We start from the raw sequence: 57,087 nt of genomic DNA, 5'->3' as shown, positions 1-57,087 counted from the left end.
GACTGCCAGCGGCGGCAAGGCACACAGGAAGGCCTTGACCAGGGCGCGGCGGGGCGCATATTGGACGAAGGACTGTCCCAATCCCTGCTGGCGGGCATAGGGAAATTGAAAGATCCCGATGAGCACGCCGAAACGGGCCGCCGTCGGCACGGCCAGCAGCGCGGCGCAGACCGACTGCTGCGGCAGATTCGCCAGAAAGCAGACCTTCAGGGCCATGCAGGAAACAAAAGCGACGACGCCGTTCGAGCCGACGCAGCTGTCCTTGAGTATTTCCAGCATGCGCTCGCGGCTCCGCCCGGAAAACAACCCGTCAGCCGTATCCATGAGGCCGTCGGCATGAAGGCCTCCCGTGACCAACAGCCAGCACAGTACCAGGAGAACAGCCATATAAGGCTGGGAAAACCACAGGGATATGCCGACATAGGCCAAGCAAAGGACTGCACCGATAACGGTCCCTACGAGGGGGAAAAATATGACCGAACGGCCAAAGTCCGCCTCCGTCCAGACAGTCTGGGTCACGACGTGGATGCGCGATAAAAACTGCAGGGCAATAAAAAAGGATTTCATCGGCAGCCTCCCGGCGGAACGGACGCTCTCAGCCGCGTGAGCTCTACGGGAATGCCGCAGACGGTCCAGTACACCTCGTCGGCCTGACCGGCGGCGTATTGGTTGACCTTGCCGACGACGTCCCGGTACAGGCGGCTTATGTGGCTCATCGGCACGATGCCGCATCCCAGCTCGTTGGTCACGAAAATCACCGTCTTATCCGCCGTCTGCCGGACGGCCCCGACGATATTCTCCATCTCCTGCAGCGCCCCCTGTAGTATCTCTTCGTCCCTGGCCGTTTCATGGGCAAACAGATAATTTGAAAGATACAGCGTCAGGCAGTCGACGAGAACGGCGTCGGCCTGCTCCAATACGGCAGGAAACGCTGCGCTCAGGCCGGAGGATATCTCCAGCGTCTGCCAGTCTTCCGGACGGCGGCGGCGGTGCTCGGCAACTCGCTCCTTCATTTCTTCATCTAATATCTGGGCCGTCGCGACATAGGCTTTGCGGCCGGAACAGGACGTCAGATATTCTTCGGCAAACAGACTCTTGCCGCTGCGCGCGCCGCCTGTCACGACAATCAGCTTCGATTTCATAGCTGCCTCCCCTCATAAAAATCGGGCGTGCCGCAGACACGCCCTTCCATACTAAGGCTCTTACTTTTTAATTTCCGTATATAAGTGGAACAGTTCCGGCAGGATGATCTTTTCCATGCCTACTTTAATCAAGCTGGGCAGGCCGGGCAGGCAAAATACCATGCACTGATGAACCAGGCCGGCCGTCGAGCGGTAGGCCATGGCCTGCACGCCGCAGACGCGGCGATAGGCGAAATACGTAAGCATTTCGGAAAATCCGGGAATTTTCTTTTCAAAGAGAGGCTCTATCGCCTCCAGCGTCACGTCCCGCTTGGCAATGCCCGTGCCGCCGCTCGTAATGACGACGTCGACGCTGCACACCCATTCGTGGATGTGACGGGTAATATCCTCTTTATTATCTTTTACGATAGCGTAATCGACGACCTGATGCCCCCGGTTTGTCAGAGCCGACTGAATCATCAGGCCGTTTGTATCATCCGAAAAAGTCCGGCTATTGCTGATAGTCAAAATAGCCGCACGCAAAGGACGTTCTTCAATTTTCTTTCCCAACGTAATCCCTCCTTACAGTTATACATGCCAATCAGACCTTATCACGAACGAAAACAAATCGACATGCTCTTACTATAGTATTAATTCGACCTTCAGAAGACAAATTCCTACCGGGGATTTTTAAAAAATTTACGTCTTCCTGCCTATTCTGCCCCTCCGCCTGTTGTAAATTTTTTCCTTTTTCGTATAATAAAAGGGTACCTTGTTATGGAAAGGAGCGTTTCGTTTGCTAAAGAAAATAACCGCGTTATTGGCCGTCTTTCTCATGGCCGGCACAGCCCTGGCGGCGGCCATGTTTTTCGACGACAATCCCCGCTATATCCAGGTAGGCCATGACGACACGACGGAATCCTACGTCGACATGAACTCCATCCAGTCTATCCGCTATGACCCGCCGTATTATATCATCAAGGCCACCGTCGTGACGTACGATTATACGACGAACGTCGCTTCGGGATATGAAAACAAGTTTTTCTACAACTTTAAAGCCCAGACCGTCAAAACACAGACCCTGTCGACACTGCTGTACGACGACAAGGGAATTCCTACCAGACAGATCATGCTCCCCAACCCGGCCGTAAACGCCTGCGACCGCTATTCCGTAAACGGCAAGGCTGCCGACAACGCCTTCTTTACCTGCTACAGCATGACATTTTATCACACCTTTACTAAACAGCCCCCATCTTCAACGAAAAGGAATGAATAGCCATGGATTCACTGCTTCACACCGGCGGCACCTTGCTCACGATTCTCTTCATCGCCGCCGTCCTCTACTCCCTGCTTTCGTCGTTTCGCAAAAAACGCAAAAAAGCGGCCCGGCAAAAGGACCTGGAAACGAAACAGCACGTACAGGTAGAAAACCTGCACCAATACGACGTCCAGCCGCAGAAGGGCTACTACGCCTATCCCATCGACGCCTCGGACGCCCTTCGCCGCTACCCCCAGCAGTTTACGGCCCTGTCCCTGGTCCTGGCCAACGAGCAGCCCTACTCGGTCTGCCTCATCGGCTTCGCCGAGTTTGAAAAGGGCCAGCTGAAAAACACCCACTATTTTTACGTCCGCCCGCCGGAAAACAACATTACCAATAAAAAATATCCCGAACTGACCTGGGATGTTCTCCGCAAAGCCGACGAATTCGGCGAATACTGGGAAGCCGGCATGAAAGACTACTTCGTCGGCCGCACCCTCGTCGCCCACAACGCGCCCTTCGTCATGGGCTGCATCGCTCACGCGCTGAAAATATACGGCATCGACGCGCCGTGCCTGCGCTTTATCGACACGATGGAAGCAGCCAAGACATTATACCATTTCCCTTCTAATAAGCTGACAGCGATCAGCGAGGAAATGAACATTGAAATGGACGAACAAAACGCCCTCAGCGCCGCCATGGTCGCCGGCCAGTTCCTCATCAAAGCCAAGCAGGATTATCCCCTGTATTTGCCGACCATCCATTTCGCCTACGGCATGCCGACGCAGGACGAACGGCTCGCCGCCGTCGTCGCCGCTGTCGAACGGGAAGAATGCACGGCCGAAGAAATCTTCGCCCCGAACCCGGCCGACATGGATGTCATTCAGACCTTGCTGGATAAAAAATACATCGAGCACGGAGACAAGGAAGGGACGTACTACGCGACAGACGCCGGCCTCGACTTCTCCGAATCGCTGCCCTGACCAACCAACGCACACGTATATACTAGACATACAAAAAAGATGAGACTGCCTGCAGCGCATTCTCATCTTTTTTGTATGTCTTTATTTTCGTCCTAATTTGTATATCGTCAGGGCCTTCCACACATCGCCTTTTTTCAAGATGGGCTGGGGAAATTCCGGATGCTCCAGCGCATTGGGATAATACTGCGCTTCCAGGCAGAAGCCGCTGCGGCGGTCAAAGACTGCGCCGCCCTTCCCCAAGGGCGTGCCGTCGAGGTAATTGCCCGTATAAAACTGCACGCCAGGCTGGCTCGTATAGGCCGTCAGCGTAATGCCCGTCCGATTTCCTACGGCATAGGCCATGGGATATACCGTGCCGTAAGCCGTAGGCACGGCCTGGGATTCATCGCGGCGGACGATCCAGTTATGGTCGTAGCCGCGGGCCTGGCGGAGCTGGACGTAGTCGTCGTCGATATGGCGCCCAATCGGCGTCAGCTCCCGCAAATCCATCGGCGTGCCCGCGACGGCGACGATATTGCCGTTCGGCAGGGATTCGGCATCGCTTTCCGTGAAGAAATCGCTGAACAGCTGGATTTCCTGGTCGAGGACGGAACCGCTGCCGCAGCCGTTCAGGTTAAAATAGGTGTGGTTCGTCAGGTTGCATATCGTATCGGCGTCGCTGACCGCTTCGTAGCGGATAATAACGGCGTCGTCGTCTGTCAAATCATACCAGACGGATACCTGAAGGGTGCCGGGATAATTTCCTTCTCCGTCGGGGCTCGTATAGGTCAGCTTCAGTCCTTCCGCCGTTTCTTCGGCCTGCCAGAGCTTTTTATTGAAGCCGGTCAGGGTGCCGCCGTGCAGATGATTGCGGCCGTTGTTGCATTCCAGTTGGTACTCTTTGCCGCCGATGTGCAGACGGCCCCGGGCAATGCGGTTGCCGCAGCGGCCGATAAGGGCTCCGATATATTTGTCTTCGTTCACATAGGTTTCGACATCGTCATAACCCAGGACGACGTCGACATCAGTACCGTCGGCCCCCTTCGTATGCAGGGCCTGGACATGGCCGCCGTACGTGCAGATGGACAAAGCCGTGCCGTTGGCGTTGGTCAGGGTATAAAGGAAGACGGGCCTGCCGTCTGACAGACAGCCGAAGTCTTTTTTAGAAATAGTACTCATGGCATTCACTCCTCTTTTGACTTTTTGCGCACTTGTTCACGCGCACACCTTGTGTTAAAATAGGGAAAACAAAATTAGTGTACATTATATATTTACATCATTCGTAATTCCCAGGAGGGAAATATATGGTAACGATAAAACAAATCGCCGATCTCTGCGGCGTATCCCGCGGCACCGTAGACCGCGTCTTAAACAACCGCGGCAACGTCAAGCCGGAAAAGCGCGAATTAATCCTAGAAATGGCCAAGAAGCTCCACTACAGGCCTAACCCGGCCGGCAAGGCCCTGGCGGCGCAGAAGAGCAATCCCGTCGTCGCCGTCGTCCTGCCCTCTAAGAGCATCCGCTTCTTCGACGACATCATCGACGCTCTGGAAAAGGCGGCCCGGAAATACGAGTCCTACGGCATGCGCACGGTCTGGCACACCGTACGGGGCTATGACGTAGAAGAGCAGTGCCATATCCTCGATCAGATCAAGGGACAGATCAACGCCCTCATCATCAATCCCATCAACGATCCGAAAATAGCAGCCAAGCTGAACGAGCTCATCGCCGCCGGCATCTTCGTCGTCACGATCAACAACGACATCGAGCAGGCCAGCACCCACTACTATGTGGGCAGCGACTACGTAAACGGCGGCCGCACTATCGGAGCGCTGCTGAAGATGTTTTCCCCCGGCCCCTGCCACATCGGCGTCGTCCTGGGCTCGCTGAAAATCTTAGGCCACCGCCACCGCCTGCAGGGCCTCAAGGAAATACTGGGCGGCGATCCCCAGTATGAAATTACGGCCCTCATCGAAGACAATGACGACGATATTTCGTCGTACGACGCGACGAAAAACCTGCTGAACAAGCATCCGGACATCAACGTCCTCCTCATCTTGTCCTCCGGCGGCTCCTACGGCACCTGCCGGGCAGCTCTGGCCAGTCCCCGCCGGGACGACCTGCTCATCCTCGTCTTCGACACCATTCCGACAACGCGGGAAATGATGAAGGCCGGCGACATCAAGGCCGCTATCTACCAGCATCCCCACCAGCAGGGCCAAAAGGCGATGCAGCTCGTCTTCGATTACCTGGTCAACGGCATCGTTCCCGACCGGGAACGGTACATCATGAACAACGAAATACGCATTGCAGAAAACATGTAATCTTATAAAAAAGAGAGGCTTTCGCGAGCCTCTCTTTTTTATTGATGTAACACTATAAGCTGACGATTAGCAGATTTCTACTAAGTCCAGGTCGAACATGACGGCCAGGTCGTGGATTTGTTCTTCCGTCAGGCGGAAGCTCAATACGGTATGGTGGCCGCCGCCGGCGTGAATCCAAGCCGTAGCGCCTTTCTTCAAGCCGACCTTCGGCGTCCAGAGCTGTTTTGCCACAGGAAGGTGGGGCGTTTCCGCTTCGGGCTTGCGGCACGTTACGGGGTAGCTGATAAGGCGGAAGCCGCCGCGGAAATCGGCTACCGTCAAGTTGACGGCATCGCCTTCCGAACCGGTGAAGACGAGGCGGGCCGGGTCTTCTTTATCGCCGATATCCAGGGGATGCACTTCGATGCGCGGCTTGTCGCTGGCAATGGTCGGGTCGACTTCCAGCATGTGCGCGCCCAAAATTGCTTCGTGGCCTTTGCGCAGGTCCAGCGTATAGTCTTCCATAAATACGGTACGGTCGTTGTGAGCCATGATCTTCATCAGGCGCGTCAGGGCGGCCGTCTTCCAGTCGCCTTCGGCGGCGAAGCCGTAGCCTTCCTTCATGAGCAGCTGCGCAGCCAGGCCCGGGAGCTGTTCCATGCCGCAGAGATCCTGGAAGTTCGTGCAGAACGCCGTATAGCCGCCCTTATCCAGGAAGCGCTTGATGCCCAGATATTCTTTGATTTGCACGCGGACGTTGTGTTCAAATTTTTCCGGCGTGTTGTCCCCTACGACCATCGTATATTCTTCCTTCAGCTGGTCGTATACAGCCTGTACGTCTTCGTCGCTGACGCTGTTAATAACCGGTACGAGGTCGCCAACAGGCCAGTAGTCGACAGTCCAGCCCAGGCGAATCTGCGCTTCTACCTTGTCGCCTTCCGTGACGGCTACGTCGCGCATCGTATCGCCGAAGCGGCATACCTTGATGTTGAAGCTTTCGTTGTACGCAACGGCGACGTCCTGCCATTTGGCGATTTCATCCTGTACGTCTTCGTCTTCCCAGTAGCCGTATACGACTTTGTTCTTCAGATTCAGGCGGGCGTTGATGTAGCCGTATTCGCGGTCGCCGTGAGCGCTCTGGTTGAGGTTCATGTAATCGAAGTCAATCGTATCGTAGGGGATGTTGTTCAAATACTGCGTTGCCAGATGAAGGAGCGGTTTCTGCAGGAGCATGGTGCCGCGAATCCAGTTTTTCGCCGGCGAGAAGGTATGCATCCAGGTGATGACGCCGGCTACGTTGTCGTTGTAGTTTACGTCCTTCATGAACTGCGTAATGCCGTCGGCCGTCGTCATGACGCCTTTGTATACGACCTTATAGGGCAGCTTGCCGCTGGCATTGAGCTTGTTGACCATATCTTCCGTATCGCGGTCTACGTTGCGGAGCTGTTCTTCGCCATACAGATACTGGCTGCCGGCGACAAACCAAAATTCATAATCTTTTACTTGTAACATGGATGGTTCCTCCTTATATATGTGAAATACTGATAATAGATATTCTTTATTTTTTCTGTCCGTAATAGGCGTTGGCCCCGTGCTTGCGGTAGTAATGCTTATCCAGCAGGTACTGGGGCACGCGGATGTCGGCGCGCGTGAGCTGGAGCGCGTGGTAGTTCATTTCAGCGACGACTTCCAGAATCTTGGCCGTCTCTACGGCCTTCGCCGCCGTCGGTCCCCACGTAAAGGGCCCGTGCTGTTTTACCAGTACGGCCGGAACGGCGTCGGGGTCGATGCCCCGTTCGGCAAAGGTGCGGACGATGACTTTGCCCGTATTTTCTTCATAAGCACTTTCGATTTCTTCCTTTGTCAGCGCGTCGGTCACGGGCACGTCGCCGTAAAACGTATCGGCATGAGTCGTGCCCATAGCTTCGAGGTCTACGCCGGCCTGGGCGAAGGATACGGCCCAGGGAGAATGGGCGTGAACGATGCCGCCGATATTCGGAAAGGCCTTGTACAATACGGCGTGAGTCATCGTATCGCTCGACGGGTTTAAGTCCCCTTCGACGACCTTGCCGTCCAAATCTACGACGACCATATCGGCAGGCGATAACTTTTCATATTCTACGCCCGACGGCTTGATGACGAACAGGCCCTGTTCCCGGTCAATACCCGATACATTGCCCCACGTAAAGGTGACGAGCTCCAATTTCGGCAGGCGCATATTCGCTTCATAGACCTGCTGCTTCAATTCTTCTAACATACTATATCCCTCCCGGCAGGGTTACTCTGCCAACGTGCGGCCCGCTTCTGCTTCGACAGACAAGGCCCGCTTATAGTTTTCAATAAAGGCGTTGCAGCCTTCTACGCCTTCGGCGTTCGGCGTCAAGGTGACGCTCTTCGGATGGCGGAATACCCGTTCATCGAGGAAGTCGGCCAGCGTTTCGCCTTCCTGGCGGACCTCCATGTATACGGCCAGTACGGCCATGCCCCACGGGCCGCCTTCGCCTGCCGTATCCATAATGGTAATCGGCATGTTGAGGGCGTCGGCCAATACCTGCTGCCCGATGACCGGCGTCTTAAACAGGCCGCCCTGGGCGATCATGACGTCCGTTTCAATGCCTTCTTCCTGAACCAGGATATCCATGCCTATTTTCAGCGGCGCAAAGGCTGCGTACAGCTGGGCCAGCATGAAGTTCGGCAAGGTAAAGCGGCTGTGCGGCGTACGGACGAACAGCGGCCGGCCGTTGTCGATGCGCGTTACGTTTTCGCCTGACAAATAGCTGTAGTTGACCAGTCCGCCTGCATCCTTGTCGGCCGTGCCGGCCAGGTTGAACAGCGTTTCATACAGCTTGTCCGGCCCGATCGCCAGGCCCGTCGCCGCGGCAAACTGGCCGAACAGGTCCACCCAGGCGTTGATGTCCGACGAGCAGTTATTCGTATGTACCATGGCGACAGGAGCCCCGTCAGGCGTCGTGACGACGTCAATATCTTCATGGACGCCCTGCAGCGGCCGGTCCAATACGTTCATGGAAAAAGCCGACGTGCCGACAGAAATGTTGCCGGTCCGTTTGCGGACGCTGTTCGTGCTGACCATGCCCGTACCGGCGTCTCCTTCAGGCGGAGCCATATGGCTGCCCTGTTCCAGACGGCCTGCCGGATCGAGGAGGCGCGCCCCTTCTTCCGTCAAGGTACCGGCCCCTTCCCCGGCCCGCAGTACCTTCGGCAGGAGGTCGGCTAGCTTCCACGAATAGGGCTTTACCGCTTCCAATTCGTCGAACAGGGACAGCATCTTCGCGTCGTACGTGCCTGTCCTTTCATCGACGGGGAACATGCCCGACGCGTCGCCGATGCCCAAGACTTTTTCGCCGCACAGCATCCAGTGGACGTATCCGGCCAAGGTCGTCAGGAAGGAAATCTGCGGCACATGGTCTTCTCCATTTAAAATAGCCTGATACAGATGGGCGATGCTCCAGCGCTGGGGAATATTGAAATGGAAGGCTTCCGTCAGCGCCTTGGCAGCCTGTCCGGTAATATTATTTCTCCACGTACGGAAGGGAACGAGCAGTTCGCCTTGCGAATCAAAGGCCAGGTAGCCGTGCATCATGGCGCTGACGCCGATAGAACCGATGCGCGTCAGCGGCACGTGGTAGCGGCTCTGCACGTCGGCGGCCAGCTGGGCATAGCAGGCCTGAATCCCCTTCCATACTTCATCCAGCGAATAGGTCCACACGCCGTCGCGCAGGGCGTTTTCCCAGCCGTAGCTGCCCGAAGCGATGGTCTGGCAGTCGTAATTGACGAGAACCGCCTTGATGCGGGTCGAGCCGAGTTCAATTCCTAAGGCCGTTTCGCCGGTTTTAATGTTCGCTGCAACCTTTAATAAATCCATGAGACAAATCCTTTCTCCCGTAAAGGAATACACTAATTATCTTCTCTTCGTTCCCTGGGCTTCGATTTCTTCCAGCGTATGGCCGCGCGTTTCGGGAACACATTTCGTCACGAAGCATACGCCGAGCATGCAGATGACGCCGAAGATAGCGAAGACGATTTCCTGCGGCATCGAAGCCGTCATGATGGGGAACAGCAAGCCGACCAGGAAGGAACCGATCCAGTTGAAGGACGAAGCCATGCCGGACGCCCGGCCGCGGATGGCCAGCGGGAAGATTTCGCCGACGATAACCCAGGTCAGCGGAGCCCATGTAAAGGAATAAAAGGCAACGTAAATGCACAGGAAGAATACGATCATCATCGGGTTCGTGTCCGGCATGATGCTGTTGATGATAGCCGGCAGGATAAAGGACAGGCCCATAATCGTGCCGCCGACTTTCAGCAGCGTGCGGCGGTTGAACTTATCGGCAATGACCAGGAAGACGAGGGATCCCAAAACGAGGAGAACGCCCTGAATAATCGGCCACATGAGCTGCGAGCTGGCGGCATGTCCCGTCGCCGTTTCGACGATCAGGGGAATGTAATAGAAAATCGCATTGGCCCCTTGGAATTGCTGGAACGCGGCGACGCCGATGCCGGCGACGACCAAGTACTGGTATTTGCCGCTGAACAACATTCCCCAGGAGCTGTTTTGCGCAGCATGGGCTTCGGCGGCGACGGTTTCCTGAATTTGTTTCAATTCCGGTTCTACTTCGTCGCTGGGACGGATATAGCTCAGCGTACGGCGGGCTGCATCCAATAAGTTATGACGGACGAGAAAACGCGGCGATTCGGGAAGGCGAAGGACGCCGAAGAACAGGATAATAGCCGGAACAGCAGCTAAGCCGAGCATTAAGCGCCAAGCGTACATTTCAGGCAAATCCTTCAGCAAATAGTCGACGATGTACGACAGCAGCATGCCCGATACGATCATCGTCTGGTTGATGCCGGACAAGCGGCCCCGCAGATGAGCTGGAGCCATTTCCGACATATAAGCCGGCACGAGAGCCGACGCGGCGCCAACGGCCAAACCAAGTAAAATACGAACGCCGATCAGGTAATATTGGCCGTTGTCCGGAGCAATCCCCGACAAGACAGAGCCGACGACGAAAATCAGCGCAGAAATCAAAATCATCTTGCGGCGGCCCAATTTATCGGACAGCTGGCCTGCCAGCGCGCCGCCGAAAATAGCGCCGAACATGACGGCCGACGTAATCCAGCCGATGATGCTGGCATTGCCGTGCAGCCCCCAGTCGTCCTGCAGGAAGGGCAGCGCCCCGGTCATAACGCCGATGTCGTACCCAAACAAAATACCGCCAAAAGAGCCGAAAAAGTAAATAAAAGAGCTGGATATCTTTTTATTATCTTTTTCCGCTGTGCTCGTGTTCATTTCTTCATTCCTCCACTCAGCAATACGTACAATTAAAATATGGTTTTTTCTTACTTTTTATAAATTGTGTTCGAACACAGTTTTGTTATGTATATCCTATCCCTTTGTAAACCTTTTGTCAATAGTGTTCACGAGCACATTTTCTCATAAGACGGCGCTAATCGCACAGGACAGCGCATTGTTAACCATAACCAGTAGGAGGAATCCCCCTATTTTACGCCGTCTTTCACGACTTGCAGTTTACGCATTCTTTACGCGGCGCCGGCAAAAAAATGTATTGTTCAGGCTCTGCGCCCAAAACGCCGGCACTTTTCCCTGCCTATCCGTTGACAAAGCCCTGCAACCGTGATAGAATTTCTATTGTTATGTTTTATTAAATTTTTATATGAGGTGATGTAGAAAATGGCAACGAGGAGAGAAGCACGTTTTAAGCAATGTCGCCGGTTCGGACTCAATGTGTACGGACATCCTAAGGCATTAAAACGTGTGAAGAAAGAACAGCGTCAGAAAAAGATGTCTGAATACGGCACACAGTTACTGGAAAAACAGAAGCTTCGCGCATACTACAATTTGCTCGAACGCCAGTTTGTCCGGTATTATGATAAAGCCAAGAAGATGGAAGGCGTTACTGGCGAAAACATGCTGAAATTGTTGGAATGCCGTTTGGATAACCTGGTATATCGTATCGGTTTTGCAAACTCCATTCGTCAGGCCCGCCAGATGGTCAACCACGGCCACATCTTGGTAAACGGCAAACGTTGCGACATTCCGTCGGCACACGTAAAAGTAGGTTCCGTTATCACGCTGAAGGAAGCTTCCCGCGCTAACGAAATGTACAAAAAATCCTTCCAGGAATTGAAAACCTTCGATGTTCCCTATATCGAAAAGAACTTCGACGGCTTCGAAGGCACGCTGACCCGTATGCCCGAACGCTCCGAAATTCCTGTAGAAATCAACGAAACGCTCATCGTCGAATTGTACTCCAAGTAATACCGAGCACAATAGCACAAAACCAAAACAAGGAACCCTGTTATATGCAGGCTTCCTTGTTTTTTTATTGCTCATCAAGTCTTCTAAAAGCAAATGAAATACATTTTTTGCCTCGTTTTTGCCCCGCCCTTGATAGCCATAGGATTTCGCCTGCAATGAATACGAACAGCCAGAGCATGAACGTAAACGGCAGGATTTCCTGGAAGCAAAGGCGGAAGGCCGCCAGGTAGGCGATGGCCCAGAAGGGCTGAATCAGGTTGGCCATCTGCGCGCCCGTGCCGTAGGCGTTGATAACCTGCGAAACGGGAACGCCCAGGTGCTGAGCCGCCGGAACCAAGTACGGCGCTTCGATGACGAATTTAGACCCTGCCGACGGGACGAAGAAGTCCATGATGCCGGTGTAAATGAATACGATCCACGGATAGGTCCCTGGCGTCGCGATGGAGATAAACAGCTCCGTAATTTCGTCGGCCAAGCCGGAGAAAGTAATCAGACCGAAAATGCCGGCGTACAAGGGGAACTGGATGATGACGCCGTATACGGTCGTCGCCCCTTCTTTTACCGATTCGATATAGCTGTGCGGCGAATCGTGGAACAATAAGCCTAAGCCAAAGAGGGCGAAGTTGATCGTATTCAGGTTGATCTTGCTGACGCCTTCCGTAATGACGTGGTCACCGAACCAGATGAGAATTAATAAAGCGATGAGGGTATTCAATACGCGGGACCGTTCCCACCGTTCGGCCGGCGTCAGTTTCTTCGACGCGTCGATTTTTTCCGGTTCCGCCGTAAATTCCTTGTACAGCTCGTCGCTGATTTCTACAGCCTTTTCCTTTTTAGGCATGAGCAAATAGTAAATAACCGGCAACAGCAGCAATTCCAATACGAGGAAGGTCATCATGTACGGAGACAAGGACGTCTGGCTGATCGGCACGATACCGCCCATGATCTTTTCCATAAAGTTGCCCGGCGTCGCCGACAGCAGCGGCGCGGCCTGGGAGATGCCGTTGGCCATGATATTCATGCTCGTATAAGCCATGGCGACGATAAAGGCATAGTGGAAGCCCTGCCCTCTTTTGCGGATAGGATTTCCTTGCCCATGATGATCGTAGCCATGAGGCCGACGCCCCAGTGAAGCCAGGAAATAACGCCGGTAATCAGGGCGAACAGGGCGATGGTGCCGCCGCGCGTCTTCGGCCAGTCAATTAAGCGGACGATGCCTCTGCGAATCGGTTTTGCGTTAGCAATAACGAAGCCGCTAATCATCATCAAGCACATCTGCATGGAAAAGCTTAATAATTCCCAGAATCCTTTTGCATAATCTTCAACCAATCCCCACGGCGTCGAATCTGTAAAAATCAGCGCCAGAACGAAGACGAATACGGTCAGCCCCAATACGAATACCATGGAGTCGGGAATATAGTTTAAGCTGAATTCTATAAACTTATCGGTAATCGTCTTCTTCTGTGCGTTTTGCGAATTTGCTTGCGCCATAATAAGCCTCCTTTATATAATCCGGCATGACGGGAACCTCATTCTACTTCTTCATACGCCCCGTCGTCTTTCGTCCGCGCCCCTTCTCCCTCCAGTACGCCGCCGACATGACAGTCGGGGCAGGTCCCGAAGGCGTCGCCGAATTCCGGAATCAAATCGATAGCGTATTTAAATTTCTTGCCGCACTGCGGGCAGCGGTAATACATAAAACAATGCCCCCATGTCATACCTGTCACACTCCTATTATTTCAGACCCAGGATTTCGCGCGCTTCTGCCGGCGTTGCGACTTCCTTGCCGTATTCTTCGATGCAGCGGCGCGCCCGTTCTACGAACTGGCGGTTGCTGTCGGCCAGCACGCCCTTGGCGTACATGACGTTGTCTTCCATGCCGACGCGGAGATGGCCGCCCAAGGCGATGGTGGCGTACATGATTTCCATGGCGCTGTGGCCTACGCCGAAGGCCGACCAGGTAGAGCCCGGGCACAGGGTATCCATCGTTTCCTTCATGAATACGAGGTTCTTAACCGAGCCGGGAATGCCGTTGGCGCAACCCATGCACATCTGGAAGTGGAGCGGCGCTTTCAATACGCCTTTTTTGAGGTAGTAGGCGGCGTTGGCGATCATGCCCGGGTCGAAGGCTTCGATTTCCGGCTTGATATTCAGTTCCTGCATGAGCGTTCCCAAATCTTCCAGGAATTTCGGCGGGTTGAGGAACAGGCCGCTGTTCATCCAGTTCATGGAGCCGCAGTCGTACGACGCCATTTCCGGCTTTAATTCCTTCAAATGGAGCTGGCGCGTTTCTTCCGTCGCGTGGAGGTCGCCCGACGTCGTAAGGTTCAGGACGATGTCGCAGTCGGGATATTTGGTCTTGATGGTCTGTACGGTTTCGCGGAATTTATCGGCGCTCATGGTGCCGTTGCCTTCGTCGTCGCGCATGTGAAGGTGAGCGACGGCGGCGCCGGCCTGCCAGCACTGATAGACGTCGTCAGCAATTTCCTGCGGCGTTAGGGGAACGTTCGGATTGTTTTCTTTCTTGGGCCATGCGCCCGTTACAGCTGCGGTGATGATAACTTTGTTTTTCAAATTGCTCATGATAGGTTTCCTCCTTAACATGCGATCTTATTCTTTGTCTTTTTTATAAAGCATGTGAATTAAATAGTCGTTCAGCCCCTTGCGTTCTGCTGCGATGGATTCGTCGTCCCATTTGAAGAAGCCTTCGCCGCTCTTGAAGCCCATCTTGTTTTCTTCCTTCATCTTGACCAGCAGGGGCGACGGCGTCGTATCGCTGCACAGATATTTCAAGATGTATTCGTGAATGTTGTAGGTCAAGTCCGTGCCGACCAAATCGGAGTTAACCAACGGCGGCAGCTGGGGCAGGCGGAGGCCGAAGCTGTATTTAACGGCTTTATCGACCGTTTCGGCGTCGGCAATCCCCTGTTCGACGATATAAATCGCTTCTCTCCACAGGGCGTGCTGCATGCGGTTGGCAATGAAGCCCGGCACGTCGCGCTGGCAGATAACCGGCTTTTTGCCTACTTTTTCCAAAATGTCGTATACCTGCTGGGCTACTTCGTCAGACGAGCCGTTGGCTTTGACGACTTCTACCAGGGGAATCAGCGTTGCCGGATTCCAGAAATGGGTGCCGACGAAGCGTTCTTTGTGCTTGACGCGGGCGCTGATTTCCGTCGGGATCATGACGGACGTATTGGTGCAGAAAATCGTGTCGGGACGGCACATGATTTCCAGCTTTTCGAAGACCGACTGCTTCAATTCCATGTTTTCAAATACGGCTTCGACGACTAAATCCGTCTTCTGGCACAATTCAGGGCTCAAATCCGTCGTAAAGCTGATGCGGCTCAGCTGCTGTTCCGCCGTATCAGCGTCAACGATGCCCTGATCGACAAAGGACATCATTTCCTTGCGGACCTGGCCGAGAACGTCGTTGTCGGCGATATCATATAAAACGATGGAATATTCCGGATTGCGGGAAAATACCTGAGCGATGCCCCGGCCCATCAAGCCGGCGCCGTACACTAAAATCTGTTTTACTTCCATATGCGTATTGCCTCCTTGAATTTCTATTTGAAAATATATATGAAATTTTCATGCCATATACAAAAGGGCGTAAAACAGGCATTTTTCCATCGTTACAGTGTAAAATGCTTTTACACTCCGTTTACACTGTAAACACATTTTACACTTTTTTACACGAGCAAAAACCAGTACCGGCAGTAAGCCGCAGGTACTGGCTTTTCATTTCGTCATTCAAATTTTCGTTTGTCTATACCGTATTCCTTGACGCGCTTATACAATGTCGGCCGGCTCATCCCCAACTCCTTCGCCGCATGGGACATATTTCCCTTATGCTCCTTCAAGGCCGATTCGATCCGGTCTCTTTCATGCCGCAGGGGCCAGCCTACGGCCAGCGGCGGCGCAGCCTCATCAGCCCTCCGCCCAATGGCGTCGGGAATATCTATCAGCGTGACGTAGTCCCGTTTGCATAGGATGACGGCCCGCTCCATCACGTTTTCCAGTTCCCGGATATTGCCGGGCCACCGATAGGCATGAAAGGCCCGAAGAACGTCCTCCGATATATCGGCGACGTGCTTATCGTAAATTTTATTATAGACCGTCAAGAAATACCGGGCAATTTCCTCTATGTCCCTTCCCCGTTCCCGCAGCGGCGGCAAGGGAATAGTAAACACGTTGAGGCGGTAATACAAATCTTCGCGGAAGGTATGGTTTTCAATGCACTTGCGCAGATCCTTGTTCGTAGCCGACACAATGCGGACGTCGATCTGTATGGGCTTCGCGCCGCCGATGCGCGTCACCGTCTGCGTCTGCAGCACGCGCAGCAGCGTCACCTGGACATCGTAGGGCATGTCGCCGATTTCGTCTAAAAACAAGGTGCCTCCGTTTGCCAGCTCAAACTTGCCCGGATGCCCCTTCTTATCGGCGCCGGTAAAGGCGCCCTTTTCATAGCCGAAGAGCTCGCTTTCTATGAGGGTACGCGGGATAGCGCCGCAGTTAATCGCCACAAAGGGGCCGTTCCGCCGGCTGCTGGCATTGTGAATGGACTGGACGAACAATTCCTTCCCCGTCCCGCTCTCGCCGGTAATTAAAATCGACGGATTATGGGCTGCCCCCAGTTCGGCGATGGTTTTCACCTGGCGAATCGCATCGGACGAGCCGATAATGTCGTCGAAACTGAACGTCGGCTCGGCATAGATCATCTTGGTCGCATTCAGATGGGCTTCGGTCTGCTTCGACAGGGTAATAATATATTCCTGCTCTTTTTCGCCGATATTGATGCGGCGGATATAGCAGTACAGCAGGTAGTTCCGTTTGTAGACAAAATCGGGGCAGCCCGAGCTGACCAGCTCGTAGCAGTACGTTTCGCCGTTCTTCGTATTGGCGGCGATTTTATCCATAGACAGCTTCGAGTCAAAATACGGGCAGACGTTCGTCCCCGGCACATCCTTCAAGTCCTTCTTAATTCCCAGCAATTTCACAGCGCCTTCATTGATGACCTTGACGGTTCCCTCTTCATTGCAGTAAATGATGCCCGTCTTAATGCTGTCCAGCGTCGTATATAGCCGGGAGTTTACTTTTTTCAAGGACTGGCTCATAGCGTACAAGCGCTTCGTCGCTTTTTCCAATGCATACTGCTTGGAAATGGCTTCCGCCGCGATGACGGCCAATCCCAGCGTATGCAGATGGGAATACCACCAATGGCCCGATACGGCGATAAAGCCTAAAATCTCCTTCGTCTCTGGGTCGACGATAGGGCAGGCGCCGCCGGCCAGGTTGTCGTCGATAGACGAGGCATGCTCCGTCGATACCAGGATAAAGGGCTTTTTATAGGTAAAGACCAGGTGAAACAGCCCGCCGTAGGGCGCGTCGCTTCCCCGGTTGGAGCCTTCGATCAGGCCTGTCGCCGCCAGCTCCTTCAGCATCGTATCCGACCCGACCAGCTTTAAGATGACGCCGTCGCGATCCAATAGGGTAATCCAAAAGGTGTCGTTCTGCAAAAACGTATACAGACGCTCCATATACGGCACGGCAATGGTCAGCAGCTCTTCCTCCTTCTGCGTGCGCAGGTACAGGTCCGTCACGACGGGCTTTTTGAAATCCGGCGTGCGGTAGCCCCTGTCGTAGGATACCTTCCAGCCATGCAAAATTTCCTCCCGCACGTCTGTAATGCCGTCAAAGCTGCCGCTGGCAAAAAATTTCGCCCGCATGTTGCCGACATGGAGGATATGCTGCGGGTTAAATAGATTCTTTATATCTAGTTTTGTCAAGTGTATCGTCACGCTCCTCTATCCGACAAATTACCGTTATCTCACATATATATTATTATACCATTCCTTTCGGCCATTGACTGCATTTTTGCCCTTCATGCCGTCAAATATATGTCCAAATTCATGAAAGGACCGTTCACATGACAAAAAAACGCCCCAATAGGAAATCATGTCTTCACGATTTCCTATTGGGGCACTGCGCAGTTGCTTATCTATTCCAGAACATTAGTCGGCGCTGATGACCTTGCCGGGGTTTAAAATCCAGTTGGGGTCGATAGCCCGTTTGATAGACTTCATGAGTTCCAGTTCTACCGGATCGGTGTATTTTTCCATGTAGTCGAGGCGCTTAAAGCCGATGCCGTGTTCGCCGGACAAGCGGCCGCCTAAGCCGTATACGTATTTATAGGCGACGTCGCGGAATTCTTCCAGCTGTTTTTCCCATTCTTCATCGCTCATATCGCATTTCAGGATTTGGAAATGGAGGTTGCCGTCGCCGGCATGAGCCAGGCAGAATACGCGGAAGTCGTATTTCTTGCTTTCTTCGACTAAGGACTGGATGCAGTCGGCAATCTTCGTGACCGGTACGACCAAATCTTCCGACGTGGCGACCTTGGAGAACACGCGGGTGCTTTCCAGGCAGTTGCGGCGGACTGTCCACACTCTGTCGTCGGCTTCTACGACGTCCGTTGCGCCGCAGGCTTCGCAAATGGCCGCCAATTTTTCCATCTTGTCGTCCAATTCGTCTTCATTGAACGTTTCGATCGAAATGATATCGTAATAACCGTCTTCATAATGAGGCAGGCGCAGGTCGCTGTAATCGCTGGCGCTGCGGACGAAGTTGTTGTCCATAAATTCGACGGACGTCGGATTGAGGCCGGCCTTGATTAAGTTCGGCACCAGGGCCGTAGCTTTGCCCAGATCGGTAAAGACGGCCAATACGTCGAGGCGGTACGGGCACAGGGGGACGAGCTTCAGCGTCGCCTTCGTAATAATGCCCAGCGTGCCTTCCGAGCCGATGACCAGCTGGTCGAGGCAGAAGCCTGTCGAGCATTTCTTCAAAGGCGCGCCGAGGTTGGCGATCTTGCCGTTCGGCAGGACGACTTCAATGGCGTATACCTGATGACGGGTCGTACCATAGCGCACAGCTTTGTTGCCGCCGGCGTTGGTAGCCAGGTTGCCGCCGATGAGGCAGCTGTCGGAGCTGCACGGGTCGCCGGCGTACAGCAGGCCTTTAGATTTAGCCAAATTTTGAATGTCGATCGTACGCACGCCCGCTTCGACAACCATGTACATGCCTTCTTCGTTGACTTCCAAAATGCGGTTCATCCGTTCCATCAGCAGGACGATGCCATGGTATACCGGCACGGCGCCGCAGCTGACGCTGGTGCCGGCGCTTCGCGGCGTAACGGGAACGTTGTATTTATTAGCGATCTTGACGATTTCAGCCACTTCTTCCGTATTGGCCGGCAGCACGACGACTTCCGGCGTGCGCCAATACGACGGCGCCAGGCTTTCGTCAGATTTATACACATCTAATACGTCGGGCGCCGTTTTGACGTATTTTTCCCCGACGACGTCCTGAAGAGCCTTGACGACTTCTTCTGTAACCGGATTATATTGTTTCATAACTAACTGCATCCCCTTTTTTACGATATACTGCAACTTCCGTTTCTGCAGCTGCAACAAATCAGTTGAATACGCTTATTATAATACAGGCCATTTCATTTGTCTTGCCTTGCCCAGAAAAAGACTATACAGTTTTATCATTCCTAACCATGATTTTTATGCATAAATCATGAGTAAAACGTATAACCCGAAGCAGTTCGCTTCGGGTCAGCCCGTCTGTCTTATTTCTGCAGTACCGGGAAGGTAGCCGACGCGTGTCCCATAACGGTCACCGTATAGTCGTCCTTTCCTTCCCGCTTCAATTCTTCCTGCGCCATAGTCCAGGCTTCTTCCAGCGTCGCCGCCGGAATCTGGCCGCTCTGGCGGATAATATCAAAGTTTTCCGGCCGGGTAACGACATATACCTGCTTCATGGAATTGATGATGCACCGCGATTTAAAGGCCACGAAGGCGGGAATCGAGAAATCAGCGCGCAAATCCCGTTCAAACTCTTCCATGTTGCTGCGGAAAAACCAATTGGTAAAAATAGCCGGTTCCTTAATGTCCGGGCAATCTAAGGTGAAAATCATAATGCCGCCGGGCTTCGTCGCAAAGACGGAGTTCATATGGGCCTTCATGCTTTGATACAGGTTCATGTCCTTAGGATATCCGCCGGCCGAACCGATAGTGACGTCCGACAGCTCCTGAATCGGAACGCTGGCAATGCGCAGTAAATCGTCGCATCCCTTTTTCCACGCTTCGTACCAGTGGCCGCCTACGACTTCGTATAACTCGCCGTCGGCCGTAAACACCGTATTGACCAGGTAGGCCGGGTTCAGCATTTCCGCCGCCTGACGCATGTCGTCATGAAGGGGGTTGTGTTCCAGCAAGCTCGTTTCGCATAAGGGATTGCAGCCGCCGCCAACGTCTTCTGTCAAGGCCATGGCGTGATTGCGCATAATCGTGTCGTATCCGGCAATGCCGGGCAGCACGGCCTTTCGCCCGCCGCCGAATCCAGCCATGGGATGGAAAGACACGGAGCCGGTCAAAATGACCTTATCAGCCTTAACCGCTTCGGCGTTGATATATACGTCGTTTCCATAGGTCGTCGTGCCGATGCAGGTCAAAGCCTCGTCGTTGCGGCAGTCGTGGTTGACGATGCGCAGGCGCTTCGCCATCTCCTGGCCGCAGACGATGGCGTCTTCTTCCGGCGTATGGGCCCGATGGGTGCCCTGGGCCGTAATGACGGTGATCTGCTCGTCCTTCACGCCGATGGAGTTCAATTCCTCTACGATAACCGGCAGCATGATATCCGTATGGACCAGGCGGGTAATATCGCTGACGATGATGGCCACGGTATCGCCGGCCTGGATGACGTCGCGCAGGGGCGCGCTGCCTACAGGCTGGCGCAGGGCCTGGCGTACTGCGGCCTGTTCATCGGCGGCGACGGTTACGTCGTTGCCGTGCAGGTCGTATAACATATGGCTTTCTTCCAACGAAACGGTTTGTGTCCCTTTGCCGCAGGGAAGCGAAAAAGTTTTCATGCACATATCCCCCTTATATAACAATAATTAACTAGCTTTCCTCATATATCTGTAAATAAATTCCATCGTCCCATGTATAACGCGACTAAGGAGCGCACCAGAAGCAGTATGAATAAGACGATGGTCAGCACGCACAAAAAATGTTCGTACTCGTCCATATTTTTCTCTTTATTTCTAACCAAGCTGACAAAATGCACAAACGAATGCAACATACTATCGCCCTCTTTACCGGCCTCGGCCGTTACGAATGAGGAAACAATTCATGAATCTGACGAGCCGACTCTTCGTCCTGTCTGATGCCCTTGAGGAGGGTTTTTTCCGAATTTTCCATATGCTTTTTTGCTACCTTGCGGGCCATGGCGCTGTTATGGTTGGCTATGTTTTCCACCATCTGCCGGTGTTCTTCCCACGTAGCAGCCAGGCGGCCCGGGTAATGCATGGATATGGAGCGGAAGCGGAGCATCTGCTCTCTCAGATTATGCAGGATGTCGACGAGGCGCTGATTCCGGCTGGCCTGATACAGGACGTCATGAAAGCGGACGTCAGCGTCGACGATCTTATCAAAGTCGTCGTGAGCCATGTATTCGTTGATTTCCACCAATATCCGCTCCAGCCGCTCCAGCTCATCCGGCGTAATGCGCTCGGCGGCCAGCCCGGCGGCCAGCTCTTCCAAAGCGCCGCGGATTTCAAAAACCTGGGAAATATCCTTCAGCGAAATATCGGCCACATAGGTACCGCGCCGCGGCACCATGACGACAAACCCTTCCTGCTCCAATTTGCGGATGGCTTCGCGGATCGGCGTCCTGCTCACGCCCAGCTCCTCGGCCAGGCGAATTTCCATCAACCGCTCGCCAGGCTTCAGCACGCCGTCCTTAATGGCCTGGCGCAGCACGTCGCTGACGACATCGCGCAACGGTCTATATACGTCTAACTGAATGGGCTCTAATTTATATCCCGTCGTTTTCTTCATATGGCTCGCCATTTCCTTCCACTAACGAACTTATATATACATCAATTCCCCGGTCTTTCGCCTCTGCGGCAACGGCCCTGTATATGTCGTCAGCCGATGCCAACGGCGGCACCAGGGCAAACACGGTAGGCCCGCTGCCGGCCATGAGAGGCCGCAGGCCCTGACGGCGCAGCATAGCCCGGCACGTTTCTATCATCGGCACGTCGGGAATGACCAATTCTTCAAAGGTGTTGCCCATATGGACTTCCAGCCCTTCAAAATCGGCAGCTTCTACGGCCTTTGCCGCCTCGTCTACGGCTATGCTCTGCAACCGGGGCGTCGTGTCGAATAAGGAATAGGCTTTCCCCGTGTAGACTGGCACCGGCGGATGAACGATGAGGACAGGCCGCGGCGGAAGCGGCGGCAGCGGCGTCAATACCTCACCGATTCCCCTGCCCCGCATCGTCCCGCCGCAGACGCAAAAGGGGACGTCGGCACCGATAGAAGCGCCGATGCGGCACAGTTCCTCTACCGTCAGGCCCAGCCGCCACAAGCGATTGAGCCCTCGCAGCACGGCCGCGCAGTCCGTGCTGCCGCCGGCCAGCCCCGCCGCGACGGGAATGTTCTTTTCAATGTGAATGCGAACGCCTTTCGGGCCGCAGCGGTACGGAAGCAGCGCCGTGTAAGCTTTATACGCTAAATTTGTCTCGTCGCAGGCCAGCGCCGGATTCGAACAGGTCAGCAAAAATTCATCTGCCTCTTCCAAGCGGATTACGTCGTGCAGGCCGATAGATTGAAATATCGTGTCGATATCGTGGTATCCGTCGTCCCGCCGGCCTGTAATCGCCAGGGCCAAATTAATTTTTCCGCAGCCTATCTCTTCTATCATTCCCAGCTCTCCATTTCGAATGAAAAATCTGCAATCTATATTGAATTAAAAAATTCCTATGTTATAATGTGAGACAACAACGGCAAACGGCCATTGTTATCCATTGCCACTGTACATACTGATGCAGCGGCGTTACTTTTAATTATACCGTTTTTTTCTTTATTTTACAATTCTTTCTGCATTTTTACAGGAGCAAAGAGCATGAAAACAACACAGGACACATCGCTGAAACAATTGGCAATTCCCTACATTGCCTCCTTCATCGGCTGTCTCATCGTAACCGTCGGCATGAATGCCTTTTTCATCCCCCATCACCTGCTCAGCAGCGGCATCGGCGGCGTAGCCATCATGTTTTACTTCGCCGTGGGCCTGCCTGTCGGCGTAGGTATTTTCGCCCTCAACATACCGATTATGATTGCCTGCTACAAATTCATGGGACGGCAGTATACCATCCTCAGCATCGTCGGCACGGCTATCTTCTCCGTGCTGGCCGACGCGACGGCCTTCCTTTCGACGTGGGACATCGTCAAGGACCCGATGATTTCCAGCATCACCGGCGGCCTGGTATCAGGACTGGGGTTCGGCATTTTATACAAATACAACGGCAACAGCGGCGGCCTGGACGTCGTCGGAGCCATCGTAAAGAAATACTATTCCCTGGAAATGGGCAACGTCGTCATGGTCATCAACTCCCTCATCCTCGTCGCCGCCGCCTACATGTTTTCCCTGGAAATGGCCGTTCTCACCTTCGTCAGCACCTATATTACGGCCTTCATTACCAACAAGGTCGTCATCGGCCTGAAGCAGCGGAAATCGGTCTTTATCATTTCCAACCATGCGGAAGAAATCGCCAACCTGCTCATGCGCTACATCGGCCACGGCGCGACGTACCTGTACGGCCAGGGAGCTTATACCATGCAGGATAAACGCATTATCTACGCCGTCATCAAGCTGACGGAAATCGCCAAGATCAAGGAACTGGTCAACAAAATCGACCCTGGAGCCTTCATGATCATCAGCGACGCCTCGGAAGTCGTCGGCCGCGGCTTTACAGGGCCGTCCGTAAAATACCACGATTCGCCGGGCGACGCTCTGAAAATGCCGCGAACCAAGAAAAATATGCCGCCGGAATATTAATCCGGTACATGCGCTGTCTGCTGTCCGTTACGGCAGGCAGCGATTTTTTATCCCTCGCCGCGCCTGTCGGGCAGCAAAAGAAAAGCCCATACCTAAGGCAGGACACAGCTCCTGCCTCTGCAAAGTTATTTTGACAGCAAATCACGGAAAAGACAGCCGCTGCGCCGCCTCAAAGCCCTGTCTTGGCGTATCCTCGCAATGACACACACAACCTATGACATCGCCGCCGCCCCGCAGCGGCAGCACATAAAATAATTAAACAGCCAGTCTTCAACAGACAAAGCATTGGCCAATTATATGTTTCTCGCCTTCCAGGAACTGCAAGCAGCGAGCTTCATTATAAGGAGGAATAGAAACAGGCAGCGGATATCAAAAAAACAGGAACCTGCCGAGGCAGATTCCTGTTTTAATTTCAAGTATATGCTTAGTGAACGAACATGCTCAAGCCGAAGTAAGCGCAGAGGCCAGCGACTACGATATAGATAACGAAGTACTTCGCAATGCTCTGCATAATGACGTTGGCCTGAATGCTCTGACGCAGGCTGTCCGCTTCGCCGCTTTCCACTTTCTTTTCAGAAATATAAGCTTCCAAGGCCGGAGCAACAGCGCCGATGCCGATAGCGATACTCTGCGGGGAGAACATCTTGCCGATGCCTGCGCCTGCGGAGTTCGTAGCTGCGAGCCACATAGCCAAGCCCGTGTCGCCGGGAACCATCTGCGCGGCAGCCGCCGTCTGCAGGGGCCCGAAGAGGACGTTGGCGTTCGTGCCGGAACCGGTGATGAATGCGCCGAGAGCGCCTACGAGAGGAGCAAAGGCCGGATACATGGAACCCGTCGCAGCGACGAGAGCGCCGGCGATTTCAGCGGTCATGCCGCTGTACGTCATCAATTTAGCCGTCATAACGACGCAGATAATCGTAACGTACGTAAATTTCAGGCCTTTGAAGGTATCCCCCAAAACGCCGAGCATTTTGCCGAGGCTAGCCTTCTGATACGCGCCGCCGAGGAATGCCGAGAGGAAGATCATGATGCCAGGCGTAGCAACCCATACGAAGGTATAGGGGGAAGCGCCGGGGCCGGCATAAATCTGAACAGACGTCTTAAATGCGCTGAGCGGGCCGTTGATGAACGGGAAGAACTTAGACGTAATGATTAACAACACGAAGATCAAGATAAACGGCATGGTCGCGCTGATACCTTCGCTGGAAGAAATCTGACGAACTTCAGCTTCGACGCGGTATTCCGGATCGTCGGTCTTGAAGATCTTCGCGCAGACGACGATGGAGCCCATGATAATAGCCGACGGAACGATAACGGACAGTTCAGGACCCATAGCCATGTTGATGAGCAATTCCGGAACGGACAGGGCCAAGCCGGAAATCAGGGTCGGCATGAATACGCCTTTCAGGGCTTTCGGGCCGCCGCCCATGATCATAACTACGAAGAACGGGCTTAATGTATTAAGAATAAAGAGCTGAATTGCAATGAACTGGCCCAGGCCGACGGAATCAAGATGCGTCAACGTCGCCAAGGTCGTCGTCGGAATAGCGATAGAGCCGAAGGTCGTCGGAACGGAGTTCGCAACCAGGCAGGCCAGGATAGATTTCAGCGGATGAAAGCCGAGGCCGACCATCATAGCCGCCGGAATTGCAACGGCCGTACCGAAACCAGCCATGCCTTCCATGAAGGCGCCGAAGCCCCAAGCCAAGAGGAGGGACAGGATACGCATATCCGAGCTTACAGACGTCAGCATCGTCTTAATCGTTTCCATAGCGCCGGTGCGGACGACGAGGTTATACGTGAAAATAGCCGACGTAATAACTAACAAAATAGGCCAGATAGCCAAGGCAACGCCTTCCAGCGCGCCTGTTGCCATGATGCCAGCTTCCTTACCGAAGGGCACGACGGCGACGATGAATGAAATAATTGCTGCAACCCCGCAGGCTTTCCATGCCGGTACTTTTAAAATGGACAAGGCAACGATAAGCCATAACAGCGGCAGTACTGCCAAAAATACCATCATAATCCAAATTCACCCTTTCATACATAAAAACAGAAAACATTACGAATGCCGCATACTCCAACGGCATTCAGCATACAATATTACTTTGCGCTCCTTTCCTTTTAGTAGTGTAAAGAATAACCTTTGTTATTATTATAATGCATGTATCGAATAATGCAACATACTATTTAATTATTGCAAGTATCGAATAATGCAACATACTATTTAATTATTGCAAGCAAAAAAATTTGCTATTCCTTTCGCTCATTTGTTTATCCAGGTTCTCTTAATATTTTTAACTTTTTCATTTAATATCTTACTATTTTCTGAATCTTTTCGCAAAGCAAAATATTTCCCCCATTTTCATCTATCGCACATTCGATATAAGCATACCGATTTATTCCACTTTTATATTTCTATGTATTTAATCGTATCATTTTTACTATGTTTTTTTTACATATATCCTTGACTCCCCTTCCCACAGCAAGGTAATCTATAGGCTGCCGCAGAAATTCCTGCAAACAGGCAATACAAAACTGAAAAAGTATGGTATAATAGGATGCAATCCGGAAGTTCTTTCAAAACATACGGAAAAGACTATACCAAGGAGGATGTATCATGGCAGAAATTACAAAAGATACAGGCATCATCGAAGCGGTTCAGAAATACCCCCAGATTCTCGAAGTATTCCAGCAATACGGTCTGGGCTGCGTCGGCTGCATGGCCGCCCATTTTGAAACGATTGGCCAGGGCGCCGGCGCCCACGGCATCGATGTAGACGCTCTTATCGCCGATCTCAACGAATGCATCGCAGCGAAGGGCTAATATCTTTCACATCATACACAGTAAAAAATAGGCCGCAGGCAGCGCGTCGAAGCGTTGTCCTGCGGCTTATTTCATGCGGAACGGCGGTATAGACGCCGTTTTATTTTACTTTAACAAAGCGGAAATCCTGATCTGCCTTCGGATACTTTGCCTTGTCCACTTCGCTCATGAAGTCCTTCAGCGGACGGGCGTAGGTCTTCATCGTATCCTGCAGCGCTTTATAGATGACGAACTTTTCACCTGTTTCCGTATGCTCTGCAATCGTAATGATTTCGTACATATTATTTTTAAAATGACGCCATATTTCATGGGCCTGCGGTAAATCTCTCATGAGTCTGAACCCCTCCTGCGCATATCTGATGTTCCTGCCGAATCTCATGTCCGGCATATTTTCTAAATCTGCCGTATCATTATACCATATTTCCATTAAAATGTCGTAAGCTCGTCGAAAATTTTTTCTGCGTAGGTATCGGTCATGCCGGCGATATAATCGATGCAGGCCAGCCGGTAGTCTTTTTCATCGTCGGCGATGCGGTACATCACAGCGTTTCCAAAGGCGTTGCCGAATTTATCCCGGCTGGCTACGGCCCGGCCAATATCGGAATACTTCTTCATGCGCTCCAAAAAATGTTTTCCTAAGGTGGGATAGTCCTGGCGCAGCCGTTCCAGCTCCTGAAGCGTATTGCCGCCGGCATAGCACGCCTTCAAAATGCCGTAAATCGATTCCAGAATCAGCCTGGCGTAGGCATGGTATACTTCCAGACGCTTGCTGCGGTAAATGTACTCGTAGTTGAACTTCATGACGTCGTCCATGAGCTTCAGATGGGACTCTGAAAGCACCAGCCCCTTCTCCGGAGTGCTTTCCCGGCAGATATCCGTAATCAGGGGATACATGATCGACGTATTGGTCAGGGATTGGAGATGGGCGTGAAGCTGCTCGTTCAGCCGCTGCTTCAGCTCGGCCAGGGGCTTGCCGTCTTCCGTCAGGATGCGCAGGCGCACGGCGTCTTCAATATCTCTGCCCAGATAGGCGATTTTATCAGCAATTTTGACGACGCATCCTTCCCAGGTATAGGGCTCATATTCGTTAGGACGGGTAATCGACTCCAGAGGGACGACATGTTCCCGAGGGCGCAGCACCGTCTGCCGCACTTCGCCGCAGTGATTGATAATGCCGTCGCGGACAGCGTAGGTCAGCATCATGTTTTTCATTTTCCCGGCTGGGTCCAGCAGCGTTTCCATATCGTCGACGACGCGGAGGCCCTGCCGTTCGTGCCAAAACGTCTCTCCCAGCTCGGCCTGGCTGATGCGGCTCAATACCCGTTCTCCCAAATGGCCGAAAGGCGCGTGGCCCAGGTCGTGGCCGTTGGCAATGGCGCTGATGAGCTCCGTATTCAGCCCCAAATACCGGCCGATGGTACCGCTTACGGACGCGACGTGATTGACGTGCTCAATGCGCGTGCAGATATGGTCGTTTTTCGTCGTAAAAAACACCTGGGTCTTGTGCTTGAGGCGGCTGTAGGCCGTCGAATGAAGAATACGCGTATAATCGCGGCCAAATTCCGTGCGGAAATCTCCTTCCCGACGATACAGGCTGCCTTTACGGCTGATGGCAATCTGCCAGTTCGGATGATGCTCGTCCATGCGTACAGAAGCAAAGGCCTTTTCCATCGTTTCACTCCTTTCTTGAAGCTGCAGCCGGATTCCAGAAAGCTTTATAGCTTCCGCAATTCCCGGATAGAAGCATGGGCCTGTTCAACATCGATGCGGTCGCTTTCCTTTTCGGCTACGTCCACGCCCAGGCGCTGCTTGGCCTCCTTTTTAATCAGCTTGTACAGGCCGGCGGGAAAATCGGGAACAGTCGTCGTGACGCCGCGGGGAAAGACGGCTTCTTTTTCCAGGGTGTAGCCTTCGGGATAGCGCCGCGACGCCCGGGGATGATACATGTCCAGATACAAGTAGTCGACGACCTTTCCGCTGACGTTGACCAGCTCAAATTTGTCGATGCGGCCGATCGTTTCAACCTTGTGAAAAAACACCATCGAGCCGGTGCTGCGCAGGCGGAGGCGCGACAAGTAGGTCATTTCGCCGAAGGGGCCGTTGACGGGTATGGGATTGCCCATATCGTGGCCAAACCGGCCGCTGCCCTGGGAAAGGACGTCGCAGTCTTCGCCCCCTTCTACTTCCGCTTTTAATTCCGGCGGCAGCGTTTCGTTCTGCAGCTGCGCCGAGTTAAACAATTTCAGCGCGTCGTCGTACATCTTTTCGCTGCGCGTCCTGTTTATATCTGATTTTACCAAAGCGTCAAAAAATCCCATGCTGATAAATTCCTCCTATATTACCGCTTATGGTGTTTATTATAGTATGCTTCTCCCCGTCTGTCGAGCTCGCCCCATATGAAAAATCACCTGCCGCGCGTACGTGCGGGCAGGTGAAAGGGCACATGGATTAAATATTGATTTCGTTCTTTTCCCGGTAAATAACCCAGTTGGCAATATTGTTGGCATGGTCGGCCATGCGTTCAATATATTTGACGATCAGCACGTAGGTGACGTACTGCTTGGAATTCTGGGAATCCTTGTTCATCTGTTCGGAAATTTCTTCCATCAGATGGGTAAAGGCTACGTCGACGACGTCGTCCTTATCCTTCATCAGATCGGCCTGAGCGCTGTCTTTGCCCTTGTAGAAATCGAGGACGTCGCTGACCATGGACGACATGACGCCGTACATTTCCCGCAGTCCCGGCGGCGGCGCGATGGGATGGCCCGTATCGGCCAGCAAATGGACGTACCGGCAAATATCCGCGCAGTGATCGGCAATGCGTTCCAAGTCAGACAAAATCTTCAGCGTGGCCATGAGACTGCGCCAATCGGCGGCTACAGGACTCTGGGTCATGCTGATGGTCAAGTCCATGCGCATGCATTCCCGTACCTTTTCGTCGATTTCCGTGTCGCCGTTATACACTTCGTCGGCCAATTCGACGTCAAAGGTTTCCAAGACCTTCCAGGTCTTATCGATGGCGGCCTCGATGCTGAGTCCCAGAGCAGACAGCTCTTGGTTCAGCACCTTCATAGAATTTTCATATGTTTGTAACATGCTTAACCTCCTATTAGCCGAAGCGGCCCGTGATGTATTCTTCTGTTTTCGGATTCGACGGATTGGTAAACATGTCGACCGTGTTGTTGTATTCGATCAACTCGCCCAGGAGGAAGAAGGCCGTCTTGTCGGAAATACGACGGGCCTGCTGCATGCTGTGCGTTACGATGACGATGGTATATTTTTCCTTCAATTCCAGCGCCAGGTCTTCGATCTTCTGCGTAGAAATCGGGTCCAGGGCCGACGTCGGTTCGTCCATGAGGATAACCGACGGATTGGCTGCCAGGGTACGGGCGATGCACAGACGCTGCTGCTGGCCGCCGGACAAGCCTAAGGCGCTCTTATGGAGACGGTCCTTCATTTCGTCCCAGCAAGCAGCGGCGCGCAGGCTTTTTTCAACGATTTCTTCCAATTCTTTTTTATTAGAAATACCCTGGATACGCGGCCCATAGGCAACGTTTTCAAAGACACTCTTCGGGAACGGCGTCGGCTGCTGGAATACCATGCCTACGCGATATCGCAGAGCCAGGGGATCGACTTCTTTAAAGATATCTTTGCCTTCAAACAGAACCTTGCCTGTAATACGGCAGCCTTCTACCCAGTCGTTCATGCGGTTCAGCGTCTTAAGGAACGTCGATTTGCCGCAGCCCGACGGCCCAATGAAGGCCGTAATTTCGTTTTTATTTATCTTCATGGAAATATCCTTCAGCGCCTGCGTCTGGTCATAGAATAAATCCAATCCCGTTACGTCAAAGGTTGCTTCCGTCAATTTTGCGCTTTCTTTTTCCAACTCACGAGTAGCTACAACATCCTGCGAAGCTTCTTTCTGCTGCGCTGCGCCATAGCCGGACAAGGTTGTCGTCAATTCTGCCATTATTTATTTCCTCCCATTTTCTTATCAATACGCCAACTCATATACCGCGCAGCCAAGCTGAACGATACGACGAGAATCATCAAGATAGCCGAAGACGTAGCAGCCTGCTGCGCAGCGTCGGCATGCAGCGCTTCCGTCCGAAGAGCCCAGATATGCAGAGCCAGGGTTTCACCGGGGCGGAAGGGATTCAGCGGACAAGACGTAGACGTAATGTCCCAGTTGGACCAGTTAATATCCGTCGACATACCGGCAGTAAACATCAGCGCGGCGGCTTCGCCGAATCCGCGGCCGGCGGCCATGATAAGACCAGTCATGATGCGGGGAAAACAAGCCGGCAGCAGTACGCGCCAGATCGTCTGCCAGTGGGATGCGCCTAAGCCGAGACTGCCCTGACGATAGCTGTCAGGAAGATTGCGCAGTGCGTCTTCCGTTACAGACGTGACCAGAGGCAGCGTCAAGATCGATACGGCCAGAGAGCCGGCGAATAGATTCCACTGCGAACCAGTCATAACGATAAATACTAGATAACCGAACAAGCCGACGACAATAGATGGCAGCGAAGCTAAGGTTTCAACAGCCATTCGAACCCAGTGGGTAATGCGGCCTTTTTTTGCATATTCAGCCAGGTAAATCCCAGCGGGAATACCCGTAATGGTACTGGCAATCAGCGCCAGGAATACCAGATATAATGTATTAAAGAACATGTTGCCCATGCCGCTTCCCGTAAAGGACAGCATTTCCGGCGTCATGCCGCTGAAGCCTTCGACAATAACAAACCCAACGAAGGCCACGAGCAGTACGACGGCAAATCCGGCGCCGCACAGAAACAGGCTGGTCATGATATTGTCCATTTTCTTTTTGGACTGTACACTAGTCATATATTATTTGCCTCCTTTTAAGCTGGAAGCTGCATTGAGCTGATGAATCAGGAAAATAAACAGGAAGGACAAGAGAAACAGGATAAGAGCCATTGTCCACAGCGCCGCACTGTATTCGCCGCCTTCCATAGCCCCGCCCATATCAGCGGAAATAGCCGTCGTCAAGGTGCTGGCCGGCAGGAATAGCGACGTCGGAAAGACCTTCATCTGGCCGATAACCATCGCAACAGCTAACGCTTCGCCGAGAGCACGGGCCAGACCGAGGATAATGCCAGTAAAAATGCCGCCCTTGGCTGCTGGAAGCACTACATGAGCAATAGTTTCCCAACGCGTAGCGCCCAAGCCGTACGAAGCTTCACGCCATGATTTCGGCACTGCCGCCATTGCGTCGGCTGCCATGGTCGTAATCGTAGGAAAAATCATGATGGCCAGCACAATGCCTGCCGCCAATACAGAAAAACCAAAGGGCATGGGGAAAATGCTGCGCAGGAAGGGAATCAGTACCGTCATGCCTACGAAGCCGTAGACAACGGAAGGAATCCCCGTAAACAATTCAATAGCCGGCTGAATAAGGCGGCGCGTCCGGGGAGACGCAATTTCCGTCATGAAGATCGCCGACGAAATACTTAAAGGCAGGGTAATAATCAGCGCCAACAAACAGGTCACGAGGGAGCCGGCCAGGAACTTGGCCGCGCCGACCTGGCCGCCGCCTTCTGCCGTATCGCTCGGATTCCATTCGCCGGAGAATAAGAACTCGCCGACGCCATGTCCAAACAGGAAAAAGGTATCTGTACCCTTTATAAAGAGAAAGGCCCCAATGAGAAACGGCACCAGTGCCATACCGATGCCGCATACTGTAATGAAGGTCCGGGCTGCTTTCTCGCTTCGGTGGGCTCTAGAGACCGCCGCTTCGATTGCATTCATTACATTCCCTCCGTGTGATTAGTGAACTTCTTTTGTCTGCATCTTGGAGCTTACGCCGTAGCCAAGTTCTTCAATGCGCTTGCCGTATTCGTCGCCCATAATGTATTCAAGGAAGGCTTTAACGGCAGCTTTCGGTTCTTTGCTCGTGTAGATGTGTTCGTAGCCCCATACGGCATATTTACCGCTGTATGTATTTTCCAGCGTCGGTTCTACGCCGTCGATGGACAGAACATCTACGCTCTTGTCGTTAATGAGGTAAGGAAGAGCTACGTAGCCAATAGCACCGGGGTTCTGCGCTACGCTCTGGATAAGAATACCGGAGTTATCCGTTTCGAGAGATTTGTTGTCTGCTTCTTCTGCACCGTTGATCGCGTACTGTTTAAAGAGAGCTCGCGTACCGGAAGTTTTCGGACGAGTTACGAGGACGATCGGTTTGTCCGGGCCGCCGACATCTTTCCAGTTTGTAACTTTAGCCGTGAAGATATCCTGAAGCTGCTGACGAGTCAGGTTCTTAACGCCTACGTCTTTATTGACGATGGTAGCGACAGTCATAACGCATACTTTATGGTCTACGAGCTTTTCAGCTTTCGCTTTGTCGAGTTTCGTTTCAGCCGGTACGTCGGAGTTGCCCATGTCTACGGAGCCGTCGGAAACCTGTTTCAGGCCCGTGCCGGAACCGCCGGCGTTTAAGGTAATCGTTACGTCTTTGTTATTAGCTTTGAACTTTTCCGCAGCATCTTTTACCAAAGGAAGCAATGCAGAAGAACCAGAGCCGGTAATGCTGCCAGATACAGCCGCCGTATTCGAGCTGCTTTCGCTCTTCTGTTCGCCGCCGCAGCCGGCTGCGCTGACAACCATCATTGCCGCTAATGCAGCAAGAACTAACTTTCTCAATTTCATATTAAGATCCTCTCCTTTTGTCAAGTACAAGTTTATGAGTGCTTCTTGCTTGATACGTACTTATCCTAACAAAGGTATGTAAGGTTACAATGTAGACAATGTAAAGTTTTGTAAAATTTACAAAAGCAGACATCTTTTGCAAAACAGGCAACCTAATAGAGAATTCTGGCCAGTAAAAAAGCGCCCGAAAGGGCGCTCTTTCATTCAATATCGTATTCTATTTCTTCTCTAGTCTTCTTTATTACTGGCAGCGTCGACGCGGCATAGGGCATGAGGGCTATGGTGTAGTCCTCTTTTCCCTCTTCCGCCAATATGGCGTTTGCCGCCTGCCAGGCTTCTTCCAGCGATTCGACGGGAATTTGGCCGCTTTGTTTCATGATGTCAAAGTTTTTTCTCTCCGTGACGACGAACACTGCCCGCATGGACTCGATGATTTCCTGCGTCTTATAGGCGGAAAATGCGCCAATGGTGAAGTGCTGCCGCAGATCCTGCTCAGCTGCAGATGTATCACGCCGGCCAAAAGCTTTGGCAAATTCCGGCGGTTCGCTTATGTCGGGGCATTCCATGACTAAAATCATAATGCCTCCCGGCTTCGTCGCAAAGACGGCGTTCATATGGGCCTTCGTGGCCTGATAGAAATTGATATCCTTCGGATATCCTCCGGCCGAAGCAATCGTCACGTCCGCCTTTTGAGGAATTGCAACGCTGTCGGCGGCCAGCAGCAGCCGGCATCCATCCTGCCAGTCCGTCAGCCAATGGCCTGCCACGACGTCGATGACTGCGCCGTCAGCGCCCAGCACCGTATTGACCATAAAATCAGGCTCAATAAACAACGTCCCTTCCACCATGTCTTCGTGCATGGGATTGCCTTCCAGCCGTGCTGCGTCGCAGCATCGGTTCCGCCCGCCTATATCTTCCGCGTTCAAGGCCAGGGCGTGGTTCCGCATAATCGTATCGTATCCGGCCAAGCCGGGCAGAACAGCCTTTCGCCCGCCGCTGAAGCCGGCCATGTCGTGAAACGAAATGCCCCCCGTAAGGATGACCTTATCGGCTTCTACAGCCAGCCGATTCAGATATACGGCATTCCCCTCCGGCGTCGTTCCGACATAAGCCAGCTGCGTTTTGTCCCGGCAGTCATGCTGCACGACGCGCAGTCTGTTTACCCAAGAGCCGCATATTTCCGTCAGCTCCCGCTTTGTCGCCGGCCGGTGCGTCCCTAAGGCGACGAGCAGCGTAATCTGTTCATCCGCCACGCCGATGGTATGGAGCTCGCCGATGACGGCGTCCAGCATCTGCGGCGTATATACCATCCTCGTTCCGTCGCTGACGACGATGACGACCTTTTCATACGGCGCGACGCGTTCTGATAGTGCGTCCTTCGGATATACCCTGCGCAGCGCCTTCTGCACTGCCTTTGTCACGTCCGCTACAGGCGCCGCCCCAATTCCCTTCAGCTCGTACGCTACATGGTCTTCCGGCAATACGACGGTTTGAACTCCACGTCCATATGGAAACGTATATTGTTTCATGTATTTCTCCTTATGAATTGCCTGACGGCAAATGAATGATGATTTCAGTCCCGTGATTTTCCTTGCTGCGGAGCGTAATCGTGCCGTTATGGTATTCAGCAATATGCTTGACAATAGACAGGCCCAGTCCGCTGCCGCTTATCTTCCGGGAACGGCTCGTGTCAGCCCGGTAAAAGCGCTCGAACACGCGCTTCTGCTTGTCTTCGGGAATGCCGATCCCCGTATCCTTAACGGCAAAGTCGATATGGTCTCCGCGCTTCCGCACCGACACGTATACATGGCCGCCGGGAAGATTGTACTTGACCGCATTGTCGATGAGATTCATAGCCATTTCCCGCAGCAGTCCCTTATCCCCCAGTACCGTCGCCTGCTCCAGCGTACAGTGAACGGTCACTTTCTTTTCCACCAGCATCGGTTCCATAAATTCGACGATATCCCTTATAATTTCCGGCAGGCACACCGGTTCGCGATGAACCTTTTCCCGATTTTCCTCGATGCGGGTCAGGTGCATGATTTCTTCAATCATGGCCAACAGCCGCTTCGCCTCCTTGCGGATAAGCGAGCCGAAATGGACGACGTCGGCGTCGCTTTTAAACAAGCCTGCCGACAGCACTTCGGCAAACCCGCTGATAGAGGTCAGCGGCGTTTTGAGCTCATGGGACACGTTGGACGTAAATTCGCGGCGCAGCTGTTCCCGATGCTCCTGCTCGGTAATATCATCAATGATAAACAGCACGCCGTAAAATTCTTCATCCTGGTACACCGACTGTACCGTCAATAAATACAGCGACGCGTCTCTGCTGATTTTCCGCTCCAATACGTCGGGAAGATTGGTATGTCCGTGTATTTCATCCCACGGCGCCTCTGCAAAAAACGGCTCCAGCGGCTGTCCGACTAAGGACGAGACGTCCTTTTTCTGCAGGATGTCGCCGGCGCAGCGGTTCATTCCCAGGATGCGGTACGTATCGTCTGTCAAGATAACGCCTTCCTGCAAATTTTCCATCATGAGACGCACGATGTTGCGCTGCTGTTCCAAGCTGTGAATCAGTTGGTTCAGGGCCTGGCTCTGGTCGATAATTTTATCTACCAGCGGCCGCAGCTCAGCGTCGACATGGTACGAAGCGGGAACGGAAATGCCGTTGGGATCTCCAATTTGCCGCATGAGCAATACGGTGCGGCGCAGCGGATTCAAAAGGCTGGCCGTCAGCATGCGGGAGGCCTTGATGCAGGCTACGGCCGCGCAAAGGAGCAGCAGAGCCACAACCGGCAGCAGCGACAAGAAATGGGAATAAATAGATTCCCGTTCCATGCTGAGGCGCAGGATCGTCCCGTCCGGCATTTGTTCCGCCATATAATATAAGTCCCGCGACAAGGTATGGGACTTGCGGACAGCCGTGCCGTAGGCCTCGTTTAGCGCCTCCTGTACTTCCGGCCGGTCGAGATGATTTTCCATCTGCCACTTGTCATACTTCGATTCAAAGCGAATAGTTCCGTCCGGATTGATCCACGTAATGCGCAGGCTGCCTTCGCATCCATCGGCAATTCCCTGCAGGTAGGCTTCCATGTCGTCGTTCTTTTGAATCGTATTCGAAATGACGTTCATGACGACGTGCATTTCTTCCGCGGCCTGGCGCTGCACAGCCTGCCAAAAGAACCATCCTGAAATCAGGACGGTAATGGCCATGCAGGCGAACCCCATGGCAAGAAGGCTGACGTATATTTTCTTTCTCATACGTTTCCGCCAATCACATACCCGACGCCGCGTACAGTGCGGATAATGTGCCCTCCGTCGCCCAGTTTTTGCCGCAAGCTCTTGATATGCATGTCGATAGTGCGGCTTTCTCCTTCATACGTAAATCCCCATACGGCTTCCATGATCTGTTCGCGCTTCAGCACGATGTCTATATTGACCAAAAGATACCGCAGCAGTTCGAATTCCTTGACCGTCAAATGGCACGGCTCGCCGTTGACAGTGACGACGTGCTTTTCGCCGTCGAGGGATACGGGGCCGAAAGAATACATGTTGCTTTCCCGTCGCTGCGGCTTGCTGCGGCGCAGGACGGACCGTATGCGGGATATCAGCTCGACGATGCCGAAGGGCTTGCAGACGTAATCGTCGGCGCCGCCGTCCAGCCCGCGGACGATGTCGTATTCGCTGGTTTTTGCCGTCAGCATGATGACCGGAAGAGCTCGGAGCTGCGTGTCTTTTCGAATTTTATCCAATATTTCCGTGCCGCTTTCTCCGGGAAGCATGATGTCCAGCAGCACCAGAGCCGGTACGCGCTGCTGCACAGCCTTCCAGAATTCCTTGCCGTCGGCAAAGGTTTCTACTTCAAAATCCTGGCTGCGCAAGGCGTACCCTACGAGTTCACGTATATTTTCATCATCTTCGACACAATAAATCAACGCCATGTTCTCACATCCTAATCTGCATATAATGGTATTCTATTCTTTATATTATACATGCAAAGCATCGTTTTCCTCATAGGTTTTCTGTAAAATATACGTAAAAAAGAACTGCGGCGTCACGCTCTGTCCGCCGCAGTTTATACATCTGCTAAAATCTGAAATCCTTGGGTATCACGTAAATATCCCATTCATCATCTTCATCATTATTACTATCTTTATACGTAATAATCGCTGTGAAAGAATGGAGATCCCGCACCCAGGTATAGTTGCGGTCCGAAATATCCCCGCTGTCTAAATTCTTAGCTAAAGAGAAAATAATCGTATCGCGAGGCGTCAAAATATACCCGACAGAAAACCCTTTCTGCCGAGGATCATCTATCGTATCAAAGCGATACGGCGTAAATCCGCTGACGTTGTGCTTTTTATACCAAAGGCTGGTCCACAAGCGGTCGTTGATGCTCTGGCTGAACACGACGCCCCAGTACGGATCGCGACGTTCCGCATCCCTTACAGAATACCAGTCCCTGCGGTATCCTGAATAGAATCGAATATTAGCCCGTTTCCACAGCGGCAGGGGACGATGGGTAATCTCCGCGCGGAAGCCCCGATGGGAACCCGTTTCCTGCCCGTCTTCCGACCAGCGGCCCCAGCTGGCAGATCCATCGATATAGATACCTGTATCGCCTAAGTAAAGGCGGGGCATGAAGTATTCCAATTCTGGCCACTTCGTCGCCCAAATATTATCGTCGTTATCGCTGCTTTCTTCCGAACCGTAGCCAAAGGCAAAGGTACCAAACTTCGTATATTTTTCGACTTTAGCCGTAGGCTTAAACCCATTCTTCGAAGTCAAAGCATAGCGCATATTAAAAGCTAAATCGCCGCTTTGGTTCAAGGGGATATTCGCATGGCCCCGCACGCCGAAGCCATCGTCGCTATTATATGTCGGCCGTGGCAATAACGTAAACAACCACGAATTTCGGTTATCTTCTTCGTCCAGTCTTCCTTCATAATGCCCGTAGGTCAGCAAGCAAACGTGCTTAAACCATAGCTTCGTATTTTCAGCCGTAAATTTTTCTCCGGGATAAATGCGGATATCGTCGCCGGTAATATAGTAGTCCGGCGTCTTTGCCACGGCGTGAGGCGTCGTAATCAAGCCATGCTTGACGTAGCCAACGCCGTCGACCATTTCCGCCCCCGTGCCGCGGATGTACGTGCCCGGCCCGATAAAGCCTTCGATTGTATCCATGCTGGCATCACCGTCTTTGCTGTTATAAATGATGCCCGTCCCGGAAAGGGCATTCTCACTGGTAAGGTATACGGCTGGTCCCGGCGTATGGTACAACTGATTGTTCGTACTGCCTTCAATATAGCTGGTATGCAGCTCGTCCATTCCCTGCCGCAGGTCGACGTTGCCGCGGCCCTGAATATATCCGTCTGCACTTCGCACTACCAAAGAATCCGCCGTCATATGGACGGGCTGCTGCGGCAAGACGATATCATACGCTTCTGACGCCGCATCGAGATCAACGGGGACAATCTCCTCCGCGCCGTCCTGTCCGTCAATGCGGGCCACTTCTGCCATCGTATCCTGCCTCGTCTTAGAAACATCACCGCTCCCGTCTGCTGCCCATATGGAAAACGGAAGGAGCGCAGCCAAAATAGAGGCTGTCCACGTTTTATTCATGTACGTCACCTGTCACCTGTTCGTCTGAAGGAGTAATCGTTACTACGACTTCTTCAGATTCATCGTTTTGATCCTCTGCTTCGCTGTCGCCGCCCAATTCCACAGGCGTCACGTCGCCGTAATATCCCGTTTCATGGGTCGGCTCCGTCGTTTCTGCGTCAGGATATGCCGGCACGACGACGCCGCTGGCCGCCATATCGGCAGTCCGCATGTCGTCGGGAGTACCTACTGCTCTAAATCCCATCACTTCGGTATTATCCTTCGCTTCTGCAAGCATTTCCGTACCGACGGGAATATCTACGTCATTGCCATGGACAAATAAGCCGCCTACCAGGCCGACTGGCCCCAGGATAATAGCTCCGGCAGCCGACGCGCCGACGGCTCCGGCCGTCCGTTTGTATTCTTCTTTTGTCTTTTCGCCGATAATTAGCGGAACCGGCGTGTTGTCAGCGGCCCGCACGGTATGATACGTAATTTCGATCTTTCCGTCTTTGCCAAACATGCCCGATTTTCTGGCATTGGTAATCGTCCCTTCGGCTTCCATGCCGCGGGGAATGGCGACGACATCGCCTACGACGACGTCTTCACTAACGGCGAAATGCACCGTATCGCCTTCCTGAGCCGTTTTGGAGTTCAAGGCTTCTAAATTTTTCATTTTGACAATCGTTCCGGCAGGAATCGTAACCGACTGCGATACGTATTTCGTATCTCCCAGCAGGGCCTGGCGCAGGGACTGCACGCGGCCCTTCAACGCGCCCGTAATCACCTTGCCGTCGATGCCTTCTTCCAAGGCGTCAACACGGACCAAAATCGGTTCCTCCGTTACCTGACCGGAATACTGCCACTGCATGAGATTGACTGCCGCTACTAACGACAGGTCCGATCCGGAATTTCCATATACGTCCTTATACAAAGCATTGGTTTTCTCCTGCAGGCTGCCCGACACGGTGGACTGTCCGTTCAGCAGCTTATCCAGAGCCGCCACGCGTTCGTTGAGCGAGCCCGTCTGCGTCGTGCCGTACACAGTCGTTTCCACTTTATCCGCTTTTTCCAAAATTGTATAATCAGCTGCGCCGGCCGTCATAGCGCCGCATAAAGCCATGACCGCCAGCAGGCAGGAAACTTTTTTCTTCCACATGCTTCATTCCTCCTTGTCGTACCCAGCCGCATATAATGACTGTTCGTAGAAAAGCCTTCCCGGCATATGATACATAAGAATACTTATATATCATTATATAAAAATAAGGCTTAAAAAGCAACAATTTGCCCTTATCTGCGCAAGCTCATTCTCCCTCTCTCATAAAAAATTAACAAAAAATATACAAAATAGACCTTGCTTTTACTTCTGCCGTCTGTTATAATAACAGCATAACAAATAACTCTTATTTGTTAATAGCATTTAATATTCAATTTCAATTTAATATTAAATTCATTCTATTTTCAGGAGGTTATGAACATGAAAAAATTTGTTTGCGGTATCTGCGGTTATGTATATGAAGGTATGGAAGCTCCGGAAAAATGTCCTCAGTGCGGCGCTCCGAAAGAAAAATTCACGGAAATGGTTGCCGGCGTAAAAGAATATGCTGACGAACACAGAGTCGGCGTCGCTAAAGGCGTAGACGAAAGAATCATCGAAGGCTTGCAGCTCAACTTCACGGGCGAATGCTCCGAAGTCGGTATGTACCTCGCTATGAGCCGCGTTGCTGACCGTCAGGGCTATCCGGAAGTTGCCGAAGCTTACAAACGCATTGCATTTGAAGAAGCTGAACACGCAGCTAAATTTGCCGAACTCCTTGGCGAAGTCGTAACAGACGACACGAAGACCAACCTCGAACTCCGCGCTGCCGCAGAACAGGGCGCTTGCGCTGGCAAAAAAGAATTGGCTACGTTGGCAAAACAGCTCAACCTCGACGCTATCCATGACACGGTTCATGAAATGGCAAAAGACGAAGCTCGCCATGGCCGCGTATTCGACGGCTTGCTTGCCCGTTACTTTGCAAAATAAGATTTCCCTTGCAATTGGACGACCTGCATCAATTGATGCAGGTCGTTTTTTATATAGGTTCATAGTATAATATTTGTAACGAAATCTATCTGAAGGAGGCGGTTTTCATGAAACGACTACTCTCATCGCTATGCATCCCCATTGCCTTAGCCCTGCTGTGCGTCCCCGTTCAGGCCGAAGATTACGAACATTGGAGCGATGCAGCCTATGAATTTCACAACGTGCGCCGCATCTACATCGACGAACTGCAAACGCCGCCGGACGCCATTTCCAGCACGATGAAAGCCCGCCGGCTCAAGGAGTATTTCTTCGAACAAGCAAAAGAGCTGGACGATTGGACCGTGGTCATGCCGACCCTTCCGCCGCCCGTGCCGCCGTCTCCCCTGGCAGCGCCGCCGGAACCAGCAGAACTGCCGAAGCAGACAGAAGCCAGTTCTGCCGAGCTGCACCATGTTTCCTCCAGCGATCCGGCAGCTGGTCTTCCCGATTCGCCTCCTGCCGCAGTATCTGAAACCGAACCGACGCCGCCAGCTCCCGCGCCAATTGCAGCCGAGCCTGCAGAGCCGCCCCAGGCTCCAACAGACGCCATCCCGCTGGAAGCTGCCGATTCCGACCTCTACGTCAAGGCAACCGTCACGACCTATTATGTCGGAACAGGATTGATACCCGCCCATATGGAATGGGAATCGTATATGATCCGCGACGTGGCCTACGACAGGCGAGGACGGCCCCACTGGTTTTCCCGCCGCATCAGTTATCCCGTATACGTGCCGAACACCTACGTCCCCCTGGCAACGGTAGGCGTTCAATTTATCGTATACGACGTAAAAACGGGAAAAGCCGTGTCGATGAGCGAAGATAACCGCACACGCGGCTCATCGCAGGATCTATACGGCGTGTATAAGCGCATCGTCGACAGATTCTACAAAAATTTGAAAAAGGATTTAAAAGAATAGGCCATAACCGCACATACCGTATGAAACAGCGCGCAGGATTCCCCTTCTCCTGCGCGCTGTTTTGCTGCCAGTACAGCGGTCTTTATTTCGCTTTTCTATCAATCAAATACAATTCAATCGTATGGGACAATTCATGAGCCACGGCATCTTCCTCAAATAAAATGCTGTCGGCGCCGGCCTGCTTCAGCAAGGCCTCGTCGTTTAAAAAGCGCGAACGGGCAAAGATTTTTATGGTCGCGCTGCAGTTTCGCGCCGCCATAGCCGCTGCCGCAGCCCCTGCTACGTCGGGAATCGTGATGATAAAGCAGTCGGCCTGCTCCGCGCCGGCGGCCTTCAAGACCTCTTCCCGTGACACGTCGCCGTACATAGCCAGCTTTCCCTGTTCATTCAACAGGGAAACGGTTTTAAGATTCATATCGACGACGACGGGCTCCATGCCGCGCCGTTCCAACAAGGCCGCAGCCCGCCGCCCCGTAGGACCATATCCGGCGATAATCGCCCTGGGCCGTTCCGTCTTTTCGCTGCGAACTCGCTCTGCATATACGCTGCCCAGCGAAGCCGCTTTAGATTCCATGCGGAACGTAAGCCAGCGCCAAAGCTTCGGCTGCTTCCTGGCCCATGCCTCGGCCTCGGTCATGCGGCCCATAAAAAATGGATTGGCGGCGATAGAAATCATGGCGCAGACGATGAGGACGCTGAAAATATCCCGGGAAATCAGCTGCAGCGAATACCCCGTCTGAGCCAAGATGAAAGAAAATTCACCGACCTGAGCCAGGCTGGCCGCGACGGTAAAGGCAGTCGTCGGAGAGTAGCCCAAGACGGCAACGACTATGACGGTCACCAACGGCTTGATCAGGACGACGATGAGCAAGGAAACGATAACGACGACAGGCCGTTCAATAAGAAACTGCGGATCGAACAACATGCCGACAGAAAGGAAAAACAAAATGGCAAAAGCGTCGCGCAAGGGAATCAGCTCCGCGCCGGCCTGATGGCTCACATGGCTCTTTCCGACAACCATGCCTCCCAAAAAGGCCCCCAAGGCAAAGGAAGCGTTAAAAATATAGGCTGCGCCTACGGCCGTGAGAAAGGCTACGGCCAGTACCGTCAGGGTAAACAACTCCTGCGAACGAGTCTGCACCACCTGTTTCAGCATCCACGGCATACAGCGTCCGCCGATGACGATGACCAAGCCCCACAGCATTGCCAGTTTGATAACGGCCAGGGCGACTGCCCATATCAGCATCGTCAGGGAAATGCCTGCGCCCGACGCCAGCGACGGGCCGACTGCCGGCAGCAGCACCAGCATGAGCACGGTAAAAATATCTTCTACGACCAGCCATCCGACGGCAACGGTACCGTGTATCGTCGGCAGCTTGCCGCTGTCAGTCAAAACGCGCAGCAAGACGACCGTACTGGCTACGGATAACCCGAGGCCGAGAAACAATCCTTCCACAAAGGAGTAGCCTAAGGCCATGGCCGCCGCGATGCCGCACAGGGTAGCCGACAGACTTTGCAGAATCGCGCCGGGAATGGCCACGCCTTTCACCTTCAGCAAATCGTCCATATGGAAATGCAGTCCCACGCCGAACATAAGCAAAATAATACCGACTTCGGCTAAATTATTGGTAAGATCCTGGTCGGCGACAAATCCCGGCATGTTCGGGCCGATCAAAAAGCCCGCCGCTAAATAGCCTACGATAGGCGACAACCCGATTCTTCGTGCTATATATCCAAAAAGCAAAGCCAATCCAAATCCGATGGCTAAAATTTCCAGCAAATGATATGCATGCACTGACATCACCTCTTTTTAATTATAAATAATGATTCTTTGTTCTCATTATACTAAAAAGAAGGCTCCGTGTACACGCCTTTGCTATGCGCTATTGATAAGACAATATGCTGATTTAGCCAGATATGCAGAAAACGGTATGCACCGACGTACTGCATACCGTTTTCGATTTCATCACATATTCATTTTTCACTTACGTTCCGGACTCACCTGCTGCGGCGATGCTTTTTCTGCCACCAGATAAACCCATATACGGCCGCTACGGCTACGAGAAGAATCAGCAGACGACCCCAATGCTCCTGTATGCGCAGCAAATCATGGCCCAGCCATACCTCTACGACGACGGCAGGAATTTTGCCGAGGGCATTGGCGATAAAGTGATCCCTGTACGAAATATGGCTCAAGGCGCTGAAGGCCGTGACGACCACATTAGGCGAATAGGGAATCGCCCGGCCGACCATAATCGTCCGGATACAGCTGTAGGAATCGAGCTTTTCCAGCATATTGCTCCGGCAAATGACCTTTTTAGCCTGATTGCGCAGCAGCGTCCTCGTCAGGCGAAAGCTGATTTCGATGCCGATGACTTCTCCGACCCAGGAAATCAAAATCCCCGGAACCAGACCAAATATGATGCCGTTGACCGTCAAAAAGGGGATAGAGGGAATACCGATGGCGTTGACGAAAGCAATCATAAACACGCTTACGCCGATAGCCGCGTAGCCAAACGACGCGATATAATCCGTCAGGCCATCCAGGTCGCCGCGTATCATCAGCCACCACATCGTGGAATAAAAGTCCGGCAGCATAACTTGGATAAGCCATAAAATGAGGACGACTCCTGCCACCCCGCCGATGCGGAGAGTCCATCCTAATGCTTTATCTGTCATACAAATATTATCCTCATATAAAAATTTAAATCAGCGTACCTTTTATTATATCATAATCTTCGTCATCTTGGCACGATGTAATCTTGACTTTTTCCACTTTTCCCATATTTTGACTCATCATGATAAAATCTTCCAACTTTTCCATCGCCAGTCCGCTGTCGATGAGCTGAGCCGCCCGCTTTACGCCGGCTTCCAAGGTCAAGGCGCTGCCGCCTACGTACAGCCCCGCGCCGGCGTTGAGGAGAACCGCCGTCCGGCAGGCGCCCTTTTCGCCCCGCAGGACGCGCCGGGCAATCGCCGCGTTTTCCTTCGGCGTCCCGCCGCGCAGTTCGTACCGTTCGCACGACGGCAAGGCAAATTGTTCCGGCCAAATTTCATAGGTGCGGAAATCCTGGCCGGAAAATTCGCAAATCAGCGTGCGGCCGGCGGCGGAAATTTCATCAGATCCGTCCCGTCCGTAGACGACCATGCCGTGTTCCACGCCCAATCGTGACAATACGCGGGCCATCGGCTCTACCAGGTCCGGCGTATTGACGCCCAAAATCTCGCGGCTGGCCCGGGCCGGATTGATGAGGGGCCGCAGCACGTCGAAAATCGTCTGAACGCCGAGCTGCTCCCGTACCTTGTCGATGCGCTTCATCATATAGTAGTAATACCGCGTGTAAAAATAACAAATCCCAATCTGCTTCAGCATTTCCAGACAGCTGGCCGGGCTAAGAAAAATATTGACTCCCAAGGCTTCCAGCATATCGGCCGAGCCGCTCCGGGACTTCTTCGCCCGGTTGCCGTGCTTGGCCACCCGGACGCCGCCGGCAGCGACGACGATAGCGGAAGTCGTCGATATGTTGAACGTCTTGGCCCGATCGCCGCCGGTGCCGACGATATCAAATAAATCGGGCCGGCATTCCACTCGCAGGCTGTGAGCCCGCATCGCTTCGGCAAAGGCCGTCAATTCCGCCTCCGACGCGCCCTTTGTCGCCAGCGCAGCCAGGACAGCGCCGACCTGTACGTCAGAAATCGTCCCGTTCATCATGCTGTCCATGACGTACATGCATTCCCGCGCTGTCAAAGGCTGCCGTTTCGTAATCTTCCTCAACACGTTCGTCAACATATCCGACACCCCCTGTATACAAACCTAAAGGAGTTCCTCTTCACATTATATATTATACCATATTATGTGTTTACAATATACACAAAGTAAGGTAAAAAGCTTATATACTTTAAATTGCTCCCAGGCCTTTTTCTTTTGACAGGCAAAATAAAATCAATTATATTCAGCACATCCTCCTGCATCGCATCGACAAAAAACTCGACAGGAAAACATATCTCCTGCCGAGTTATTCCTTCTATGAACTTAATACAGCTTCCATAAGGTCTTATGTACGGCCGCCCAAAGCGTCTTAAAAGACAAATACAATATCAATGTCGTGCCAAACAGCAGTAGAAAGATTGCCAATGCTTGCGTCCATAAAGCCGGATGGTCTACGCTGTAGTGAAGAAGGCCGTTAGCGAAGGCCATCGTAGGGAAGCTGCTGGCCCACCATCCCATGCGAAAGGGTGATGTCCGCATGACGTGCAGCACCTTAGCCGCTACAGGGAAAAAAATGAAAATGCCCGCATTAATGAACAAAGCAGTAAAATTATCGGGGCTAAAAGTCTGGGAATAGGTAATATACCCCATGCCAAAGGGCGCCATGAGTATCATAAGGCTCGGCTGAGCCGCATCAGACAATGTCTTGCCAAACACGCTGTGGGCAAATAAAAGAGCGATAACGGGAATTCCTGTCACTAAGCCTATAGCCACGCAGAATACAGAAATATCATGATAGCCCGGATTCTGCAGGATATTGCCGGCAATGGGAATCGTAATCGGTCCCAGCACGGCCAAAAGCCACGCCGGCGTAACCGAATCGACGCTCTGACGGTCATACAGCCAGTGTTTCAGCAAAATCCAGCTGAACACCATGATGATGAACAATCCGGCATACCAAAAAAAGCTGGCAAGTCCATGATGATACGGTGCCAGCACAGCCGCCAGCAATACAGTCGAAACGTTGAACGTGCCAAAAAAATTTACCTTCGTCGGGCTGTTCCATTCCGCCCGGACTGCCGCCGCATCGACGCGCAGTTTATGAAAATATCGGATGAAAATCAGCACGTAGAGCACCAAAGCGCAGGCGCCGAAAAATTCTCCGATCCAGGCCGGCGCGCCCCACAGCTGATGAGCCATGCGCCAACCGAAGCACATGCCGCAGTACCCCATTGACGCGGCAAAGGTAGAAATAGACATGAAGTGAACAAAGCCTATCTTGCGAATCCGTCCCCGCGCGTCGGGTTCAATGATTTCAATATGCTGTGCCATATCCGCCAGCCTCTCTCCTCTCTGTTATATGTTGAAAACCTATGTCCGACTGTTAATTGCGGACATAGGTTATATACGCTGCGCTTTTAACTGTGTCAGCACGGACTGCAGCCGTTCCTCGCTGTAAAACACCTCTTCTAGGCAAAGGCCTTGAGCCGGAGCCGTCGCGCCCAGCTTCGTCCGGTCCTTTCCTTCCAGGATGCGCCGGAACTCGTCAGGCGTCAGCCGGTGGAGGCCTAAATCGACGAGGCCGCCGGCGATGTTTCGCACCATATGATACAAAAATCCGTCGCCTACGACGTGGATGCGCAGCAAATGCCCCTGCTCTTCCAGGTCGATGGCGTACATCGTTTTAACGGGATTCATCGGCGTCGTATTCTGCCCTTCAAAGGCAGAAAAATCATGGGTTCCCAACAAGATCTCTGCGCCGGCCTTCATCGCCTGCCGATCCAGGGGTTTGCGGATAAACCAGGAGTACCGCAGCTGAAAGGGGTCGTGCATGAGGCGGTTCACGATAGAATAGCAGTAATGCTTTCCCTTATTGTCGTGACGTACGCTGAAGGCATCGGGCATTTCCTCTGCCGACAGCACGGCGATTTCCCGGGGCAAATACCCTTTCATGGCATAGGGAATCTTCTCGGTCGGAATCGTCCCTTCGCCGTAAAAGTTGACGACCTGCCCGCGGGCATGGACGCCGGCATCGGTACGGGCTGCGCCGTAAATCGTAATGGGCGACTGGAAAATTGCCGACAAGGCCTGCTCGACGCATAATTGTATGGACGCAGCGTTGGTTTGTCGCTGAAATCCATGAAAATCCGTGCCGTCGTATGCGATAATCAGGCGAATATTTTTTTTCATAGGAGCCACCGCATCGCAGCCAATACGAAGGTGACGACGAGGACGGCCGCCATCGCCACGGCGTCGCGGTACGTATAGGCCAGCTCGTTCATCCGCGTCCGCCCTTCGCCGCCGCGATAGCAGCGCGCTTCCATCGCCGTCGCCAGATCTTCGGCGCGGCGAAAGGCGCTGACGAACAGCGGCACCAGCAGGGGGATCATGTTCTTCCCCCGCTGCCACAGGCTGCCGCTGGTAAAATTGGCGCCGCGGGCCGTCTGGGCTTTCATGATGCGGTCCGTTTCTTCCAGCAGCGTCGGAATGAAGCGCAGGGCAATGGTCATCATCATGGCCAGCTCATGGGCCGGCACGCCGACGCGCTTGAAAGGGTTCAGCAAATGCTCGATGCCGTCAGTCAGGACGATAGGCGACGTCGTATACGTAAGAAGGGAAGAAAAGACGATTAAGTAGACGAGGCGGGCCGTCATCAGGCAGCCCTGATACACGCCTTCCCGCGTAATATGAAGAATGCCGTACTGCCAGAGCACTTCCCCCGGAGTGGAAAAGACGTGGATGCTCATGGTAAAGAGGATGATAATCCACAGCGGCTTCAGCGACTTGGCGATCAATTTAATCGGCAGGCGGGATATAGCGAAGTTCAATACGACAAAGGCCGTCACGACGCCGTACGACGCCAGGGAGTCGGCAAAAAAGATGGCGACGATAAAAATGAGGGTCCCCAGGATTTTAGCCCGCGGGTCCAGCTTATGCAGGAAGGACGTGCCGGGAAAATACTGGCCCAGCGTAATATCAGTGAGCATGGTTCATCCTCCTTATGCAGTCGTATACGGCGGCGACTCCTTCGTCGACGCTGTGAACCCTGTCGCTGATATCGAAGCCTTTGGACTGCAAATACTGCAGTACTTCCGTAACGGGCGGCACGGACACACCGGCGTCATGAAGGGTCTGCTGCCGATGGGAAAAGATATCGAGAGGTTCGCCGTCGAGGACGATATTGCCGTGCGACAAGACGAGCAGCCGCGTTGCCATCTGGGAAATATCTTCCATATTATGAGATACTAAAATGACAGTAATATTTTTTTCCTTATGCCAGCGCTGTATTTCAGAAAAGATTTCCCGGCGGCCGACAGGATCCAGCCCGGCGGACGGTTCGTCGAGAATGAGGTACTTCGGATGGATGGCGATAACGCCGGCAATGGCGACGCGCCGCATTTGTCCCCCGCTCAGCCGGAAGGGAGAGCGGTCGGCATAGGTGTCGTAATCGAGGCCGACGAATTCCATCGCTTCCCGTACCCGCTCTTCGATTTCGTCTTCGCTCAGGCCAAAATTCCGCGGCCCGAAGGCGATGTCCTTGGCAATCGTTTCTTCAAACAACTGATATTCCGGATACTGAAACACCATGCCTACTTTATGGCGGATAGCCATGACTTCCTTCGTCTTTTTCGAAATATCCGTACCGTCTACAGTCACGACGCCCCTCGTCGGATGAATCAGCCCGTTCAGCAGCTGGACGAAGGTCGACTTGCCCGACCCCGTATGGCCGATGATGCCGACGAATTCGCCTTCGTGAATTTCTACGGACGTTTCATGCAGCGCCGTCCGTTCAAAAGGCGAGCCTACGCCGTAGGTATAGGTCACCTGATCTAACTTAATCGACATAACGCTTCTCCTAGTTCTTCTTTGGTAATAATATCACCGGGCAGGTCAATTCCTTTTTCCCGCAGACGCGCGGCGATTTCGGCCGCTACGGGAACGTCGAGACCCATGGCTTTCAGCTCGTCGACGTGGCTGAAAACGCTGCGCGGCGCGCCGTCCATTTTGACCTCGCCCTGATTGACGACGACGACCCGGTCGGCCTGCACCGCCTCTTCCATGAAGTGCGTAATAATAATGACCGTAATGCCTTCGGCGTTGAGCTGGCGGATCGTCTCCATGACTTCGCGCCGGCCGACGGGGTCCAGCATCGCCGTCGGTTCGTCCAGCACGATGCAGTGGGACTGCATCGCCAAAATACCGGCAATGGCTATGCGCTGCTTCTGCCCGCCGCTCAAAAGATGGGGGCCGTGTTTAGCGTAAATCGTCATATTGACCCGTTTCAGAGCGTCGCTGACGCGCTGCTTGATTTCCTCCGACGGCACGCCCAGATTTTCCGGGCCGAAAGCTACGTCCTCTTCTACGACGGCGGCAACGATCTGGTTGTCCGGATTTTGGAAAACCATGCCTACCTCCTGCCGTATATCCCACACATTGTCGGGGTCGTCCGTCCGCAGCCCGCATACTTCGCACGCGCCGTCCGTCGGCGTCAGCAGCACGTTGAAGTGCTTTGCCAGCGTCGACTTGCCCGAGCCGTTCGTGCCGATGACGGCGACAAATTCTCCCGGCTCAATCGTCAAGGATATATCTTTTACGGCGTAAACCGTCTTGCCTTCTTCATCTTGATACGCATGACTCATATGGTCCAGCTTTATCATAGGTATGCTCATGACCTATCTCCTCAATAAAAATATATTCCCGAATATTATACAGTGTTTCGCCAGAATTGTAAAACTGCAACGCACGGCAAAAAGTAAACCTAACCGACCAGGCTGCCGATCTGATATACGGCGAAGGTAATAATCCAGGCGACAAAAATCTGAAAGGCCACGGAAAAAGCCGTCCATTTCCAGCTCTGCGATTCCGCATGTATCGTGGCGATCGTAGCCGCGCAGGGAACGTACAGCAGGGAAAACAGCATCATGCAGTAGCCGTTGAGGGCTGTAAACCCGCTCTGTCCCAGCGTCGCCGCCAAGGCGGCCAGGGCGGCCGTCGAGTTGATATTCAGGCCGTCAAATAATACGGCAAAGCTCGATACGACGACTTCCTTCGCCGAAATTCCGGCGATAAGAGCCACCGTAATCTGCCAATATCCCAGCCCGATAGGCGCAAAAAAGGGCGTCAGGCCCCGGCCGATCAGCGCGCCGAAGCTGTTGGCCATATCGCCGTATCCGCTCGGGCCAAAGTTTAAAATAAACCACATGATAATAGACGCGGCGAAGATAATCGTACCGGCTCGGCTGAGGTAATCCTTTACCTTTTCCCATACGTAAATCGCCACGGTCCGGCTGCTGGGCCGCTTGTATTCGGGCAGCTCGATGAGCAGCGCGTTGTCCGACGTGTCTTTGCGTATCACATTGATCGCCAGCAGCGATACCAGGGCGACGACGATGCCGATGATGTACATGGAATAGGCCGCCAGCATGGCATGGTTCGGAAAAAACATGCCGGAAAATAAAATATAGATAGGCAGTCTGGCGCTGCACGACATGAACGGCGTAACCAGCATTGTCCGATACCGGTCTTCCTTATTTTCCAGAGCTCTGGAAGCCATGATAGCCGGCACGCTGCAGCCAAAGCCCAGTATCATCGGAATAAAGGCCCGTCCCGACAGGCCCATCTTATTCATAATATCGTTCATAATATAGGCTACGCGGGACATGTAGCCGCTGTCTTCCAAAAGGGCCAGGGCAAAGAACAAAATACAAATATTCGGCAAAAACGTCAAGATGCCGCCGACGCCGGCAATGATGCCGTCGCACACCAGGGAGACGACCATGTCGCCCGCTCCGGCCGCAGCCAGAATAGCCCCTGCGCCCTGCGACAAGAAGTCTATCGCTTCTTCAAAATACTCCTTCAGCATATCGCCGATGAAGAAAGTCAGGAAGAAGACGACGGCCATGATGCAGAGGAACACGGGGATACTGAGCCAGTTGCTCGTCAGTATCTTGTCGGCATAGTCCGTCGCCGCCGCCCGGGCCGCCCGGTTGACGACGACTTCCTGTATGATTTCCTCTATAAAATTATATTTTTCGTTGATGATGTCCGTTTCATAGCTGCGGTCTATGACATGGGCCGGATCATCGACGGGAAAATTCTTCGTCACTTCCGGGTCCATTTCCAGCAGCTTCAAGGCATGCCAGCGATGGTTGTAAATATCAGGATACCGTTCGTGCAGCATGCTTCGCACCGCGTCGATTTTGTCCTCCAGGGCGTCGCTGTACACCATGGCAAATTCGTCGTGATGGTTGTGGCGGTGCTTCGTCTCATCGGAATGGTTGTGGATCAGCCTGTCCGGCCGCACATGGCCGCGATGGTGGACCGCTGCGTGCAGCAGCACGCTCAGGCCTCGCCGCTTCAGGGCCGACACGGGGATGACCGGTACGCCCAGCATTTCCGGCAGGCGGTGCAGGTCGATTTCCATTCCCCGCTTTTCTACGATATCCATCATGTTCAGGGCGACGACGACGGGCTTGCCTAACTCCAGAAGCTGCAGCGTCAGATACAGATTCCGCTCCAGCGCCGACGCGTCTACGACGTCGACGATGACGTCGACCTGATCGCTTAAAATAAAATTACGGGAAACCTGCTCTTCCATCGTATAAGACGTCAGGCTGTACGTCCCCGGCAAGTCGACCAGATGGATATGGACGCCGTGGGAATCGATGGCCCCCTCTACTTTTTCTACAGTAACGCCAGGCCAGTTCGCCACTTTCAAATTAGCTCCCGTATAGGCGTTAAACAACGTCGTCTTTCCGCAATTCGGATTGCCGATAAAGGCGACGGTCATTTCTGACGGTTTCTGTTCCATACTGCTCACGGTACGAAGCGGATCCGTTTGTCCTTGCACTTCCGCTTTCATACGATTCAACTCCTTACTTCAATATGTGATGAAATCCCCTTGCCGAGGGCCAGCCGCGTACTGCGCATCTGGATGATCATCGTGCCGGCGTTTTTATTGTTGAGAACCGACACCTTCGTTCCCTTGATCATTCCCAGCGCCTGAAGGCGCCGTTCCATGTTCTGCGGCAGATGCAGGGCTTCCACGATATACGTATCGCCTGCGATTCCATGATCCAAAGTCATTGTCTCATCCCCCTAACGAGCCCGTTCCGGTCCGTAGGCGTTGTCGCCGGACGTCCCCTTCACGGTAAAAAAGCCCAAATAGGATACGGCCATGATCGACTGGGCCGCCGTCGCCGCCGTATCCATACCGGCAATCGGCAGGACATAGCTGGCCAGATAACAGGCAAAGGGAATGATAAACAAAGCTCCCTGCTTGTTCATGTCGTGACAGCGGCGGACACCTAAGGACAGCTGCGACCAGATGACCGGTATAGAAAGCAGCACGAAGATGATGCCGAACACAGCGGCGTAATCCATGCGGTTGATCAGCACGGCTTCGGCGAAGCGGCTGTACAAAATAGCCGAAAACATGAGCTGGGCAAACATGAGGACCAGCGTCCTCATGATAAAGGAACGGCGCGGCAGGCGGCCTGTGAAGACGAAATACTTCGCCTTCAGCTCCGCCAGGCTGCGGAAGCTCAGCGTACTGCTGTCGCTGCCCGGGCCGACGGGCATGGACAAGCCGCGGTGGATGCGGGCTGCCGGGCCGGAGCGCTTCTTTAATTGTATCTTTTTATGCTTTGCCATAGGTATTCCCTCCGATAAGACCTTTTTCCATTTTTTACTACGTACCAATGGTATCATATTCTTGGCCTCGACTCAATTCATTTTCTGCAAATTATGGTATAATACACTTGCACCGATACAATGAAAAAGGAGGAGCTTCATGAAAAAAGGAGTATACCATAAAGACAAATATACATTCAGCGGAATGCTGAGCGACGAAGCCTTGTGGACCTTCGAATTCTTCAGCAAATCGTTGGCCGATACCCTGTCTGATTACCTGGACGTCATGGAGGAAAACCATCTCTGCATTCCCGCCGACGACGCGGACGAGCTGTTCGACATGCTGGAAGATATCAGCGCCGACCTGCGGGACGATTATCATGCAGACTGCCTGCAATTAGGCCGGTTCAGAGAAAACATACTGGCCTTCTACGACCTGGCCTTTTCTCTTTGCAGCGACCTGGAAGACGATCTGTCCGACGCGCCCCTCGAAGCCGTCTATTACAGCCAAGTATTCGTCCAGGGCCTCAAGCACTTCCTGCCGGTCATGCTGCAAAGCCTGCTCATGGACCTGCCGGAAAGTCAAAAACTACAGCAATTTATAGAGCAAATACAACGAGACTTCTCCGGACTCGCTCCTTTGGACATCCACGGAAGCCGTTTAAATTAACCTGCCCAGGAGGAAACATCTATCATGACAACATATACCTTTACCGGCTTGACCGGTTCGGACGGTTTGCTGACCTTTAATTTTTTCTGTGAATCCCTTGTCGGCGCCCTTCATACGCTCCATCACGTCCTGGAAGACAACGGCGCGGAAATGCCGGAAAAAGCGGCGGGCCTTCCGAAGGCTCTGGCCGATATGGGCTCCCATCTTCTGGAGGACTACGGGAAAAACGAGCTCCATTTAGACCGCTTCAAGCAAGAGCTGCTCGATTTTTACGACCTGGCCTTCACGGTAAATGACGAGCTGGCGCCGATGATTTTAAAAGGCGACGACGGGCTGCAGTATTATTATTACGTATACATGCAGGGCGTCAACCTCTTTTTCCCAAACATATTGGAAAGCATCCTCCGCGACCTGCCGGAAGGAACGGATCCGCAGCCCTTTATCGCCGATATTTCCCGCAGCTTCGCCGTTCTTTCATCGCCGCAGGCATAACTGCAAAAAAAGCGCCTTGCGGCGCTTTTTCTATTTCAAGATGAAGAAATACACAAACGATACGACGGCGACTAAAAACCGGTAGCAGGCAAAGGACGTAAGGGTCGATTTATTGAGAAATTTCAGGAACCACAATACGGAAATATACGCTACGATAAAGGCCGTCACAAAGCCGATGGCAATCATGACCAAATCGCCGCTGTCCAATACGGACCAGCTCTTCAGCAAATCGTAAAAGCAGGCGATGATCATGACCGGCACGGCAATGATAAAGGAAAAATCTGCTGCTGCCTTCCGGCTCAGCCCCAGAAATAAGCCGCCGGCAATGGTCGAGCCGGAGCGGGAAAAGCCGGGCCACAAGGCGAACATCTGAAAGGCGCCGACTAAAAATGCCTGCAAGATGGTCATCTTTTCCACATCGTCGCATAACACGCGTATTTTCGCCCGTTCGGCCAGCAGCATGAACACGCCGCCGATGACCAAGCCGATAATGACGGTGCCGACGGAAAAGAGATACGTTTTGATCACTCCATGGGCAAAGTAGCCGATGATCATGACCGGCACGATGCCCGCTCCCACGTGAGCCAGCGTCAGCCCCGTATCATTGCGCCGCCAATTCTGCGGGCGCAGCATATCCCAGCAGCGGTACTGCCGCAGCATGCGGATAAATTTTTCTTTATAAATCACCAGAACCGACAAAATAGCGCCGAGCTGAATAAATACTTCAAATACGCTGGCCCTCGGCCCCGTAAATCCCAGCCAGTCGCCGACGAGAATCATGTGGCCCGTCGAAGAAATAGGCAGGTATTCCGTTACCCCTTCGACGATCCCCAAGATGACGGCAATCATATAGTCACCCATCGTTATCTGCTCCTTTTATTGAAATCAAACAAACGCTTTTGTCATTATACCATGACGTACAGGAGAAAAAAAGAGCAAAATAAAACGCCGCAGAATCAACAGGCTCTGCGGCGTTTTACGCACGTACGGGGAAATCAGTCGAGGGACATTACATGTTTCGGATCTTCGATTGTAAATTTAGCATACTTGGGATCGCCGTTGTGTTCGAAATACAACGTGTTGCCTTCCAAGCTGCCGCGCCAGCTGACGATAATCGGGCATTCCTTGCTCAAGTCCTTCAGCATCTGAACCGGATTGAGGTTCAAAATCGGGGCGAACAGGAATTCGACGTTATCGATCATGACAACGCGGGCGTTGAGGCGGTGAATCGCCGTCGAAATGAGGGAAATAGCTTTTTCCGGACGGTCGGCCCGAGGAATTTCCAAGAATTCGTCGTCGAAGAGCTCGCGGGCTTCGCAAATCTTCCAGCCATCCTGGAACGTCAGTTCACGGATGAGCTTGCTCTTGCCGGAGCCGGGACCGCCGATAAGGATAAGCAGCTTTTCATCTTCCTGAGCAATGTACTTCCACCGTTTTAAAACATCTGCATCTGTAACCATGAAAATCACCTTCATCTGCTAGTATTAGTTATATTTATTATACTGGATGTCAGTCATATAAGTAAAGCATTTTTGCTATTTTATTTGTATATACTTGAAGAATCGTCCCGCGCCGCCGTCAGGACTGCAGGCCGTAACGGGCCATTGGGTCCTGCAGATTCTGAATAGGCGCGCTGATCAGCAGCACATCTTCCACATAGCGGCTGGCGTGGTTGACGACGAAGACCAGGGAAACGCCCTTCTGGAAAGGGCTGTCGTAGTAATAGGCGTCGACGGATTTCTCCGCTTCCGGCCCAACTTCGACCCGGTCGGGCCGTCCGTACAGGGACAATACCGTCGAAATATGATAGCCCAGCGCCGCGCCGCGGCTCGTATAGGCGTTGTTAGTCAGCAGAAAGACCTTCTGCACCATGTTCCGGCGGTCTACTTCGACGCCGTAATCGCCATAGAGCCAGAAATTGTTGCTGTCCCGTTTGACCAGGTTATTCCACATGTTGTATTTATTGGCCTGGAAGGGCTGGTTCAAGCTGAATCCCATGAGCGTAAAATCCCGTTCCGACCATTTATTCTGCACCGGCAGGGCTTCACCGCGGCTGTAGGGCGGACGCGGCGGCATGAGGGCCACCCGCTCGATTTTCCGATTGGCGACGGCAAAAATCATGGCACCGTCCCTCGCAGGATTTTCATACACAAAGTAATAAATATTGGCGTCGGCATCGCGCAAGACATTGGAAGGAATCCCCATCTGGCGAACCAGTACCTCGGCAGGCATTTTCAGGCGCAGGCCCCGTCCGAAGACGGCGTCTTTCCCGCTGGTCAGGAACACCGACTCGACGCCGATGCGGACGCCTTCCCGTTCTTCTCCCGTTTCCTTCAGGATATCGGCCGTGTCGTTGCGGCTGCGAACCCGCATGGCAATATCCTTGCCGTCATACTGCATCGTCGTATAATGGGCGCTGCGGGCATACTTCGTCGGGCTGCCGTACAGGCTCCGGACCTTGCGCAGGCTGTCGCCGCAGTGTATGCCGCCGACGTGAAAATCGCCGGCGTGCAGGACGCTGGGAACGGCAATATCCATCGCCCCGATTTCGTCCTTGGTCAATATCTTGCCGTTGGAAATCGGTTTCTTTTTGTCTTTTTATCAGCCTCTTCGCCTTCCCCTGCCGCCGTAGTCTGCTCTG

The 57,087-nt window shown here is 53.0% G+C and carries 57 protein-coding genes (2 of these 57 only partly in view); 10 read left to right on the top strand and 47 right to left on the bottom strand.

Annotated elements, in window-relative coordinates:
• The 3 genes in view from cobS to CJ260_RS03760 are tightly spaced (at most 60 nt apart) and all read right to left on the bottom strand, a layout consistent with a single transcriptional unit that may run on beyond the window.
• Positions 1-567, bottom strand: the 5' portion of a protein-coding gene (cobS, locus tag CJ260_RS03770) for an adenosylcobinamide-GDP ribazoletransferase (RefSeq protein ID WP_095629218.1). It extends 195 nt beyond the left edge of the window; 567 of the gene's 762 nt are visible here — the first part of the coding sequence; the start codon lies at positions 565-567; its stop codon lies off the left edge, out of view.
• Positions 564-1,142: a bifunctional adenosylcobinamide kinase/adenosylcobinamide-phosphate guanylyltransferase gene (gene cobU / locus CJ260_RS03765; RefSeq protein WP_095629217.1), complete on the bottom strand. Its 579-nt coding sequence runs from the start codon at positions 1,140-1,142 to the stop codon at positions 564-566. Before cobU ends, cobS begins: the two co-directional genes overlap by 4 nt.
• Before the next feature lie 60 nt (positions 1,143-1,202).
• Positions 1,203-1,691, bottom strand: a complete 489-nt coding sequence (locus tag CJ260_RS03760; RefSeq protein ID WP_087476856.1) for a molybdenum cofactor biosynthesis protein B — start codon at positions 1,689-1,691, stop codon at positions 1,203-1,205.
• 226 nt (positions 1,692-1,917) lie between these two features.
• Here CJ260_RS03760 and CJ260_RS03755 point away from each other — a divergent pair, with 226 nt between their 5' ends.
• Positions 1,918-2,397, top strand: coding sequence for a hypothetical protein (locus CJ260_RS03755; protein ID WP_233127887.1), 480 nt, complete (start codon positions 1,918-1,920; stop codon positions 2,395-2,397).
• A gap of 2 nt (positions 2,398-2,399) precedes the next feature.
• On the top strand, positions 2,400-3,362 hold the full coding sequence (locus CJ260_RS03750) for an exonuclease domain-containing protein (protein WP_095629216.1): 963 nt from the start codon (positions 2,400-2,402) through the stop codon (positions 3,360-3,362).
• A gap of 81 nt (positions 3,363-3,443) precedes the next feature.
• Here the strand turns inward: CJ260_RS03750 and CJ260_RS03745 are convergent, their stop codons facing one another.
• Positions 3,444-4,520, bottom strand: a complete 1,077-nt coding sequence (locus CJ260_RS03745) for an aldose epimerase family protein (protein WP_095629215.1) — start codon at positions 4,518-4,520, stop codon at positions 3,444-3,446.
• Positions 4,521-4,645: 125 nt separating this feature from the next.
• On the opposite strand from CJ260_RS03745, the gene CJ260_RS03740 reads away from it, so the two are divergent.
• Positions 4,646-5,665, top strand: a complete 1,020-nt coding sequence (locus CJ260_RS03740; RefSeq protein ID WP_095629214.1) for a LacI family DNA-binding transcriptional regulator — start codon at positions 4,646-4,648, stop codon at positions 5,663-5,665.
• Between the two features lie 66 nt (positions 5,666-5,731).
• Here the strand turns inward: CJ260_RS03740 and araA are convergent, their stop codons facing one another.
• From araA to CJ260_RS03720, 4 genes are read right to left on the bottom strand one after another with little or no spacing between them, the layout of a single operon-like run.
• Positions 5,732-7,156: an L-arabinose isomerase gene (gene araA, locus CJ260_RS03735; RefSeq protein WP_095629213.1), complete on the bottom strand. Its 1,425-nt coding sequence runs from the start codon at positions 7,154-7,156 to the stop codon at positions 5,732-5,734.
• 46 nt (positions 7,157-7,202) lie between these two features.
• Positions 7,203-7,901, bottom strand: a complete 699-nt coding sequence (locus CJ260_RS03730; protein ID WP_095629212.1) for an L-ribulose-5-phosphate 4-epimerase — start codon at positions 7,899-7,901, stop codon at positions 7,203-7,205.
• A gap of 21 nt (positions 7,902-7,922) precedes the next feature.
• Positions 7,923-9,527, bottom strand: coding sequence for a xylulokinase (locus CJ260_RS03725; protein ID WP_095629211.1), 1,605 nt, complete (start codon positions 9,525-9,527; stop codon positions 7,923-7,925).
• A gap of 36 nt (positions 9,528-9,563) precedes the next feature.
• A complete protein-coding gene (locus CJ260_RS03720) occupies positions 9,564-10,955 on the bottom strand; it encodes a sugar porter family MFS transporter (protein WP_087476849.1) in 1,392 nt (463 codons plus the stop codon).
• Between the two features lie 402 nt (positions 10,956-11,357).
• Between CJ260_RS03720 and rpsD the strand changes: the two genes are divergently transcribed.
• Complete coding sequence (gene rpsD / locus CJ260_RS03715; RefSeq protein WP_087476848.1) at positions 11,358-11,945, top strand: 30S ribosomal protein S4; 588 nt, start codon at positions 11,358-11,360, stop codon at positions 11,943-11,945.
• 64 nt (positions 11,946-12,009) lie between these two features.
• On the opposite strand, the gene CJ260_RS03710 is transcribed toward rpsD, so the two are convergent.
• The 10 genes from CJ260_RS03710 to ispE all read right to left on the bottom strand — a co-directional run bounded on the left by CJ260_RS03710 (position 12,010) and on the right by ispE (position 22,724).
• Positions 12,010-12,981 (bottom strand): TIGR00366 family protein, encoded by a 972-nt coding sequence (locus tag CJ260_RS03710; RefSeq protein ID WP_198947386.1) that lies wholly within the window; start codon positions 12,979-12,981, stop codon positions 12,010-12,012.
• Positions 12,963-13,436 (bottom strand): TIGR00366 family protein, encoded by a 474-nt coding sequence (locus CJ260_RS13305; RefSeq protein WP_198947383.1) that lies wholly within the window; start codon positions 13,434-13,436, stop codon positions 12,963-12,965. The genes CJ260_RS03710 and CJ260_RS13305 overlap by 19 nt, the downstream gene beginning before the upstream one ends.
• Positions 13,437-13,474: 38 nt before the next feature.
• Positions 13,475-13,663: an excinuclease ATPase subunit gene (locus CJ260_RS03705; protein ID WP_095629210.1), complete on the bottom strand. Its 189-nt coding sequence runs from the start codon at positions 13,661-13,663 to the stop codon at positions 13,475-13,477.
• A gap of 16 nt (positions 13,664-13,679) precedes the next feature.
• Positions 13,680-14,528: a 3-keto-5-aminohexanoate cleavage protein gene (locus CJ260_RS03700; RefSeq protein WP_198947382.1), complete on the bottom strand. Its 849-nt coding sequence runs from the start codon at positions 14,526-14,528 to the stop codon at positions 13,680-13,682.
• Positions 14,529-14,555: 27 nt separating this feature from the next.
• Positions 14,556-15,491, bottom strand: a complete 936-nt coding sequence (locus CJ260_RS03695; RefSeq protein ID WP_095629209.1) for a 3-hydroxyacyl-CoA dehydrogenase family protein — start codon at positions 15,489-15,491, stop codon at positions 14,556-14,558.
• Between the two features lie 206 nt (positions 15,492-15,697).
• Positions 15,698-17,737: a sigma-54-dependent Fis family transcriptional regulator gene (locus CJ260_RS03690; RefSeq protein WP_095629208.1), complete on the bottom strand. Its 2,040-nt coding sequence runs from the start codon at positions 17,735-17,737 to the stop codon at positions 15,698-15,700.
• A gap of 225 nt (positions 17,738-17,962) precedes the next feature.
• Positions 17,963-19,363, bottom strand: coding sequence for an FAD-binding oxidoreductase (locus CJ260_RS03685; RefSeq protein WP_087476843.1), 1,401 nt, complete (start codon positions 19,361-19,363; stop codon positions 17,963-17,965).
• Positions 19,364-19,584: 221 nt separating this feature from the next.
• Entirely contained in the window at positions 19,585-20,886 is a 1,302-nt protein-coding gene (larA, locus tag CJ260_RS03680) for a nickel-dependent lactate racemase (protein WP_095629207.1), read from the bottom strand.
• A 241-nt stretch (positions 20,887-21,127) separates the two neighbouring features.
• Entirely contained in the window at positions 21,128-21,856 is a 729-nt protein-coding gene (locus CJ260_RS03675) for a GntR family transcriptional regulator (protein WP_095629206.1), read from the bottom strand.
• Positions 21,834-22,724, bottom strand: coding sequence for a 4-(cytidine 5'-diphospho)-2-C-methyl-D-erythritol kinase (gene ispE, locus CJ260_RS03670; RefSeq protein ID WP_095629205.1), 891 nt, complete (start codon positions 22,722-22,724; stop codon positions 21,834-21,836). Before ispE ends, CJ260_RS03675 begins: the two co-directional genes overlap by 23 nt.
• A gap of 201 nt (positions 22,725-22,925) precedes the next feature.
• On the opposite strand from ispE, the gene CJ260_RS03665 reads away from it, so the two are divergent.
• Positions 22,926-23,861, top strand: a complete 936-nt coding sequence (locus tag CJ260_RS03665) for a YitT family protein (RefSeq protein WP_087476839.1) — start codon at positions 22,926-22,928, stop codon at positions 23,859-23,861.
• A gap of 424 nt (positions 23,862-24,285) precedes the next feature.
• Here CJ260_RS03665 and CJ260_RS03660 read toward each other — a convergent pair whose 3' ends face one another.
• Positions 24,286-25,881 carry an L-lactate permease gene (locus tag CJ260_RS03660; protein ID WP_369831686.1) on the bottom strand — a complete coding sequence of 532 codons (1,596 nt, stop codon included), beginning with the start codon at positions 25,879-25,881 and terminating at the stop codon, positions 24,286-24,288.
• A 600-nt stretch (positions 25,882-26,481) separates the two neighbouring features.
• Between CJ260_RS03660 and CJ260_RS03655 the strand changes: the two genes are divergently transcribed.
• On the top strand, positions 26,482-26,688 hold the full coding sequence (locus CJ260_RS03655; protein WP_087476837.1) for a DUF1858 domain-containing protein: 207 nt from the start codon (positions 26,482-26,484) through the stop codon (positions 26,686-26,688).
• 100 nt (positions 26,689-26,788) lie between these two features.
• Here CJ260_RS03655 and CJ260_RS03650 read toward each other — a convergent pair whose 3' ends face one another.
• From CJ260_RS03650 to CJ260_RS03590, 13 genes are all read right to left on the bottom strand, one after another.
• Complete coding sequence (locus CJ260_RS03650; protein WP_087476836.1) at positions 26,789-27,019, bottom strand: DUF1653 domain-containing protein; 231 nt, start codon at positions 27,017-27,019, stop codon at positions 26,789-26,791.
• A gap of 95 nt (positions 27,020-27,114) precedes the next feature.
• Positions 27,115-28,359 carry a deoxyguanosinetriphosphate triphosphohydrolase family protein gene (locus CJ260_RS03645; RefSeq protein WP_095629203.1) on the bottom strand — a complete coding sequence of 415 codons (1,245 nt, stop codon included), beginning with the start codon at positions 28,357-28,359 and terminating at the stop codon, positions 27,115-27,117.
• Between the two features lie 44 nt (positions 28,360-28,403).
• Positions 28,404-29,006: a hypothetical protein gene (locus tag CJ260_RS03640; protein ID WP_095629202.1), complete on the bottom strand. Its 603-nt coding sequence runs from the start codon at positions 29,004-29,006 to the stop codon at positions 28,404-28,406.
• A 130-nt stretch (positions 29,007-29,136) separates the two neighbouring features.
• Entirely contained in the window at positions 29,137-29,784 is a 648-nt protein-coding gene (phoU, locus tag CJ260_RS03635) for a phosphate signaling complex protein PhoU (protein WP_095629201.1), read from the bottom strand.
• Between the two features lie 13 nt (positions 29,785-29,797).
• Positions 29,798-30,658, bottom strand: a complete 861-nt coding sequence (pstB, locus tag CJ260_RS03630; RefSeq protein WP_095629200.1) for a phosphate ABC transporter ATP-binding protein PstB — start codon at positions 30,656-30,658, stop codon at positions 29,798-29,800.
• The gene (gene pstA / locus CJ260_RS03625) at positions 30,658-31,536 is read right to left on the bottom strand and encodes a phosphate ABC transporter permease PstA (RefSeq protein ID WP_095629199.1); all 879 of its coding nucleotides are present in this window, start codon (positions 31,534-31,536) and stop codon (positions 30,658-30,660) included. Before pstA ends, pstB begins: the two co-directional genes overlap by 1 nt.
• Before the next feature lie 3 nt (positions 31,537-31,539).
• Positions 31,540-32,460 carry a phosphate ABC transporter permease subunit PstC gene (gene pstC / locus CJ260_RS03620; protein WP_095629198.1) on the bottom strand — a complete coding sequence of 307 codons (921 nt, stop codon included), beginning with the start codon at positions 32,458-32,460 and terminating at the stop codon, positions 31,540-31,542.
• A gap of 18 nt (positions 32,461-32,478) precedes the next feature.
• A complete protein-coding gene (locus tag CJ260_RS03615; protein ID WP_095629197.1) occupies positions 32,479-33,360 on the bottom strand; it encodes a phosphate ABC transporter substrate-binding protein in 882 nt (293 codons plus the stop codon).
• Between the two features lie 200 nt (positions 33,361-33,560).
• Positions 33,561-34,889: a nickel-dependent lactate racemase gene (gene larA / locus CJ260_RS03610; RefSeq protein WP_095629196.1), complete on the bottom strand. Its 1,329-nt coding sequence runs from the start codon at positions 34,887-34,889 to the stop codon at positions 33,561-33,563.
• A 10-nt stretch (positions 34,890-34,899) separates the two neighbouring features.
• Positions 34,900-36,621: an ATP-binding protein gene (locus CJ260_RS03605; RefSeq protein WP_087476827.1), complete on the bottom strand. Its 1,722-nt coding sequence runs from the start codon at positions 36,619-36,621 to the stop codon at positions 34,900-34,902.
• A complete protein-coding gene (locus CJ260_RS03600) occupies positions 36,618-37,301 on the bottom strand; it encodes a response regulator transcription factor (protein WP_095629195.1) in 684 nt (227 codons plus the stop codon). Before CJ260_RS03600 ends, CJ260_RS03605 begins: the two co-directional genes overlap by 4 nt.
• A gap of 145 nt (positions 37,302-37,446) precedes the next feature.
• Positions 37,447-38,982, bottom strand: coding sequence for a hypothetical protein (locus CJ260_RS03595; protein ID WP_095629194.1), 1,536 nt, complete (start codon positions 38,980-38,982; stop codon positions 37,447-37,449).
• Positions 38,975-40,120 carry a hypothetical protein gene (locus CJ260_RS03590; protein ID WP_233127886.1) on the bottom strand — a complete coding sequence of 382 codons (1,146 nt, stop codon included), beginning with the start codon at positions 40,118-40,120 and terminating at the stop codon, positions 38,975-38,977. The genes CJ260_RS03595 and CJ260_RS03590 overlap by 8 nt, the downstream gene beginning before the upstream one ends.
• Before the next feature lie 318 nt (positions 40,121-40,438).
• Between CJ260_RS03590 and CJ260_RS03585 the strand changes: the two genes are divergently transcribed.
• Together CJ260_RS03585 and CJ260_RS03580 are read left to right on the top strand one after the other, a co-directional pair.
• Complete coding sequence (locus CJ260_RS03585) at positions 40,439-40,987, top strand: NADH peroxidase (protein ID WP_087476824.1); 549 nt, start codon at positions 40,439-40,441, stop codon at positions 40,985-40,987.
• Between the two features lie 107 nt (positions 40,988-41,094).
• Positions 41,095-41,943 (top strand): hypothetical protein, encoded by an 849-nt coding sequence (locus CJ260_RS03580; RefSeq protein WP_095629193.1) that lies wholly within the window; start codon positions 41,095-41,097, stop codon positions 41,941-41,943.
• A gap of 82 nt (positions 41,944-42,025) precedes the next feature.
• On the opposite strand, the gene CJ260_RS03575 is transcribed toward CJ260_RS03580, so the two are convergent.
• The 11 genes from CJ260_RS03575 to CJ260_RS03525 form a co-directional block, all read right to left on the bottom strand.
• Complete coding sequence (locus tag CJ260_RS03575) at positions 42,026-43,738, bottom strand: cation:proton antiporter (protein ID WP_158221366.1); 1,713 nt, start codon at positions 43,736-43,738, stop codon at positions 42,026-42,028.
• Between the two features lie 203 nt (positions 43,739-43,941).
• The gene (locus tag CJ260_RS03570; RefSeq protein WP_095629191.1) at positions 43,942-44,622 is read right to left on the bottom strand and encodes a TVP38/TMEM64 family protein; all 681 of its coding nucleotides are present in this window, start codon (positions 44,620-44,622) and stop codon (positions 43,942-43,944) included.
• A gap of 25 nt (positions 44,623-44,647) precedes the next feature.
• Entirely contained in the window at positions 44,648-45,733 is a 1,086-nt protein-coding gene (gene trpD, locus CJ260_RS03565) for an anthranilate phosphoribosyltransferase (protein ID WP_095629190.1), read from the bottom strand.
• Positions 45,734-45,976: 243 nt separating this feature from the next.
• On the bottom strand, positions 45,977-46,984 hold the full coding sequence (locus CJ260_RS03560; protein ID WP_095629189.1) for a C4-dicarboxylate ABC transporter: 1,008 nt from the start codon (positions 46,982-46,984) through the stop codon (positions 45,977-45,979).
• Between the two features lie 69 nt (positions 46,985-47,053).
• Positions 47,054-47,842: a tRNA pseudouridine(38-40) synthase TruA gene (gene truA, locus CJ260_RS03555; protein ID WP_087476815.1), complete on the bottom strand. Its 789-nt coding sequence runs from the start codon at positions 47,840-47,842 to the stop codon at positions 47,054-47,056.
• The gene (locus CJ260_RS03550) at positions 47,839-48,639 is read right to left on the bottom strand and encodes an energy-coupling factor transporter transmembrane protein EcfT (protein ID WP_087476814.1); all 801 of its coding nucleotides are present in this window, start codon (positions 48,637-48,639) and stop codon (positions 47,839-47,841) included. Before CJ260_RS03550 ends, truA begins: the two co-directional genes overlap by 4 nt.
• Positions 48,629-49,498, bottom strand: coding sequence for an energy-coupling factor transporter ATPase (locus CJ260_RS03545; RefSeq protein ID WP_095629188.1), 870 nt, complete (start codon positions 49,496-49,498; stop codon positions 48,629-48,631). The genes CJ260_RS03550 and CJ260_RS03545 overlap by 11 nt, the downstream gene beginning before the upstream one ends.
• Entirely contained in the window at positions 49,483-50,322 is an 840-nt protein-coding gene (locus tag CJ260_RS03540; protein WP_095629187.1) for an energy-coupling factor transporter ATPase, read from the bottom strand. Before CJ260_RS03540 ends, CJ260_RS03545 begins: the two co-directional genes overlap by 16 nt.
• Before the next feature lie 89 nt (positions 50,323-50,411).
• Positions 50,412-52,514 carry a ferrous iron transport protein B gene (feoB, locus tag CJ260_RS03535; RefSeq protein WP_095629186.1) on the bottom strand — a complete coding sequence of 701 codons (2,103 nt, stop codon included), beginning with the start codon at positions 52,512-52,514 and terminating at the stop codon, positions 50,412-50,414.
• Positions 52,515-52,519: 5 nt separating this feature from the next.
• On the bottom strand, positions 52,520-52,738 hold the full coding sequence (locus CJ260_RS03530) for a FeoA family protein (RefSeq protein WP_087476810.1): 219 nt from the start codon (positions 52,736-52,738) through the stop codon (positions 52,520-52,522).
• Between the two features lie 12 nt (positions 52,739-52,750).
• Complete coding sequence (locus CJ260_RS03525; RefSeq protein ID WP_087476809.1) at positions 52,751-53,305, bottom strand: DUF805 domain-containing protein; 555 nt, start codon at positions 53,303-53,305, stop codon at positions 52,751-52,753.
• A gap of 139 nt (positions 53,306-53,444) precedes the next feature.
• On the opposite strand from CJ260_RS03525, the gene CJ260_RS03520 reads away from it, so the two are divergent.
• Positions 53,445-53,954, top strand: coding sequence for a hypothetical protein (locus CJ260_RS03520; RefSeq protein WP_087476808.1), 510 nt, complete (start codon positions 53,445-53,447; stop codon positions 53,952-53,954).
• 24 nt (positions 53,955-53,978) lie between these two features.
• On the top strand, positions 53,979-54,446 hold the full coding sequence (locus tag CJ260_RS03515; RefSeq protein ID WP_087476807.1) for a hypothetical protein: 468 nt from the start codon (positions 53,979-53,981) through the stop codon (positions 54,444-54,446).
• A 30-nt stretch (positions 54,447-54,476) separates the two neighbouring features.
• Here CJ260_RS03515 and CJ260_RS03510 read toward each other — a convergent pair whose 3' ends face one another.
• The 4 genes from CJ260_RS03510 to CJ260_RS03495 form a co-directional block, all read right to left on the bottom strand.
• The gene (locus CJ260_RS03510) at positions 54,477-55,307 is read right to left on the bottom strand and encodes an undecaprenyl-diphosphate phosphatase (RefSeq protein ID WP_087476806.1); all 831 of its coding nucleotides are present in this window, start codon (positions 55,305-55,307) and stop codon (positions 54,477-54,479) included.
• A gap of 134 nt (positions 55,308-55,441) precedes the next feature.
• Positions 55,442-55,906 (bottom strand): BREX-3 system P-loop-containing protein BrxF, encoded by a 465-nt coding sequence (gene brxF / locus CJ260_RS03505; RefSeq protein ID WP_087476805.1) that lies wholly within the window; start codon positions 55,904-55,906, stop codon positions 55,442-55,444.
• A gap of 118 nt (positions 55,907-56,024) precedes the next feature.
• On the bottom strand, positions 56,025-57,008 hold the full coding sequence (locus tag CJ260_RS03500; protein ID WP_143747671.1) for a hypothetical protein: 984 nt from the start codon (positions 57,006-57,008) through the stop codon (positions 56,025-56,027).
• A protein-coding gene (locus CJ260_RS03495) for a hypothetical protein (RefSeq protein ID WP_095629184.1) crosses the window boundary here: on the bottom strand, positions 57,005-57,087 show its 3' portion. 142 nt of this gene lie beyond the right edge of the window; the window shows 83 of its 225 coding nt (coding positions 143-225); the start codon falls outside the window, past its right edge; its stop codon occupies positions 57,005-57,007. The genes CJ260_RS03500 and CJ260_RS03495 overlap by 4 nt, the downstream gene beginning before the upstream one ends.

Source organism: Megasphaera sp. ASD88 (assembly GCF_002287425.1).
GTDB lineage: Bacteria > Bacillota > Negativicutes > Veillonellales > Megasphaeraceae > Megasphaera > Megasphaera stantonii.
The sequence above is the reverse complement of the archived record's forward strand: the minus strand, read 5'-3'. Positions and strand labels throughout refer to the sequence as shown.

What these genes read in the sequence shown, in the direction of transcription:
- rpsD (WP_087476848.1), top strand. Translation starts at nt 11,358, where the DNA reads ATGGCAACGAGGAGAGAAGCACGTTTTAAGCAATGTCGCCGGTTCGGA.
- CJ260_RS03725 (WP_095629211.1), bottom strand. Translation starts at nt 9,527, where the DNA reads ATGGATTTATTAAAGGTTGCAGCGAACATTAAAACCGGCGAAACGGCC.
- truA (WP_087476815.1), bottom strand. Translation starts at nt 47,842, where the DNA reads ATGAAAAAAAATATTCGCCTGATTATCGCATACGACGGCACGGATTTT.
- CJ260_RS03655 (WP_087476837.1), top strand. Translation starts at nt 26,482, where the DNA reads ATGGCAGAAATTACAAAAGATACAGGCATCATCGAAGCGGTTCAGAAA.
- CJ260_RS03545 (WP_095629188.1), bottom strand. Translation starts at nt 49,498, where the DNA reads ATGTCGATTAAGTTAGATCAGGTGACCTATACCTACGGCGTAGGCTCG.
- CJ260_RS03695 (WP_095629209.1), bottom strand. Translation starts at nt 15,491, where the DNA reads ATGGAAGTAAAACAGATTTTAGTGTACGGCGCCGGCTTGATGGGCCGG.
- larA (WP_095629207.1), bottom strand. Translation starts at nt 20,886, where the DNA reads ATGAAAACTTTTTCGCTTCCCTGCGGCAAAGGGACACAAACCGTTTCG.
- CJ260_RS03665 (WP_087476839.1), top strand. Translation starts at nt 22,926, where the DNA reads ATGAAAACAACACAGGACACATCGCTGAAACAATTGGCAATTCCCTAC.
- larA (WP_095629196.1), bottom strand. Translation starts at nt 34,889, where the DNA reads ATGAAACAATATACGTTTCCATATGGACGTGGAGTTCAAACCGTCGTA.
- CJ260_RS03570 (WP_095629191.1), bottom strand. Translation starts at nt 44,622, where the DNA reads ATGACAGATAAAGCATTAGGATGGACTCTCCGCATCGGCGGGGTGGCA.
- CJ260_RS03510 (WP_087476806.1), bottom strand. Translation starts at nt 55,307, where the DNA reads ATGGGTGACTATATGATTGCCGTCATCTTGGGGATCGTCGAAGGGGTA.
- CJ260_RS03580 (WP_095629193.1), top strand. Translation starts at nt 41,095, where the DNA reads ATGAAACGACTACTCTCATCGCTATGCATCCCCATTGCCTTAGCCCTG.
- CJ260_RS03685 (WP_087476843.1), bottom strand. Translation starts at nt 19,363, where the DNA reads ATGAAACAATATAATCCGGTTACAGAAGAAGTCGTCAAGGCTCTTCAG.
- CJ260_RS03710 (WP_198947386.1), bottom strand. Translation starts at nt 12,981, where the DNA reads ATGGCTTATACGAGCATGAATATCATGGCCAACGGCATCTCCCAGGCC.
- CJ260_RS03595 (WP_095629194.1), bottom strand. Translation starts at nt 38,982, where the DNA reads ATGAATAAAACGTGGACAGCCTCTATTTTGGCTGCGCTCCTTCCGTTT.
- CJ260_RS03675 (WP_095629206.1), bottom strand. Translation starts at nt 21,856, where the DNA reads ATGAAGAAAACGACGGGATATAAATTAGAGCCCATTCAGTTAGACGTA.
- pstB (WP_095629200.1), bottom strand. Translation starts at nt 30,658, where the DNA reads ATGGCAGAATTGACGACAACCTTGTCCGGCTATGGCGCAGCGCAGCAG.
- CJ260_RS03550 (WP_087476814.1), bottom strand. Translation starts at nt 48,639, where the DNA reads ATGCTCACTGATATTACGCTGGGCCAGTATTTTCCCGGCACGTCCTTC.
- CJ260_RS03745 (WP_095629215.1), bottom strand. Translation starts at nt 4,520, where the DNA reads ATGAGTACTATTTCTAAAAAAGACTTCGGCTGTCTGTCAGACGGCAGG.
- CJ260_RS03540 (WP_095629187.1), bottom strand. Translation starts at nt 50,322, where the DNA reads ATGAGCATACCTATGATAAAGCTGGACCATATGAGTCATGCGTATCAA.
- CJ260_RS03590 (WP_233127886.1), bottom strand. Translation starts at nt 40,120, where the DNA reads ATGTGGAAGAAAAAAGTTTCCTGCCTGCTGGCGGTCATGGCTTTATGC.
- CJ260_RS03740 (WP_095629214.1), top strand. Translation starts at nt 4,646, where the DNA reads ATGGTAACGATAAAACAAATCGCCGATCTCTGCGGCGTATCCCGCGGC.
- pstA (WP_095629199.1), bottom strand. Translation starts at nt 31,536, where the DNA reads ATGACTAGTGTACAGTCCAAAAAGAAAATGGACAATATCATGACCAGC.
- CJ260_RS03650 (WP_087476836.1), bottom strand. Translation starts at nt 27,019, where the DNA reads ATGAGAGATTTACCGCAGGCCCATGAAATATGGCGTCATTTTAAAAAT.
- feoB (WP_095629186.1), bottom strand. Translation starts at nt 52,514, where the DNA reads ATGAAAGCGGAAGTGCAAGGACAAACGGATCCGCTTCGTACCGTGAGC.
- ispE (WP_095629205.1), bottom strand. Translation starts at nt 22,724, where the DNA reads ATGATAGAAGAGATAGGCTGCGGAAAAATTAATTTGGCCCTGGCGATT.
- CJ260_RS03720 (WP_087476849.1), bottom strand. Translation starts at nt 10,955, where the DNA reads ATGAACACGAGCACAGCGGAAAAAGATAATAAAAAGATATCCAGCTCT.
- CJ260_RS13305 (WP_198947383.1), bottom strand. Translation starts at nt 13,436, where the DNA reads ATGGCGCAAGCAAATTCGCAAAACGCACAGAAGAAGACGATTACCGAT.
- CJ260_RS03530 (WP_087476810.1), bottom strand. Translation starts at nt 52,738, where the DNA reads ATGACTTTGGATCATGGAATCGCAGGCGATACGTATATCGTGGAAGCC.
- CJ260_RS03525 (WP_087476809.1), bottom strand. Translation starts at nt 53,305, where the DNA reads ATGGCAAAGCATAAAAAGATACAATTAAAGAAGCGCTCCGGCCCGGCA.
- CJ260_RS03520 (WP_087476808.1), top strand. Translation starts at nt 53,445, where the DNA reads ATGAAAAAAGGAGTATACCATAAAGACAAATATACATTCAGCGGAATG.
- CJ260_RS03585 (WP_087476824.1), top strand. Translation starts at nt 40,439, where the DNA reads ATGAAAAAATTTGTTTGCGGTATCTGCGGTTATGTATATGAAGGTATG.
- phoU (WP_095629201.1), bottom strand. Translation starts at nt 29,784, where the DNA reads ATGTTACAAACATATGAAAATTCTATGAAGGTGCTGAACCAAGAGCTG.
- cobU (WP_095629217.1), bottom strand. Translation starts at nt 1,142, where the DNA reads ATGAAATCGAAGCTGATTGTCGTGACAGGCGGCGCGCGCAGCGGCAAG.
- CJ260_RS03730 (WP_095629212.1), bottom strand. Translation starts at nt 7,901, where the DNA reads ATGTTAGAAGAATTGAAGCAGCAGGTCTATGAAGCGAATATGCGCCTG.
- CJ260_RS03605 (WP_087476827.1), bottom strand. Translation starts at nt 36,621, where the DNA reads ATGAGAAAGAAAATATACGTCAGCCTTCTTGCCATGGGGTTCGCCTGC.
- CJ260_RS03750 (WP_095629216.1), top strand. Translation starts at nt 2,400, where the DNA reads ATGGATTCACTGCTTCACACCGGCGGCACCTTGCTCACGATTCTCTTC.
- pstC (WP_095629198.1), bottom strand. Translation starts at nt 32,460, where the DNA reads ATGAATGCAATCGAAGCGGCGGTCTCTAGAGCCCACCGAAGCGAGAAA.
- araA (WP_095629213.1), bottom strand. Translation starts at nt 7,156, where the DNA reads ATGTTACAAGTAAAAGATTATGAATTTTGGTTTGTCGCCGGCAGCCAG.
- CJ260_RS03705 (WP_095629210.1), bottom strand. Translation starts at nt 13,663, where the DNA reads ATGACATGGGGGCATTGTTTTATGTATTACCGCTGCCCGCAGTGCGGC.
- CJ260_RS03515 (WP_087476807.1), top strand. Translation starts at nt 53,979, where the DNA reads ATGACAACATATACCTTTACCGGCTTGACCGGTTCGGACGGTTTGCTG.
- CJ260_RS03615 (WP_095629197.1), bottom strand. Translation starts at nt 33,360, where the DNA reads ATGAAATTGAGAAAGTTAGTTCTTGCTGCATTAGCGGCAATGATGGTT.
- CJ260_RS03660 (WP_369831686.1), bottom strand. Translation starts at nt 25,881, where the DNA reads ATGGTATTTTTGGCAGTACTGCCGCTGTTATGGCTTATCGTTGCCTTG.
- CJ260_RS03640 (WP_095629202.1), bottom strand. Translation starts at nt 29,006, where the DNA reads ATGGGATTTTTTGACGCTTTGGTAAAATCAGATATAAACAGGACGCGC.
- brxF (WP_087476805.1), bottom strand. Translation starts at nt 55,906, where the DNA reads ATGGTTACAGATGCAGATGTTTTAAAACGGTGGAAGTACATTGCTCAG.
- CJ260_RS03645 (WP_095629203.1), bottom strand. Translation starts at nt 28,359, where the DNA reads ATGGAAAAGGCCTTTGCTTCTGTACGCATGGACGAGCATCATCCGAAC.
- CJ260_RS03700 (WP_198947382.1), bottom strand. Translation starts at nt 14,528, where the DNA reads ATGAGCAATTTGAAAAACAAAGTTATCATCACCGCAGCTGTAACGGGC.
- CJ260_RS03600 (WP_095629195.1), bottom strand. Translation starts at nt 37,301, where the DNA reads ATGGCGTTGATTTATTGTGTCGAAGATGATGAAAATATACGTGAACTC.
- CJ260_RS03560 (WP_095629189.1), bottom strand. Translation starts at nt 46,984, where the DNA reads ATGGCACAGCATATTGAAATCATTGAACCCGACGCGCGGGGACGGATT.
- trpD (WP_095629190.1), bottom strand. Translation starts at nt 45,733, where the DNA reads ATGTTGACGAACGTGTTGAGGAAGATTACGAAACGGCAGCCTTTGACA.